Annotated in this window: 56 protein-coding genes and 2 tRNA genes (2 of these 58 cut by a window edge); 33 read left to right on the forward strand and 25 right to left on the reverse strand. The window is 64.7% G+C overall.

Features of this window, described 5'->3' with window-relative positions; all coding sequences use genetic code 11:
• Together V6E02_RS09400 and clsB are read left to right on the forward strand one after the other, a co-directional pair.
• On the forward strand, positions 1 to 501 hold the 3' portion of the coding sequence (locus V6E02_RS09400; protein ID WP_347308537.1) for an endonuclease/exonuclease/phosphatase family protein. It extends 249 nt beyond the left edge of the window; only the last 501 of its 750 coding nucleotides appear in the window; the start codon falls outside the window, past its left edge; its stop codon occupies positions 499 to 501.
• Between the two features lie 22 nt (positions 502 to 523).
• Entirely contained in the window at positions 524 to 1,723 is a 1,200-nt protein-coding gene (gene clsB / locus V6E02_RS09405; protein ID WP_347308538.1) for a cardiolipin synthase ClsB, read from the forward strand.
• Here clsB and V6E02_RS09410 read toward each other — a convergent pair.
• The 3 genes from V6E02_RS09410 to V6E02_RS09420 all read right to left on the reverse strand — a co-directional run bounded on the left by V6E02_RS09410 (position 1,686) and on the right by V6E02_RS09420 (position 4,763).
• Positions 1,686 to 1,880 carry a hypothetical protein gene (locus tag V6E02_RS09410; protein WP_347308539.1) on the reverse strand — a complete coding sequence of 65 codons (195 nt, stop codon included), beginning with the start codon at positions 1,878 to 1,880 and terminating at the stop codon, positions 1,686 to 1,688. The two genes, clsB and V6E02_RS09410, sit on opposite strands and share 38 nt — an antisense overlap.
• Before the next feature lie 241 nt (positions 1,881 to 2,121).
• Positions 2,122 to 3,300, reverse strand: a complete 1,179-nt coding sequence (locus V6E02_RS09415; RefSeq protein WP_347308540.1) for a hypothetical protein — start codon at positions 3,298 to 3,300, stop codon at positions 2,122 to 2,124.
• A complete protein-coding gene (locus tag V6E02_RS09420; protein ID WP_347308541.1) occupies positions 3,297 to 4,763 on the reverse strand; it encodes a helicase HerA-like domain-containing protein in 1,467 nt (488 codons plus the stop codon). Before V6E02_RS09420 ends, V6E02_RS09415 begins: the two co-directional genes overlap by 4 nt.
• A 75-nt stretch (positions 4,764 to 4,838) precedes the next feature.
• Between V6E02_RS09420 and V6E02_RS09425 the strand changes: the two genes are divergently transcribed.
• The 13 genes from V6E02_RS09425 to V6E02_RS09485 are packed head-to-tail and all read left to right on the forward strand — an operon-like array spanning position 4,839 to position 14,606.
• Positions 4,839 to 5,561 carry a YebC/PmpR family DNA-binding transcriptional regulator gene (locus tag V6E02_RS09425; RefSeq protein WP_347308542.1) on the forward strand — a complete coding sequence of 241 codons (723 nt, stop codon included), beginning with the start codon at positions 4,839 to 4,841 and terminating at the stop codon, positions 5,559 to 5,561.
• A gap of 10 nt (positions 5,562 to 5,571) precedes the next feature.
• Positions 5,572 to 6,099: a crossover junction endodeoxyribonuclease RuvC gene (gene ruvC / locus V6E02_RS09430; protein ID WP_347308543.1), complete on the forward strand. Its 528-nt coding sequence runs from the start codon at positions 5,572 to 5,574 to the stop codon at positions 6,097 to 6,099.
• Positions 6,099 to 7,046 carry a prenyltransferase gene (locus V6E02_RS09435; RefSeq protein ID WP_347308544.1) on the forward strand — a complete coding sequence of 316 codons (948 nt, stop codon included), beginning with the start codon at positions 6,099 to 6,101 and terminating at the stop codon, positions 7,044 to 7,046. The genes ruvC and V6E02_RS09435 overlap by 1 nt, the downstream gene beginning before the upstream one ends.
• On the forward strand, positions 7,043 to 7,624 hold the full coding sequence (gene ruvA, locus V6E02_RS09440) for a Holliday junction branch migration protein RuvA (RefSeq protein ID WP_347308545.1): 582 nt from the start codon (positions 7,043 to 7,045) through the stop codon (positions 7,622 to 7,624). The genes V6E02_RS09435 and ruvA overlap by 4 nt, the downstream gene beginning before the upstream one ends.
• Before the next feature lie 50 nt (positions 7,625 to 7,674).
• Positions 7,675 to 8,709 carry a Holliday junction branch migration DNA helicase RuvB gene (gene ruvB, locus V6E02_RS09445; protein ID WP_347308546.1) on the forward strand — a complete coding sequence of 345 codons (1,035 nt, stop codon included), beginning with the start codon at positions 7,675 to 7,677 and terminating at the stop codon, positions 8,707 to 8,709.
• Entirely contained in the window at positions 8,706 to 9,128 is a 423-nt protein-coding gene (gene ybgC, locus V6E02_RS09450) for a tol-pal system-associated acyl-CoA thioesterase (RefSeq protein ID WP_347308547.1), read from the forward strand. The genes ruvB and ybgC overlap by 4 nt, the downstream gene beginning before the upstream one ends.
• A 2-nt stretch (positions 9,129 to 9,130) precedes the next feature.
• Positions 9,131 to 9,808 (forward strand): protein TolQ, encoded by a 678-nt coding sequence (gene tolQ, locus V6E02_RS09455; protein ID WP_347308620.1) that lies wholly within the window; start codon positions 9,131 to 9,133, stop codon positions 9,806 to 9,808.
• Positions 9,809 to 9,814: 6 nt separating this feature from the next.
• Positions 9,815 to 10,231 carry an ExbD/TolR family protein gene (locus V6E02_RS09460; RefSeq protein ID WP_347308548.1) on the forward strand — a complete coding sequence of 139 codons (417 nt, stop codon included), beginning with the start codon at positions 9,815 to 9,817 and terminating at the stop codon, positions 10,229 to 10,231.
• Between the two features lie 6 nt (positions 10,232 to 10,237).
• Positions 10,238 to 10,990, forward strand: a complete 753-nt coding sequence (gene tolA, locus V6E02_RS09465; protein WP_347308549.1) for a cell envelope integrity protein TolA — start codon at positions 10,238 to 10,240, stop codon at positions 10,988 to 10,990.
• The gene (gene tolB, locus V6E02_RS09470) at positions 10,974 to 12,308 is read left to right on the forward strand and encodes a Tol-Pal system beta propeller repeat protein TolB (RefSeq protein WP_430626795.1); all 1,335 of its coding nucleotides are present in this window, start codon (positions 10,974 to 10,976) and stop codon (positions 12,306 to 12,308) included. Before tolA ends, tolB begins: the two co-directional genes overlap by 17 nt.
• 30 nt (positions 12,309 to 12,338) lie before the next feature.
• Entirely contained in the window at positions 12,339 to 12,872 is a 534-nt protein-coding gene (gene pal / locus V6E02_RS09475) for a peptidoglycan-associated lipoprotein Pal (RefSeq protein WP_347308551.1), read from the forward strand.
• Position 12,873: 1 nt separating this feature from the next.
• A complete protein-coding gene (gene ybgF / locus V6E02_RS09480) occupies positions 12,874 to 13,668 on the forward strand; it encodes a tol-pal system protein YbgF (RefSeq protein WP_347308552.1) in 795 nt (264 codons plus the stop codon).
• A gap of 8 nt (positions 13,669 to 13,676) precedes the next feature.
• Entirely contained in the window at positions 13,677 to 14,606 is a 930-nt protein-coding gene (locus V6E02_RS09485) for a histone deacetylase family protein (RefSeq protein WP_347308553.1), read from the forward strand.
• Here the strand turns inward: V6E02_RS09485 and V6E02_RS09490 are convergent.
• From V6E02_RS09490 to rplU, 5 genes are all read right to left on the reverse strand, one after another.
• Positions 14,579 to 15,091 carry an O-acetyl-ADP-ribose deacetylase gene (locus V6E02_RS09490; RefSeq protein WP_347308554.1) on the reverse strand — a complete coding sequence of 171 codons (513 nt, stop codon included), beginning with the start codon at positions 15,089 to 15,091 and terminating at the stop codon, positions 14,579 to 14,581. The genes V6E02_RS09485 and V6E02_RS09490 overlap by 28 nt on opposite strands.
• Positions 15,091 to 16,212 (reverse strand): glutamate 5-kinase, encoded by a 1,122-nt coding sequence (gene proB, locus V6E02_RS09495; protein ID WP_347308621.1) that lies wholly within the window; start codon positions 16,210 to 16,212, stop codon positions 15,091 to 15,093. Before proB ends, V6E02_RS09490 begins: the two co-directional genes overlap by 1 nt.
• A gap of 94 nt (positions 16,213 to 16,306) precedes the next feature.
• Positions 16,307 to 17,338 carry an Obg family GTPase CgtA gene (cgtA, locus tag V6E02_RS09500; RefSeq protein WP_347308555.1) on the reverse strand — a complete coding sequence of 344 codons (1,032 nt, stop codon included), beginning with the start codon at positions 17,336 to 17,338 and terminating at the stop codon, positions 16,307 to 16,309.
• Positions 17,339 to 17,440: 102 nt separating this feature from the next.
• A complete protein-coding gene (rpmA, locus tag V6E02_RS09505; protein ID WP_347308556.1) occupies positions 17,441 to 17,701 on the reverse strand; it encodes a 50S ribosomal protein L27 in 261 nt (86 codons plus the stop codon).
• An 11-nt stretch (positions 17,702 to 17,712) separates the two neighbouring features.
• Positions 17,713 to 18,024, reverse strand: a complete 312-nt coding sequence (gene rplU / locus V6E02_RS09510) for a 50S ribosomal protein L21 (protein WP_347308557.1) — start codon at positions 18,022 to 18,024, stop codon at positions 17,713 to 17,715.
• A gap of 345 nt (positions 18,025 to 18,369) precedes the next feature.
• Between rplU and V6E02_RS09515 the strand changes: the two genes are divergently transcribed.
• The 6 genes from V6E02_RS09515 to V6E02_RS09540 all read left to right on the forward strand — a co-directional run bounded on the left by V6E02_RS09515 (position 18,370) and on the right by V6E02_RS09540 (position 23,197).
• A complete protein-coding gene (locus V6E02_RS09515; RefSeq protein WP_347308558.1) occupies positions 18,370 to 18,540 on the forward strand; it encodes a hypothetical protein in 171 nt (56 codons plus the stop codon).
• Between the two features lie 200 nt (positions 18,541 to 18,740).
• Entirely contained in the window at positions 18,741 to 19,709 is a 969-nt protein-coding gene (gene ispB / locus V6E02_RS09520) for an octaprenyl diphosphate synthase (protein WP_347308559.1), read from the forward strand.
• Between the two features lie 46 nt (positions 19,710 to 19,755).
• Positions 19,756 to 19,832: transfer RNA gene (locus tag V6E02_RS09525), tRNA-Pro, on the forward strand.
• 176 nt (positions 19,833 to 20,008) lie between these two features.
• Positions 20,009 to 20,236, forward strand: a complete 228-nt coding sequence (locus V6E02_RS09530) for a PP0621 family protein (RefSeq protein ID WP_347308560.1) — start codon at positions 20,009 to 20,011, stop codon at positions 20,234 to 20,236.
• A gap of 10 nt (positions 20,237 to 20,246) precedes the next feature.
• Complete coding sequence (locus V6E02_RS09535) at positions 20,247 to 21,839, forward strand: sensor histidine kinase (RefSeq protein ID WP_347308561.1); 1,593 nt, start codon at positions 20,247 to 20,249, stop codon at positions 21,837 to 21,839.
• Positions 21,836 to 23,197 carry a sigma-54-dependent transcriptional regulator gene (locus tag V6E02_RS09540; protein WP_347308562.1) on the forward strand — a complete coding sequence of 454 codons (1,362 nt, stop codon included), beginning with the start codon at positions 21,836 to 21,838 and terminating at the stop codon, positions 23,195 to 23,197. Before V6E02_RS09535 ends, V6E02_RS09540 begins: the two co-directional genes overlap by 4 nt.
• A 1-nt stretch (position 23,198) precedes the next feature.
• On the opposite strand, the gene V6E02_RS09545 is transcribed toward V6E02_RS09540, so the two are convergent.
• The gene (locus V6E02_RS09545; RefSeq protein WP_347308563.1) at positions 23,199 to 25,691 is read right to left on the reverse strand and encodes a glycogen/starch/alpha-glucan phosphorylase; all 2,493 of its coding nucleotides are present in this window, start codon (positions 25,689 to 25,691) and stop codon (positions 23,199 to 23,201) included.
• Between the two features lie 54 nt (positions 25,692 to 25,745).
• Entirely contained in the window at positions 25,746 to 26,747 is a 1,002-nt protein-coding gene (locus V6E02_RS09550; RefSeq protein ID WP_347308564.1) for a sodium:calcium antiporter, read from the reverse strand.
• 45 nt (positions 26,748 to 26,792) lie between these two features.
• Between V6E02_RS09550 and V6E02_RS09555 the strand changes: the two genes are divergently transcribed.
• From V6E02_RS09555 to V6E02_RS09605, 11 genes are all read left to right on the forward strand, one after another.
• Complete coding sequence (locus V6E02_RS09555) at positions 26,793 to 27,125, forward strand: thioredoxin family protein (RefSeq protein WP_347308565.1); 333 nt, start codon at positions 26,793 to 26,795, stop codon at positions 27,123 to 27,125.
• A complete protein-coding gene (ampD, locus tag V6E02_RS09560) occupies positions 27,122 to 27,679 on the forward strand; it encodes a 1,6-anhydro-N-acetylmuramyl-L-alanine amidase AmpD (RefSeq protein ID WP_347308566.1) in 558 nt (185 codons plus the stop codon). Before V6E02_RS09555 ends, ampD begins: the two co-directional genes overlap by 4 nt.
• 90 nt (positions 27,680 to 27,769) lie before the next feature.
• Positions 27,770 to 30,841: a formate dehydrogenase-N subunit alpha gene (gene fdnG, locus V6E02_RS09565; protein WP_347308567.1), complete on the forward strand. Its 3,072-nt coding sequence runs from the start codon at positions 27,770 to 27,772 to the stop codon at positions 30,839 to 30,841.
• 10 nt (positions 30,842 to 30,851) lie between these two features.
• A complete protein-coding gene (fdxH, locus tag V6E02_RS09570; protein ID WP_347308568.1) occupies positions 30,852 to 31,727 on the forward strand; it encodes a formate dehydrogenase subunit beta in 876 nt (291 codons plus the stop codon).
• Positions 31,724 to 32,347, forward strand: coding sequence for a formate dehydrogenase subunit gamma (locus tag V6E02_RS09575; RefSeq protein ID WP_347308569.1), 624 nt, complete (start codon positions 31,724 to 31,726; stop codon positions 32,345 to 32,347). The genes fdxH and V6E02_RS09575 overlap by 4 nt, the downstream gene beginning before the upstream one ends.
• On the forward strand, positions 32,344 to 33,249 hold the full coding sequence (gene fdhE, locus V6E02_RS09580) for a formate dehydrogenase accessory protein FdhE (protein ID WP_347308570.1): 906 nt from the start codon (positions 32,344 to 32,346) through the stop codon (positions 33,247 to 33,249). Before V6E02_RS09575 ends, fdhE begins: the two co-directional genes overlap by 4 nt.
• 42 nt (positions 33,250 to 33,291) lie before the next feature.
• Positions 33,292 to 34,707, forward strand: coding sequence for an L-seryl-tRNA(Sec) selenium transferase (gene selA, locus V6E02_RS09585; protein ID WP_347308571.1), 1,416 nt, complete (start codon positions 33,292 to 33,294; stop codon positions 34,705 to 34,707).
• Complete coding sequence (gene selB, locus V6E02_RS09590; RefSeq protein WP_347308572.1) at positions 34,704 to 36,584, forward strand: selenocysteine-specific translation elongation factor; 1,881 nt, start codon at positions 34,704 to 34,706, stop codon at positions 36,582 to 36,584. The genes selA and selB overlap by 4 nt, the downstream gene beginning before the upstream one ends.
• 29 nt (positions 36,585 to 36,613) lie before the next feature.
• Positions 36,614 to 36,709 (forward strand) — tRNA-Sec (locus V6E02_RS09595).
• 79 nt (positions 36,710 to 36,788) lie between these two features.
• A complete protein-coding gene (locus tag V6E02_RS09600) occupies positions 36,789 to 37,553 on the forward strand; it encodes a DUF2189 domain-containing protein (protein WP_347308573.1) in 765 nt (254 codons plus the stop codon).
• Positions 37,554 to 37,654: 101 nt separating this feature from the next.
• Positions 37,655 to 38,401 carry a ferredoxin--NADP reductase gene (locus V6E02_RS09605; protein WP_347308574.1) on the forward strand — a complete coding sequence of 249 codons (747 nt, stop codon included), beginning with the start codon at positions 37,655 to 37,657 and terminating at the stop codon, positions 38,399 to 38,401.
• Positions 38,402 to 38,439: 38 nt separating this feature from the next.
• Here V6E02_RS09605 and V6E02_RS09610 read toward each other — a convergent pair whose 3' ends face one another.
• The 4 genes from V6E02_RS09610 to V6E02_RS09625 all read right to left on the reverse strand — a co-directional run bounded on the left by V6E02_RS09610 (position 38,440) and on the right by V6E02_RS09625 (position 44,218).
• Positions 38,440 to 38,979 carry a response regulator transcription factor gene (locus tag V6E02_RS09610; RefSeq protein ID WP_347308575.1) on the reverse strand — a complete coding sequence of 180 codons (540 nt, stop codon included), beginning with the start codon at positions 38,977 to 38,979 and terminating at the stop codon, positions 38,440 to 38,442.
• On the reverse strand, positions 38,972 to 40,297 hold the full coding sequence (locus V6E02_RS09615) for an ATP-binding protein (protein WP_347308576.1): 1,326 nt from the start codon (positions 40,295 to 40,297) through the stop codon (positions 38,972 to 38,974). The genes V6E02_RS09610 and V6E02_RS09615 overlap by 8 nt, the downstream gene beginning before the upstream one ends.
• A gap of 198 nt (positions 40,298 to 40,495) precedes the next feature.
• Entirely contained in the window at positions 40,496 to 43,213 is a 2,718-nt protein-coding gene (gene secA / locus V6E02_RS09620; RefSeq protein WP_347308577.1) for a preprotein translocase subunit SecA, read from the reverse strand.
• A gap of 87 nt (positions 43,214 to 43,300) precedes the next feature.
• A complete protein-coding gene (locus V6E02_RS09625) occupies positions 43,301 to 44,218 on the reverse strand; it encodes a M23 family metallopeptidase (protein ID WP_347308578.1) in 918 nt (305 codons plus the stop codon).
• 63 nt (positions 44,219 to 44,281) lie between these two features.
• Here V6E02_RS09625 and V6E02_RS09630 point away from each other — a divergent pair, with 63 nt between their 5' ends.
• Positions 44,282 to 44,770 carry a DciA family protein gene (locus V6E02_RS09630; protein ID WP_347308579.1) on the forward strand — a complete coding sequence of 163 codons (489 nt, stop codon included), beginning with the start codon at positions 44,282 to 44,284 and terminating at the stop codon, positions 44,768 to 44,770.
• Here V6E02_RS09630 and V6E02_RS09635 read toward each other — a convergent pair.
• From V6E02_RS09635 to murD, 11 genes are all read right to left on the reverse strand, one after another.
• Positions 44,717 to 44,899, reverse strand: a complete 183-nt coding sequence (locus V6E02_RS09635; RefSeq protein ID WP_347308580.1) for a hypothetical protein — start codon at positions 44,897 to 44,899, stop codon at positions 44,717 to 44,719. The two genes, V6E02_RS09630 and V6E02_RS09635, sit on opposite strands and share 54 nt — an antisense overlap.
• Positions 44,900 to 44,913: 14 nt before the next feature.
• On the reverse strand, positions 44,914 to 45,825 hold the full coding sequence (gene lpxC / locus V6E02_RS09640; protein ID WP_347308581.1) for a UDP-3-O-acyl-N-acetylglucosamine deacetylase: 912 nt from the start codon (positions 45,823 to 45,825) through the stop codon (positions 44,914 to 44,916).
• Between the two features lie 99 nt (positions 45,826 to 45,924).
• Complete coding sequence (gene ftsZ, locus V6E02_RS09645) at positions 45,925 to 47,091, reverse strand: cell division protein FtsZ (protein WP_347308582.1); 1,167 nt, start codon at positions 47,089 to 47,091, stop codon at positions 45,925 to 45,927.
• A 105-nt stretch (positions 47,092 to 47,196) separates the two neighbouring features.
• Positions 47,197 to 48,432, reverse strand: a complete 1,236-nt coding sequence (ftsA, locus tag V6E02_RS09650; RefSeq protein WP_347308583.1) for a cell division protein FtsA — start codon at positions 48,430 to 48,432, stop codon at positions 47,197 to 47,199.
• Positions 48,433 to 48,466: 34 nt separating this feature from the next.
• A complete protein-coding gene (locus V6E02_RS09655) occupies positions 48,467 to 49,258 on the reverse strand; it encodes a cell division protein FtsQ/DivIB (protein ID WP_347308584.1) in 792 nt (263 codons plus the stop codon).
• Positions 49,248 to 50,174: a D-alanine--D-alanine ligase gene (locus V6E02_RS09660; protein ID WP_347308585.1), complete on the reverse strand. Its 927-nt coding sequence runs from the start codon at positions 50,172 to 50,174 to the stop codon at positions 49,248 to 49,250. Before V6E02_RS09660 ends, V6E02_RS09655 begins: the two co-directional genes overlap by 11 nt.
• Before the next feature lie 88 nt (positions 50,175 to 50,262).
• Positions 50,263 to 51,153: a UDP-N-acetylmuramate dehydrogenase gene (murB, locus tag V6E02_RS09665; protein ID WP_347308586.1), complete on the reverse strand. Its 891-nt coding sequence runs from the start codon at positions 51,151 to 51,153 to the stop codon at positions 50,263 to 50,265.
• Positions 51,150 to 52,562: a UDP-N-acetylmuramate--L-alanine ligase gene (murC, locus tag V6E02_RS09670; protein WP_347308587.1), complete on the reverse strand. Its 1,413-nt coding sequence runs from the start codon at positions 52,560 to 52,562 to the stop codon at positions 51,150 to 51,152. The genes murB and murC overlap by 4 nt, the downstream gene beginning before the upstream one ends.
• Entirely contained in the window at positions 52,559 to 53,659 is a 1,101-nt protein-coding gene (gene murG / locus V6E02_RS09675) for an undecaprenyldiphospho-muramoylpentapeptide beta-N-acetylglucosaminyltransferase (protein ID WP_347308588.1), read from the reverse strand. Before murG ends, murC begins: the two co-directional genes overlap by 4 nt.
• Positions 53,656 to 54,819, reverse strand: coding sequence for a putative lipid II flippase FtsW (gene ftsW, locus V6E02_RS09680; protein WP_430626797.1), 1,164 nt, complete (start codon positions 54,817 to 54,819; stop codon positions 53,656 to 53,658). The genes murG and ftsW overlap by 4 nt, the downstream gene beginning before the upstream one ends.
• A protein-coding gene (gene murD / locus V6E02_RS09685; protein ID WP_347308590.1) for a UDP-N-acetylmuramoyl-L-alanine--D-glutamate ligase crosses the window boundary here: on the reverse strand, positions 54,819 to 55,655 show its 3' portion. 534 nt of this gene lie beyond the right edge of the window; only the last 837 of its 1,371 coding nucleotides appear in the window; the start codon falls outside the window, past its right edge; its stop codon occupies positions 54,819 to 54,821. The genes ftsW and murD overlap by 1 nt, the downstream gene beginning before the upstream one ends.

Here is a 55,655-nt window from a genome sequence, read left to right on the forward strand (position 1 = left end):
TCGGAAGGGCACCACGGCAACGCCATCCTGTCGCGCTTTGCCATCCTCAACTGGGAGAACATCGACATTTCGGCCCATCCCCTGGAGCGCCGGGGGTTGCTCCACTGCGAGATCGCCGTGCCGGGCTGGACGGAGCCGCTATATTGCGTCAACGTCCACCTGGGACTAGGCCAGCGTGGCCGCAACAAGCAGCTGGCGGTCATCCGTGACCGCATCCAAGCCGTGGTACCGCCACATGCGCCCCTCATCATCGCCGGCGACTTCAACGACTGGCGCGGCACCGCAGGGGAATTCCTGGCGCGCACCCTACACGTGCAGGAAGTGTTCGAACATCTGCACGGCGCGCCGGCACGCAGCTACCCCGCCTCCCTGCCCCTCTTGCGTTTGGATCGCATCTATTTCCGCGGCCTGAAGGTGAAAGGTGCGCAGGTCTATCATGGCCGTCCCTGGTCGCGCATTTCCGACCACGCCGTGCTCACCGCGGCCATGAGCCGCGCCTGATGGCCGCACCCCGGCGCCACCGATGAAGCGCTTCGTCGCCGGCAACCGCCTCACCCTGCTGAAAAACGGCACCGCATACTTCCCGGCGCTGGACGCCGCGCTGGATGCGGCGCGTGAACACGCCTACCTGGAGACCTACATCTACCGCGACGACGCCGCGGGGCGACGCATCGCCGCCGCCCTGATGCGCGCGGCGCGCCGCGGCGTGGCCACGCATCTCATGCTAGATGGTTTCGGGTCGAAACCGCTCCCCATCGCCCTGCTCAATGAAATGCGCGCCGCCGGCGTGCAGGTGCTCATCTATCGTCCCGAGGCGAGCCCCTGGCGTCTGCGCCGCCACCGCCTGCGGCGGCTGCACCGCAAGCTCGCCGTGGTGGACGGCGCCGTGGGTTTCGTGGGGGGCATCAACATCCTCGACGATGCCGATCCCGCCGACGGCCCGCCCCAATACGATTACGCGGTGGCGGTGGAAGGGCCGCTGGTGGGAGACATTCTGGCCGCCATGCGCAGCCTTTGGCATCGGGTGGCTTTCACCCAGCTGCGTCATCTGCCGCGCCGGGACCGCGCCCCGGTGCCCACGCCGGAAGCCGCCGGCACGATACGTGCCCGCTTCCTGGTGCGCGACAATCTGCGCCACCGGCGCGACATCGAACGCGCCTACCTACGCGCCATCGGCAAGGCACGCGAAGAAATTCTGCTCGCCAACGCCTATTTCCTGCCCGGAACGCGCTTCCGCCATGCCCTACTGCGCGCCGCCGCACGCGGCGTGCGTGTGGTGCTGTTGGTGCAGGGCACCACCGATCATCCCTTCGTCAACTTCGCCGCCCAAGCCCTCCATGGCCGGTTACTCGAGGCAGGAGTGGAAATCCACGCTTACACCAAGAGCATGCTACACGCGAAGGTCGCGGTGATCGACGGCGTGTGGGCCACCGTGGGCTCCTCCAACATCGATCCCTTCAGCCTGGTGCTGTCACGGGAAGCAAACGTGGTGGTATACGACCGTGAGTTCAGCACCGCTTTGCGCGCCGACATGCTGGCGGAAATTGCCACCGGCGCGGTGCGCGTGACCATGGAGGACTGGGCCGCCGTACCCCTGTGGCGGCGGCTCGTCATGTGGCTGGCCTATGGCCTGGCGCGGATGATGATGGGCTGGGTCAACTACGCCCACAACGACCCGCCACCGATCAGCGCCGGGCCAGGATCCGCACCAAAAGGACGTTGATCAAACCGAGGATGGAACCTGCCCAAAGCGCGGCCCATGGCCAGATGTCGGGGCCAAGCAGGCGGGTGATGGCCTGGCGGCTGAGAAAGCCCACCACCAGCGCCAGCAGGATCCAGGCGAAAAAGGCGATGGCCGCCTTGAGATGGGTGGATAACATGGCGTTGCGCACCAGGTTGTTATGGTTGTCTGTTCGCTATTGTCCCGGCGGCGAGCCGTGTTTTCAACCCAGATTTCAAGTACGTGACGCCTTGCGCCGTCCCCGCGCAAGCGGGGACCCGGGAAGACGGCTAGGACCCTTCTGGATGCCCGCTTTCGCGGGCATGACGGACCACTTATGGAGCCTGTCACCTACTTTTGTAACCCTCGATAATGGCTAAGCCGGGTTCAACCCAAGGCCGCTATCGCTTTGGGCCTGCGTCGCTTTGGGTGAGCAGCGCATCGTATTTCGCCCGGATCGCCGCCAAGCGAGTGCGCACCTCACGCCAGGGGTCACACCAGGAAAGCCCCGGCTCCAACAAGGCGGCACACAAAAGGCGCATGCCCGCCACGTCGTCCCGATGCACGAACTCCGGCGCGGGGCCGAGGGGAGCCCGGCAGTCCGGCCCGCCTTGCAAGCCCTGGTTGTGGTAATTGCCCAGCGGCACCGCCAGGGCCAACGTGGGCAAGCCCCAGGCCACGGCGGCGGAGCCTTCGCAACTGCCGCCATCCATCAACCGGCGCTGATGCCGGCCCGGCAGGCGCTTGGCGGCAAGCTCGGCTACCACCTGGGTCGGACCGGCGGAGAAGGGCGTGCGGCGGTCGCCCAGCCGCACGATGGGCCCCTTGCCCAGTTCGGCACCCGGCAGAGTACGCGAAGCTTCTAGACTCACGGCCACCACGGGTCGCGCTGCGTTAGCCAGCCATCCCAGCTGGAGATGCGCCACGGTCCCCACCAGCCCCACCTCCTCGGCACGGGACAGCAGGCCTAGAAAGGGCGGACGGCGCCGCGCGCGAAAGGCCTCCAAGGCGGTGGCGAGCACGCAGAATACACCCACTAGGTCGTCCGCTGCGCGGGCGTACAGGCGCGCGCCGCTGCGCCAGACGGGTTTGCGGAAGCGGAACGCCCCATAGACCGTCTGCGCGCGAGGCCGCCACGCGGGCGTGTCGAGATGCACCTCGGCCGTGTCGATGGCAAGGCCGTGCTTACCCAGCCTGACCCGACGCAGCACGCCGGTGACCTCGCCGCCGGTGTCATCCGCGAGCCACACCGGTGCACCGGTGAGGTGGCGCGTGGGCGAGCCGCCATGCCAGCGCACCCGCAACACGCCGGGCGCCAGCCAACGCACGCCGTGGAAACCGGGATGATCCATGTGGGCGATGAACAAACGCACCGGCTCGCGACTACGCGTGGCGAGCAGGCGCTGGTAACCGGCAGGCGATGCCGCCCCCACCACCAGATTGCCCAGCGGATCGAGGAAGTGAGGCACCCCGGCTGCGCGCAACAGATCCTGGGCAAAGGCACGCACCCGCGCCTCGCGAAAGGGCGCGGTGGGTTGGGCCATGAGCGCCATCAGCAAATCGTGGTCATCAGGTGTCATCGCGATTTGCGTCCGAGAAGCGAGCCCAGCACGCCGCGCACGATCTCCCGGCCAATCTGGCTGCCGATGGCACGCGCCGCGCTCTTGGCCAGGGCCTCCACCACCCCCTGACGGCGGCCGCCGCCCAGCACCTCGCCCAGCACGCCGCCCAACTCTGGCGCTTTGGCGGCAGGGGGCGCTGCGGCCTGCTCCGCACGCGCCTTGAGCACTTCGTAGGCCGATTCACGATCCACGCTCTGCTCGTACACCCCAGCGACGAGGGAGTGTTGCATCAACTGTTGGCGGGTCGCCGCGTCGATGGGCCCGATCCGTCCGTGCGGTGGCAGGATGAAGGCACGCTCGGTGACGGTGGGCCGACCTTTCTCGTCCAGGTTCGAGATGAGTGCCTCACCCACGGCCAGCTCGGTGATGGCACGTTCCGCGTCGAAGCGGGGATTCGGACGCATGGTGCTGGCGGCGGCCTTCACCGCTTTCTGGTCGCGCGGCGTGTAGGCGCGCAGCGCATGCTGGATGCGATTACCGAGCTGGCCCAGCACGCGCTCCGGAATGTCCAGTGGATTCTGGGTGACGAAGAACACGCCCACGCCTTTGGAGCGGATCAGCCGCACCACCTGTTCGATCTTGTCGAGCAGCGCCTCCGGGGCGTCCTCGAACAACAGATGCGCCTCGTCGAAAAAGAACACCAGGCGGGGCCTATCCGGGTCGCCCACTTCCGGCAGCTTCTCGAACAGCTCTGCCAGCAGCCACAACAGGAAGGTGGCATAAACCTTGGGCGCCTGCATCAGGCGCTCCGCGGCCAGGATGTTGACGATGCCGCGACCTTGGGCGTCGGTCTGCATGAGATCGGCCAGGTCGAGCGCCGGCTCGCCGAAAAATTGCGCCGCGCCTTGGGATTCCAAGCCCATGAGCGCCCGCTGGATGGCGCCGATGGAAGCCGCGGAGACGTTGCCAAATTGCGTGGTGAATTCGCGGGCATGTTCCCCCACGTACTGCACCATGGCGCGCAGGTCCTTGAGATCCAACAGCAGTAGGCCGTTGTCGTCGGCGATCTTGAACACCAGGGTGAGCACCCCTGCCTGCGTCTCGTTTAGATTGAGCATGCGGCTTAAAAGCAGCGGGCCCATCTCGGAGACAGTGGCGCGCACGGGATGACCGAGTGCCCCGAACACGTCCCAGAAGGTGACGGGCGAGGCCTCGAAGGCCCACTCGCCCAGGCGGAGCATATCGATGCGCGCCTGGATCGTGGGCGTGGGTTTTCCCGGCTGGCTGATGCCGGATAGGTCGCCCTTGATGTCGGACAGGAACACCGGCACGCCGATGCGACTGAAATTCTCCGCCAGCACCTGCAGGGTGACGGTCTTGCCGGTCCCAGTGGCGCCCGTGATGAGCCCATGGCGGTTGGCCATTCTAGGTAGGAGAAAAACCTCGCTTTCGCCTTTCGCGATGAGCATCGATTCGCTCATGAACCCCTCGAATCTCGATAAAAACAGCCCCCGATGGTACCATGTCGCCCATCGTGAACGAGGAATACAGGCACCATGGCAGGTCATTCCAAATGGGCAAACATCCAGCACCGCAAGGGTCGCCAAGACGCCCGGCGGGGCAAGATCTTCACCAAACTGATCAAGGAAATCACTGTAGCCGCGCGCCTGGGCGGAGGTGATCCCAACTTCAATCCCCGCTTGCGCTTGGCCATCGAGCGGGCGAAAGCCGAGAACATGCCCGCGGAAAACATCGAACGTGCCATCAAGCGCGGCACCGGCGAGCTGGAAGGGGTGAACTATGAGGAAGTGCGCTATGAGGGTTACGGTCCCGGCGGCGCAGCCGTGATCGTGGACTGCATGACCGACAACCGCACCCGCACCGTGGCCGATGTGCGCCATGCTTTCAGCAAGCATGGCGGCAACCTGGGCACGGATGGTTCGGTCGCCTTCCTGTTCAAGCACTGTGGGCAGATCGTGTTTCCCCCCGGCACCTCCGAAGATAAGGTGATGGAAGCCGCGATCGAGGCCGGCGCCGAAGACGTGATCAGCAACGACGATGGCAGCATCGAGGTCATCACCGCGCCCAACGATTTCGCGCAGGTGAAAGCGGCGCTTGAAAAAGCTGGGCTTACGCCCGCATTCGCCGAAATCACCTTCAAGCCCACCACGGAGACCGAACTCAAGGGCGAAGACGCGGTGAAGATGCAAAAGCTCCTCGATGCCCTGGAAAGTCTCGACGACGTGCAGGAAGTCTATACCTCTGCGGTGATGGAGTGAGCCACAGGCCATGCGCATCCTAGGCATCGATCCCGGGCTGCGCATCACCGGCTTCGGTGTCATCGCGCAGGCCGGCGGCCAGCTTGCCTACGTCACCAGTGGCTTTATCCGCACGCCGGAAGCCACGCTGCCCGTGCGGCTCAAGACCATCCTCGACCATCTCACAGAAATCATCCTGGAACACCGGCCGGAGGCGGTAGCGGTGGAGCAGGTGTTCGTCAACGTCAACCCCAAGTCCACCCTGCTTTTGGGCCAGGCCCGCGGCGCCGCCATCTGCGCCGCAGTGGCGCAGGGCCTGCCGGTGGCGGAATACACCGCGCTGCAGGTGAAGCAGGCAGTGGTGGGCAACGGGCACGCAGAAAAGGAGCAGGTGCAGGACATGGTCAGACGTCTGCTTGCCCTGCCCGGCACGCCCTCGCCGGATGCCGCCGATGCCCTGGCTTGCGCGATCTGCCATGCCCATGGCGGCCAGGGGCTGGGAGGCTTGGCGGGCAACGGCTGGCGCATGCGCAACGGACGCCTGGTGGGACGGCTGTAATGGCGGCACGCGAGCCCACGCTGGCAGCCCTACCCAACCCGTTTTTGCGCTATTTCCTGGCGACGCGGCCGGCCTTCCTCACCATCACTCTGGTGGGCGCCCTGCTGGGTATCGCCTGCGTCGTGCATGACGGCATCACGCTCAAGCCTCTCCTCGTGTTCGTCACCTTGTTCGCCGCCCTCGTTACCCATGCCGGCATGAACGTGCTCAACGACTACTACGATGCCCTAAGCGGATGCGATGCCCGCAACGTGGATCGCATCTATCCTTACACTGGCGGCAGTCGCTTCATCCAGAACGGAGTGCTCACGCTGCGCGCCACCGCGGCCTTTGGCTTTGCCCTGCTCATAGCGGTGATCCCCGCCGGGCTGTGGCTCGCCTGGCATGCCGGCCCAGGGCTGCTGGCCATCGGCGCTTTCGGGCTGTTCCTCGGCTGGGCCTATTCCGCCGACCCGCTGCGCTTGAACGGCCGCGGCTTGGGCGAGCTGTGCGTAGCCCTGGGCTATTTGCTCGTCGTGGTGGGGAGCGATTTCGTTGAGCGGCCTGGCTTCGCGACGCTGCCCTGGGTGGCGGGTACGCCTTACGCCCTGCTGGTGACGGCCATCCTCTACGTGAACCAGTTCCCCGACCGCGCCGCCGATGCCGCCAGCGGCAAGCGCCACTGGGTCGTGCGCCTGTCGCCATCGGTCGCGGCACGCGGCTATGGCGTGTTTTTGCTTTTGGCCTATGCCGGCCTGCTCACCGGCATCGCCCTGCGTGGCCTACCCGTGGCTGCGGCGGCCGCCCTCGCCGCCCTGCCCTTGAGCCTGCGTGCCTGGTCGCATCTAGTGCGCCATGCGGACACGCCGCGGGCGCTCGCCCCCGCCATCCGCGATACCCTGGGCGCCGCCCATCTGGCGGGCCTGCTCATCGCGGCCGCGCTCATCATCAGCAAAGGCCCGACATGATCGGCCGCATCACCGGGATGCTGCTGGAAAAGCGTCCACCCCAGATCGTGGTGGACGTCAACGGTGTGGGCTACGAGCTCGACGTACCCATGAGCACGTTTTACAATCTGCCCGCCAGCGGGGAGCGCGTGAGCCTCTACACCCATCTGCTGGTGCGCGAGGATGCCCACTTGCTCTACGGTTTCGCCAGTGAGGAGGAGCGGGAGACCTTCCGTCAGCTCATCAAGGTGAGTGGGATCGGTGCCAAGACGGCGCTCGCCGTGTTATCCGGCCTGAGCGTGGCAGAACTGCTGGACGCCGTGGCACGCCAGGAAAGTGCCCGCATCGTCAAGGTGCCGGGCATCGGCAAGAAGACCGCCGAACGGCTGCTATTGGAGCTCAAGGACAAGCTGGCACCGGTGGCGATCACAGTCCCCGCAGCAGCTCGCAGCGCCGGTAGCGAAAATGACGTGGTCAATGCCCTGCTTGCCCTTGGGTATAATCCCAAGGAAGCGACCTGGGCAGTGCAGCAGTTGCCCAAGGATGTGTCCGTGTCCGACGGCATCCGCCAAGCCCTCAAACTCCTGTCGAAGACGTGAGGGGCACTGAGTTACGCGGCCACCGCAGGGGATGCAACGGATAAACCGGAATGATCGAAACTGACCGCCTCATCTCCCCGGCGCCCCTCTCACCCCAAGAAGAGGTGCTGGAACGCGCCCTGCGCCCCAAGGCGCTACAGGAATACGTGGGCCAGAAGAAGGCGCGCGAGCAACTGGAAATCTTCATTGAGGCGGCACGCAAGCGGGGCGAGGCGCTGGATCACGTGCTGCTGTTTGGCCCGCCCGGACTGGGCAAGACCACGCTGGCCCACATCATCGCCCGCGAGATGGGCGTCAACCTGCGCCAGACCTCTGGCCCGGTCCTGGAACGCGCCGGCGATCTGGCAGCGCTGCTCACCAATCTGGAGCCCAATGATGTCTTGTTCATCGACGAGATCCATCGTCTCTCGCCGGTGGTCGAGGAAATCCTCTATCCCGCGCTGGAAGACTTTCAGATCGACATCATGATCGGTGAAGGTCCGGCGGCGCGCTCGGTCAAGCTCGATCTGCCCCCCTTCACCCTGGTAGGCGCCACCACCCGCGCCGGCATGCTCACCAACCCCTTGCGCGACCGCTTCGGCATCGTGGCACGCCTGGAGTTCTACACGCCGGAGGAACTAAAGCAAATCGTCATGCGCTCAGGGCGCCTGCTCAACGTCGAACTCTCACCGGAAGGGGCGCTGGAAATCGCCCGCCGTTCGCGCGGCACGCCGCGCATCGCCAACCGCCTGCTGCGGCGGGTGCGCGACTATGCCGAGGTACGCGCCAGCGGCCGCGTGACGCCCGAGGTGGCGGATGCCGCCCTCACCATGCTGGATGTGGACAAGGTCGGCCTGGACACCATGGATCGCAAGCTCTTGTCCGCCGTGCTGGAGAAATTCGGCGGTGGCCCGGTGGGGTTGGATAATCTCGCCGCCGCCATCGGTGAGGCGCCGGACACCATCGAGGACGTGTTAGAACCTTTCCTCATCCAGCAGGGATATCTCATGCGCACGCCCCGTGGGCGAGTGGCAACCCGCCTGTCTTATATGCATTTCGGGCTCGCGGCACCGGGCGGCACGCTCGAGTTGTGGAACGAGCAGTGAGCGAGGCAGCGCCATCGCCCGCTTCCTTCCTCTGGCCGGTGCGTGTCTATTACGAAGACACGGATGCAGGCGGTATTGTCTATTACGCCAACCATCTCAAGTTCCTGGAACGGGCGCGCACGGAGTGGCTGCGCACAGCGGGTTTCGAGCAGCCGCAACTATTGCGTGATTTCGGTGTCATCTTCGTGGTGCGCGCGCTGACGATAGAATACCTGCGCCCCGCCCGCTTCAACGATCTACTCAATGTGACGGTCCTACCCCTACACCTTGGCCGCAGTGTGCTGGAACTGGCGCAGACCATCGAGCGCGATGCGCCCCTGGTCACCGCGCGGGTGAAGCTCGCCTGCGTAGAGGCAAACACCTTCCGGCCCACGTCCATCCCCAGCCCGCTGCGCAACCGACTGGAAAGCCTTTCGTGAACGTGCAACCCTCTACCGATCTATCCTTTCTCGCCCTGGTGGCGAGTGCGAGTCTAGTCGTTAAGCTCGTGATGCTCCTGCTCCTGGTCGCGTCCTTCCTGTCCTGGCTGTTCATCTTCCAGAAGCTCTTTTCCCTCAGACAGGCGGTGCGCCAGGCTGACGACTTCGAAAGGGAATTCTGGAGCGGCGTGGATCTGGCGGCCCTGTTCCAGTCCCTCACCTCGGGGCCCATCGTCGCGCGTGGCATGGCCAAGATCTTCGAGGCCGGTTTTCGTGAATTCAGCAAGCTCAAGCGCCAGGGGGGCATGGACATCAGCGCGGTGATGGATGGCACCCGTCGCGCCATGCGCGCGGCCTACCAGCGGGAACTGGACCAACTGGAGGGGCGGCTCTCCTTCCTCGCCACCGTGGGCTCGGTGAGCCCCTACGTGGGACTGTTTGGCACCGTCTGGGGCATCATGAATTCCTTCCGTGGGCTCGCCAATGTGGGACAGGCCACGCTAGCCCATGTGGCACCGGGCATCGCCGAGGCGCTGATCGCGACCGCCATGGGTCTGTTCGCCGCGATTCCAGCGGTGATCGCCTATAACCGCTACACCCACGACATCGACCGTCTGGCCACCCGCTACGAAAGCTTCATGGAGGAGCTGTCCAACATCCTGCAACGCCAGGCACGCTAGAACCCCATGAGCCGCCGTCCCCGCCGCCAGATGAACCAGATCAACGTCGTGCCCTTCATCGACGTGATGCTGGTGCTGCTCATCGTATTCATGGTGGCCGCCCCCCTCATCAACCCTGGACAGATCGAGCTACCTCGGGTCGGCCAGCAGCTCAAGCCGCCGGTAGCGCCGCTGGAAGTGATCATCCAGGCCAACAACAGCCTCAAGCTGCGGGACCGTTCCAAGCCAGGTGGAGAGATCCCCATCAGCCGCCCGGACTTGGTACAGGCGATCAAGGCCAAGCAGGCTACGAACCCGGAGCAAGCGGTGGTGATCGCGGCGGACAGGAACGTGCGCTACGAGAAGGTGCTGGAGGTGATGGATCTGCTGCAGCAAAACCAGGTGCGCAAGGTGGGGCTGCTCGCCAAGCCAGCGGGAAGCTGAAGGCCGATGGATACGCGCTTGCCTTCCCCCGGCTTCGATACCCTGCGTGCAGGTCTGCTCGCCCTGCTCGTGCATCTCATGTTCTTCGGTCTGCTCGCCTTCGGCGTGCGTTGGAACCAGCAAGAACCCGAGGCGGTAATGGCTGAACTATGGTCGGAGCTCCCGGTAGCGCCCCGCGCGGCGCCCGCGCCCGTGCCTGCGCCGGCCCACGCAACCCGCCCTGAGCCCCGGCCCGAGCCGAAAGTAGAACCCAAGGTGGAAGCTGCCAAGCCGGACATCGCCCTGAAGGCCCGGCCCGAGCCGAACAAGCCCCAGCCCAAAAAAGCACAGCCCACCCCTGCGAGCGAGCCTAAGCCCGCGCCCAAGCCGGCGATCAGCGAGCCCGATCCTTTGCAACAACAGTTGGCCATGATCGAGCGCCAACAGGCCATGGCGGAAGCGGCGCGCGCGGCGGCGGCCAACCAATCCGTGATCGGTGAGTACAAGGGGCGCATCAAGCGTAAGATACGCAGCCTCCTCAACCGCCAGCCCTGCGGGGACACCAACGTGCAAGTGGAATTCGACATCACCCTGCTGCCCACGGGGCAGCTGCGCAGCAATCCGCTACTTACGCGCTCGAGCGGTATTCCGGCCTGCGACCGTGCGGTGGAATATGCCATCGTCCAAGCCGATCCTCTGCCGGTGCCTCCGCAACCGGAGCTTTTCCAGGCTTTCCGCAATTTGCATCTGATCATCCGTCCCAATGATCCCAATGACTGAGCTTCGCCTATCGCGCCTCTTAATCCGCCTGATTGGGCTATTCGTGGCCGCTTGGCTGTCCACCGCCCAGGCCGCCCTCACCATCGAAATCACGGGTGGGGCCGCTTTGCAGATTCCGGTGGCCATCGCGCCGTTCCAGGGCGAGGAGGCCTGGCGTGACCGCCTCTCCGGCATCATCGCCGCCGATCTCGCCCGCAGCGGCCAGTTCAAGATCGTGAGCACCGCCGGGGTGACGCCCCTGCCACGGCAGCCGGCGGACGTGAAGCTCGCCGACTGGAAGGCGCGCGGCGCGGCAGCGTTGGTGATCGGCAACGTGGTGAGCCAGCCGGGCGGGCGTCTAGACGTGCAGTTCCGGTTGCTCTCCACCATCAAGGAGGATCCCGCCTCGCCGGGCGGCGTCCAGCAGCTCGCGGGCTTCAGCCTGCCAAGTAGCCCCACCCAACTGCGCCTGACCGCCCACCAGATCGCCGACATCATCTACGAAAAGCTTACCGGCGATCTCGGCGTGTTCGCCACCCGTATCGCCTATGTCACCAAACGCGGCGGCCTGTACGAACTGCAGGTGGCGGACTCCGATGGGGTCAATGCCCAGACGGTCTTCAGCTCGCGCGAGCCCATCATGTCCCCGGCCTGGTCGCCGGATGGCACGCGACTGGCCTATGTCGCCTTCGAAAGCAAGAAGCCGGTGATCTACGTGCAGGAACTGGCGACCGCACGCCGCTTTGTCCTAGCCAATTTCAAGGGCAGCAACAGTGCCCCCGCCTGGGCGCCGGATGGCCGCCAGCTCGCCATCGTGCTCACCAAGGACGGCACCTCGCAAATCTATGCCATCAACGCGGACGGCACCGGCCTGAAGCGCCTCACCCACAGCAGCGCCATCGACACCGAACCAAGCTGGTCGCCAGACGGGCGCTATATTTTGTTCACCTCCGACCGTGGCGGCAGCCCCCAGATCTATCGCATGCCCGCCTATGGCGGCGAGCCCGTGCGCCTCACCTTCCAGGGCAGCTACAATGTCACGCCACGCTACAGCCCCGATGGCAAGAGCTTCGTCTTCATCCAGCGCGAGGGCGGCCGTTTCCGCGTGGCCATGCAGGAGATCGCCTCCGGACAAGTGCAAATCCTCACGGACAATCAGCTCGATGAATCCCCCAGTTTCGCCCCCAATGGCAAGCTCATCCTCTACGCCAGCGAGCAGGGTGGCAGAGGGGTGCTGGCCGCAGTATCCAGCGACGGCCGGGTCAAACAGAAGCTCACCACCGAAGCGGGCGACGTGCGTGAACCGGCATGGGGACCCCGCCTCAAATCGCAACCCTGATTTTTTTCACGTAAACGAAAGGAGCACACGATGAAACGACTCAGCCTGGGATTACTCTTGGTCAGCCTGCTAGCCGGCTGCGCCAGCACCGAACCCGCGAAGGAGCAGCCGCGCGCCGCGGTGGAAGATCGCACCGCCCAGCCTACCACTGCTGGCGGCGAAGGTGCAGCGCGCCCTTTGGTGCCACCCACGACCTCGGTGAATCCCCTCACCGATCCCAACAACATCCTGTCTAAGCGCAGCATCTACTTCGACTACGATAGCGACGCCATCAAGCCCGAGTACAAGGCCATCATCGAGGCCCACGCACGCTACCTGTTGGAGCACAAAGCGGCCAAGGTATTCCTCCAGGGTAATGCCGATGAGCGCGGCAGCCGCGAATACAACCTGGCCCTGGGTCAGCGCCGGGCCGATGCGGTGCGCAAGATGATGAGCGTGCTGGGCGTGCCGGAAAGCCAGATGGAATCGGTGAGCTTCGGCGAGGAAAAACCCCGCGCCACCTGCCATGACGAGTCCTGCTGGTCCCAGAACCGGCGCGTGGACATCGTCTATCAGGGCGAGTGATATGGCACGCCGCGCGCGCGAGCTGCTGCTTTTGGTCATGCTGGGTGCCAGTGTGCCCGCCGTGGCGGGCCTGTTCTCAGACGACGAGGCCCGCGCGCGCATCCAGGCCCTGGCGCAGGAAAACCAGAAACTGCGCGAAGACCTCAAAGCCCTGGAGGAACGCGTCGGCCGGCTCGATGCGCAACTCCGCGCCCAAGGCCTCATCGATCTGGTGCAGCAAGTGGAGGGTCTGAAGGCGGAACTCGCCAAGCTGCGCGGCCAGTTGGAGGTCAACAGCCACGCAGTGGAAACGTTGGACAAACGTAGCCGCGATCTGTACGTGGACCTGGACGACCGCCTGCGCAAGCTGGAGACGGGTGCGACCCCGCTAGCGGCACCGGCGGCGGCTGCCGCTGGCACGCCTGGCGCCGCCACCGACACGGGCGCAGAGAGCCGGGCATACGAGGCTGCCTTCAACCTGTTCAAGATCGGCAACTACCAGGCCGCCATCGCCGCCTTCGAAAACTTCCTCAAGACCTATCCCGCAAGCCCCCTGGCCGCCAACGCCCAGTACTGGATCGGCAATTCCTACTCGGCCCTGCGTGACTACAAGACTGCCATCGCAGCCCAGCAGAAGCTCTTGAGTCTCTATCCCAACAGTGCCAAGGTGCCGGATGCCTTGCTCAACATGGCCAGTGCGCAGACCGAGCTGGGCGACCGCGCCACGGCACGCAAAACGCTGGAAGACCTGGTAGCGCGCTATCCCACTAGCCCCGCTGCCGACATTGCGCGCAAGCGACTTAGCAGCCTCAAGTAGCGGGAAACATGGCCACGGCCTTAATCACCCATCCGGCGTGCCGGCGCCACGAGATGGGGTCGGGCCACCCGGAGCGGCCGGCGCGGCTTTCCGCCATCGCCGACGCCCTGGCCGCAGCCGGCCTGGCCCACCGCCTGCTCAAGCTCGATGCACCAGCAGCGGAGGACGAGCAGCTTTTGCGGGTGCATGCGCCCGCCTATTTGCGTCGCATCATCGCCGCTTCACCGGAAACGGGGCTCGTCGCCCTGGATCCGGACACCGCCCTCAACCCCCATTCCCTCATCGCCGCGCGCCACGCCGCGGGGGCCGTAGTGGCTGCCGTGGACGGTGTTGTGCGCGGCGAGCTCACCAACGCCTTCTGCGCCGTGCGGCCGCCCGGCCATCACGCCTGCCGGGAGCGAGCAATGGGCTTTTGTATCTTCAACAACGTCGCGGTGGGTGCCGCCCATGCCCTCACCGCGCACGGTCTGACGCGCGTGGCCATCGTGGATTTCGACGTGCACCACGGCAATGGCACCGAGGAGATCTTCCACGACGATCCCCGGGTGCTTCTCGCCTCCAGCTTCCAACATCCTTTCTACCCCTTCAGCGGGGCGCATTCCGGCAACGCGCACATCCTTCCCATGCCCTTGCCGGCCGGCACCGATGGCCGGGGCTTTCGCCATGTCTGGGAAACCGTGGGCCTGCCGGCGCTGGCGCGCTTCGCGCCGCAACTGATTCTGATCTCGGCGGGTTTCGATGCCCATCGCGACGACCCCCTTGCCGGGCTCATGCTCGTGGAAGCAGATTTCGCTTGGCTTACGCGCGAGGTGCTGGCCATCGCCGCGGCCACCTGCGCCGGCCGCGTGGTCTCCACGCTGGAAGGCGGCTACGATCTGAGGGCGCTGGCATTGAGCGCCGCCGCCCACGTTCAGGAACTGGCGAGCGCCGCCGCGTAGGCACGGCATGCGCGCTCGCTGAAGCAGACGAAATAGACTTTTTCGATCTCGGGATAGTCGTCTAGCGCCGCTCGCACCTCGCGCACGGCGATCGCCGTAGCGCGCGCCAGAGGAAAGCCATAGGCGCCGGTGGAAATGGCGGGAAACGCAATGGTTTTCAACCCTTTCTCGTGGGCCAGCCGCATGCTTTCCCGGTAACAGCTCGCCAACAAGACATCCTCATTCCGGTCACCGCCGTGCCAGATGGGGCCCACGGTGTGAATCACGAAGCGTGCGGGCAAACGGAAGCCGGGCGTAAGGCGTGCTTCGCCGGTGGGACAGCCGTGCAGTTTCTTGCATGCATCGAGCAGCTCTGGGCCGGCGGCGCGATGAATGGCGCCGTCCACCCCGCCGCCGCCCAGCAAGCTCGTGTTAGCGGCGTTGACGATGGCATCCACCGCCAGCCGGGTGATATCGCCCTCGACGATTTCGATGCGGCCGTCCATCACAGGAGAACGAGATTGTCCCGGTGGATGAGCTCGGGTTCGTCCACGTAACCGAGAATGGCTTCGATGCGGCTGGAAGGCTGGCGCAAAATGCGGCGGGTCTCGCTGGCGTCGTAGTTGGCCAAGCCGCGCGCGATCTCGCGCCCTGCCTCATCGACACAGGCCACCACCTCGCCGCGGCCGAAATCGCCGGAAGCCTCCACCACACCGATGGGCAAAAGGCTCTTACCCTCTTCCACCAGGGCACGCACCGCGCCCGCATCCAACACCAGCCGCCCACGCACCTGGAGATGGTCCGCCAGCCACTTCTTGCGTGCTGCCACCTTGTTGGTTTCGTCGGCCAAGAGCTGCGTTCCGATCAACTCGCCCTTGGCCAGACGGACCAGCACGTCCGGCTCGCGGCCCCAGGCGATTACCGTGTGGGCTCCGCTGCGCGCCGCCCGCTTCGCGGCCAGCACCTTGGTGAGCATGCCGCCGCGGCCGATGGCACTGCCCGCCCCGCCCGCCATCTTCTCCAGCTCCGGATCCCCGGCCCGTGCCTCCTGAATCAGGCGCGCGTGGGGATCCTTGCGCGGATCGGCAGAGTAGAGCCCCTTTTGGTCGGTCATGATGACCAGAGCGTCGGCTTCCACCAGATTGGTCACCAGCGCGCCCAGGGTATCGTTGTCGCCGAACTTGATTTCTTCGGTGACTACCGTGTCGTTCTCGTTGATGACTGGAATGACGTTGAGCGCAAGCAACGTGCGCAGCGTCGAGCGGGCATTGAGATAGCGGGCGCGATCGGCGAGATCCTCGTGGGTCAGCAGCACCTGCGCCGTATGCAGACCGTGCTTGCGGAAGCAGGTTTCATAGACCTGCACCAGGCCCATCTGCCCGACCGCCGCCGCCGCCTGCAGCTCATGCAGAGCATGCGGCCGCTTCTTCCAGCCGAGCCGTTGCATCCCTTCGGCGATGGCACCGCTGGACACCAGCAACACCTGCTTACCCATTTCCTTGAGGCGTGCAATCTGGTCCGCCCAGTGGGCGATGGCCTGGGTGTCCAGTCCCTGGCCCTCGTTGGTGACCAGACTGCTGCCCACTTTCACGACCAGACAGCGGGATTTGGCGAGGATGGATGGCATGAGACGCATTATCCCAGATTATCCAAGGGCCCGGCCCGGGCCTTCGATGCAAGAGATCGTGCCTAGCGTCGTAGCGATCAACCCTCAGGCGCGCCTACGCGGACGTGGACGCCGCCCGTTCCCGTTCCAGATACTCGGCCACGGCATGAATCACCTGGTCACAACCCTCGCCACTGATGGCAGCGATGGCAAACCACGGCCCCTCCCACCCGAAGGCTTGCAAGAAGGCATCGATGCGTGCCTGCCGCTCGTGCTGCGGAATCAAATCGATCTTGTTGAGCACCAGCCAGCGGGGTTTCGCGTACAGCGCCGCATCGTATTTGCGTAGTTCCTCGACGATGGCGCGCGCATCGCGCGCCGGATCCACGTTGGGGTCGCAAGGTGCCAGATCGACGATGTGCAGCAGCAGACGGGTGCGCTGTAAATGGCGCAGAAACTGGTGGCCCAGCCCATGCCCTTGCGCCGCACCTTCGATGAGACCAGGGATGTCGGCAATGACGAAGCTGCGTTTCATGTCCACCCGCACCACGCCCAGGTTGGGATGCAAAGTGGTGAAGGGATAATCCGCCACCTTGGGACGCGCTGCCGAAACGGCGCGGATGAAGGTGGATTTGCCTGAATTGGGCAAGCCGAGCAGACCCACGTCCGCCAATACCTTGAGCTCCAGCTTGAGCTGCCGCTCCTGCCCGGGTTCACCGCGGGTGAACTGCCGCGGTGCGCGGTTCGTGCTGGACTTGAAATGCAGGTTGCCCAAGCCCCCCTGCCCCCCCTTCGCCAACAAGGCGCGTTGACCATCCTCGGTGAGGTCGGCCACCAGCTCGCCGGTGTTAAGATCGGTGATCACCGTGCCCACCGGCATGCGTAACACGATGTCGGCGCCGGACGCGCCGTACTGGTCCGAGCCGCGGCCCGGCTCGCCGTTTTGGGCCTTGTGCAAGCGCTGGTAGCGGTAATCGATCAGGGTGTTGATGTTGCGGTCTGCCACGGCATACACGCTGCCGCCGCGCCCGCCGTCGCCGCCATCGGGCCCGCCTTTAGGGATGAATTTCTCGCGCCGGAACGAGGCACAGCCGTCGCCGCCCTTGCCCGCCTGGACCCGGATAATGGCTTCGTCGATGAATTTCATGACTGGACTTACGGCGAACGAAAACGCGGCCGGACAAAAAAGCAAGAGGCCCTATCTCGCAAGATAGGGCCTCTCCCGTCATGTACAAGCGTCGGCTGACAATCAGGCGATGGGCTCAATGCTCACCACGTGCCGTTTCAGGGCGCCCTTGGTGGCGAACTGGACCTTGCCCGCCACCTTGGCGAACAAGGTGTGGTCCTTGCCCATGCCCACGTTCTCGCCGGGATGGAAACGGGTGCCCCGCTGGCGCACGATGATCTCGCCCGCGTTCACCACCTGGCCGCCATAGCGCTTCACCCCCAGGCGTTTCGATTCGGAGTCGCGACCGTTGCGGGAACTGCCGCCTGCTTTCTTGTGTGCCATGGTTTACCTCGTTAGGCTGCGATGCTCTCAATCTGGAGCTCGGTGTAGTTTTGGCGATGCCCCTGGTGCTTCTGGTAATGCTTGCGCCGACGCAGTTTGAAGATCTTGACCTTGGGGTACCGGCCATGGGCCAGCACCTTGGCCCGCACGCTTGCGCCGGGAACGACGGGGTTGCCAACGGTCACCTTGTCACCATCGGCGAGCATGAGCACCTGATCCAGCACCACTTCGCTGCCAATGTCTGCCGGTATCTGTTCTACTTTGAGTTTCTCGCCGGGGGCCACGCGATACTGCTTGCCACCGGTTTTTACGACCGCATACATGGAAATCTCCATCAATCCATTTCGGAAAACGGGGGATTTTACCGAAAATCCCCTGCTTGGTCAAAGACACCAGTGTAGAGGTGTAGAGAGCAAATAAACTGTCCGGACTTGTAGCACGTGGGTTGTCCGGTTTTATTGGGTACCGAGGAGGTGCCTGATGAGACGGATGGAAGTGTGACAGGCGATACGGAAGATGCGATTTGAGGAAGCCTATGGAGGCTGGCGGTGGGGACGGCTTTCGCAAGAGGCGGCAAGGAAAACGCAGTTTCAGCACAGGCTAACCTGCGCCAGCAGGTTAAGCCGCGTAGCGGCGGCCGAAGCTCCACCTGTGTGGCCTTCGAGGGGATGAGGTTGCAAATCCCCACCGACCCTCACCGCATGCATGACGTCAAGGTGAAGGTGCAGGTGCACCGTGACTTGGATGGAAGGATCGCCCTCTTCCACGGCCCACGCTGCCTGGCTCGCTACAATGCCCAAGGGCAGTTGCTCAAACCCAAGTTGCAGACTGCCGCGTAGGTCCGCCGCGGCACCTGACTGTGGGATACCTTCCCACAGGGAACAAGCGGACAGTCTATGTGCCACGAAACCGGGCAGTTCGATTTGTTGACAACAAGACACCAGCCGCCCCGGGCGGCGGCGCGTCGTGAGCCGGATCCTTGCCTTGACCGCAGGCACGGCAACTCCCTACCATACACGTTTATTTTTTGGCCCATTTCGTGCAACTTACGCAAATTCGCCGCTTCATCGAAGCGGACATGCAGCGCGTGGACGCGGTGATCCGCCAGCGCCTGCATTCCGATGTGGTGCTGATCCGCCAGGTCTCGGAATACATCATTGCCAGCGGCGGTAAACGTCTGCGCCCCGCCCTGGTGCTGCTCTCCGCAGGTGCCTTCGGCTACCAGGGCGACCAGCATTACGACCTCGCGGCAGTGGTGGAATTCATCCACACAGCGACTCTGCTCCATGACGACGTGGTGGACGAATCCAGCCTACGCCGCGGCCGGGAAACCGCCAATGCGTTGTTCGGCAACGCCGCCAGCGTGCTGGTGGGTGATTTTCTCTATTCTCGGGCTTTCCAGATGATGGTGGGCGTGCGCAGCCACCGTGTCATGGAAATCCTCTCCGACGCGACCAACGTCATCGCCGAGGGCGAGGTGCTCCAGCTCATGAACTGTCATGACCCGGACATCGACGAGGAACGCTATCTCCAGGTCATCCGCTACAAGACGGCCAAACTGTTCGAGGCGGCTTGCCGCCTTGGGGCGGTACTGGGGGACGCCGACCCGGCCGACGAGGGGGCGATGGCCGCCTATGGCATGCATCTGGGCACCGCCTTCCAGCTCATCGACGACGTGTTGGACTACTCCGGGCAACAAGACGAGATCGGCAAGAACCTGGGTGACGACCTCGCCGAGGGCAAACCCACCCTGCCACTCATCTATGCCATGCGGCAAGGCAACGCCGAGCAGGCGGCGCTGGTGCGCCGCGCCATCGAGCAGGGCGGGCTCGAGGACTTCGCCGCAGTTTCCGCCGCCATCCGGGAAACCGGCGCCCTGGACTACACGCTAACGGCCGCCCGCCGCGAGGCGGACGCCGCCTGCGCCGCGATTGCCCACCTGCCGGATTCAAATTACAAGCAGACCCTGCTAGAATTGGCAGCTTTCGCGGTTTCCCGGAATCATTAGGGCAGCCACGAAGCACGGCGGTGCAGCAGGCCAATGCCATCAAAAACGGGGTGTAGCTCAGCCTGGTAGAGTACTGCGTTCGGGACGCAGGAGTCGGAGGTTCGAATCCTCTCACCCCGACCAAATTCCATTTGACCGGCCACTGCCTTCGCGTGGCGCTGGCTTCCAGCGGTCGTGATGGCGCGCAAGGCCCACCCCGCGTGGGGCTGGCGTGTCTGCCGTGGACCGCCTGGGCCACAGCAAAGATGCTATGATGCCCTGGCTCGCTCCGCCTGCCGGGCGGTCACCGGATTGGTTCCATGCGCCTGCTCATTCTCCTGGTCGGTCTCTTCCTTCTCTATCTGTTCATCAAGAATTATTACCGTAGCCTCAAGGCACCGCCCGCGCCGGGCCAGGCACCGCTAGCTCAAGCGGAAGACATGGTGCGCTGCGTGGTGTGCGGCGTGAATACGCCGCGCAGCGAGGCCATTTTCAGCGGCGGCGAATTCTTCTGCTGCGACGAGCATCGCCAGGCCCGCCGGAAATAGCCTGCGCCCCATGTGGCCCGACGCTTCTGCCCGCCCGCCGCGCGTCAGCGACACTTACTGGCAGTCCCTGCATTATTTCAACCTATACCGGCTGATCGTGGCCGGGGTGATCCTGCTCGCCCACCTGCTTTTGGGCGAGCAGATCCTGATCGGGCGCTATCACCCGACGCTGTTCGTGGCGGCCAGCCTGCTCTATATCCTATTCGGCGGCGTGCTGATGGTGACCACGCACAACCGCTGGCCACGCTTCGAGCTGCAGCTGTCGGTGCAGGTGCTGGCGGACGTGGTCTTGATCGCTGTGCTGATGTTCGCCAGCGGCGGTATGGCAAGCGGCCTGGGGCTCATGCTACTCATCACGCTGGCGGCCTCCAGCCTGGTGGCCCAGGGGCGGCTGGCCATGTTCCATGCGGCGGTGGCAACCCTCGCCCTGCTCACGGAGCAGACCGTCTGGTCCTGGAAGAGCGACGGCAGCGCAGAATACTTTCAGACAGCGTTGCTGTCCGTGAGCTTCTTCGCGGTGGCGGGGCTCGCCCAATATTTGGGCAAGCGACTCTATCTCACCGAGGAACTGGCCCGCCAGCGTGGTCTCGATCTGGCCAACCTGGACCTGGTGAACCAGCTGGTGATCCAGGACATGCAGGATGGCGTGATCGTGGTGGATGGGGAAGGCCATGTACGGCAAGTCAATCCCCAAGCAGAACGCATCCTCGGGCCTCTACCCGGCCCGCGCGGTGCGGTGACCCTGACGCGCTATGCGCCGGAAGTGGCGCGCCATTTCGGCACCTGGCGGGAAAGCAGCGACATCGATCTGCTGCCCCTGCGCGCGGCTAAGACGCGCCCCTTCCGCGTGCGCTTCGTGCCGGTGCGCGGCGACAAGCGCCTGGGAGCAGTGATTTTTCTCGAGGACATGAGCCGTGCCCAGGCGCAGGCGCAGCAGTTGAAGCTGGCGGCATTGGGCCGGCTCACCGCGAACATCGCCCACGAGATTCGCAATCCCCTGTCCGCCATCGCCCACGCCACCCAGCTTTTGCAAGAAGACGGTGAGCATGATGCCACAGCGCGCCGGCTGCTGGACATCATCCGCGACAACACCTTCCGGCTGGATCGCATGGTGCAAGACATCCTGCAACTGAACCGTAAGGACCGCAGCAATCCCGAGCCCATCGCGCTTGCGCCCTATCTTGCGGGCTTTGCCGACGAGTTCGCGCAGGTGGAGAAGATTCCGCGGGAAACTTTCTCGGTGGAATGCGAGCCCGAGCTTAAGCTCGCCTTCGACCGCTATCACCTGCACCAGATCCTGTGGAACTTGTGCCGCAATGCCTGGCGCCATGGATTGAAGCGCGCTGGCAGCATCCGCCTGGTGGGCAGCCGGGGTTTGCATGCCGGTGTTGTACAATTGGATGTCATAGATGATGGGCCGGGCGTCCCCCCCGCAGACCAGGCCCATCTATTCGAGCCCTTCTTCACCACGGAGAGCACGGGTACTGGCCTAGGGCTGTACATCGCGCGCCAGCTCGCCGAAGCGAACCAGGCCAGTCTGGATTACATTGAGCTGGCCCCCGGCGGCCAGTTCCGCATCTGCGGCAAGGAAGAACCTTGGTGAAACGTCCCCAGCGCCCCGCCGGCTCCACGACGCCCCGCGTCCTGATCGTGGACGACGAGGCGGACTTGCTCGAACTGTTGGAACTCACCCTGCTGCGCATGGGCCTAGAACCCCAGCGAGCCATGACCGTGGCAGCGGCGAAGAAGCTGCTCGCCGAGCAATGGTTCGACCTCTGTCTCACAGACATGCGCCTGCCGGACGGCACCGGCCTAGAGCTGGTGCAGCACATCGGCCAGCACCATCCCCAGTTGCCGGTGGCCGTGATCACCGCCTTCGGCAGCGCCGAGAATGCCGTCGCCGCGCTCAAGGCAGGCGCCTTCGACTACCTTTCCAAGCCGGTCTCCCTGGAACAGTTGCGAGCCCTGATCAAGTCGGCGCTCAAGGTGCCGGAGAAAGCTTCCGAGGCGGCTGCGCCACGCACCCTGCTGGGCAGCTCCCCCGCCATCCAACACGTGCGTGCTTTGCTAGACAAGCTCGCGCGCAGTCAGGCGCCGGTGCACATCACGGGCGAGTCTGGTAGCGGCAAGGAACTGGCCGCGCGCCTCATCCACGAACGCAGCAACCGGCGGGACAAACCCTTCGTGGCCGTCAACTGTGGCGCCATTCCCGAAAATCTCGTGGAAAGCGAGTTTTTTGGCTACAAGAAAGGGGCCTTCACCGGCGCCGATGCGGACCGCGAGGGCTTTTTCCAGGCCGCCAACGGTGGCACCCTGTTCCTGGACGAGGTGGCCGACCTGCCCCTTCCCATGCAGGTGAAGCTTTTGCGCGCCATCCAGGAAAAACGCGTGCGCAAGCTGGGCGCAACACAAGAGGATCCCGTCGATGTGCGCATCATCAGCGCCACCCACCAGAATCTCTCGGGGCTGGTGGAGAGTGGCCGCTTTCGCCAGGACCTTTATTACCGGCTGAACGTGATCGAGGTCAGGATGCCGGCACTCAGGGAAATGCGTGAGGACATCCCGGGCATGGCCGAGGCGATCCTCGCGCGGCTGGCGGCGCAAAGCGGTGTGCCGGCGCCGCGCCTCAGCGAGGCCGCCGTGGCCGCGCTTAAGGACTACAGCTTCCCGGGCAACGTGCGCGAGCTGGAAAACATCCTGGAACGGGCGCTCGCCCTGTGCCCGGGCAGCGAAATCGGCCGCGAGGATCTCTATCTCTCGGTGCCGGAAGCGGCACTGGAAGACACGGCGCGGGAACCCGGCGCGAAATGGCCACTGCAGGAATATCTCGACCGCATGGAAAAGGAAGCCATCCTGGAAGCGCTGGAAAAGACCCGCTACAACAAGACCGCAGCGGCCAAGCTCTTGGGCATCACCTTCCGCGCCCTGCGCTACCGACTGGAGCGTCTGGGCATCGATTGATTCAGCGCCGCGGCCGCCGCCGCGGCCGCACCGGCTTCACGTTCCAGATCACCTCGGCGTATTCGCGGATGCTGCGGTCCGCGGAAAAACGTCCCATGCGCGCCACGTTGAGCACCGCGCGACGCAGCCATTCGTCCCGGTTTCGATACACTCGCTCCACTTCCTGCTGGCGGGCCACGTAGTCGGCATAGTCGGCTAAAAGCAGGAAAGGATCGCCCCCCGTGGTGAGGGCATCGAAGATGACGCGGTGGCGCGCCGGCTCTTCGGGTGAAAAGAAGCCGTCGCGGATCATATCCAGCACCTGACGCAGCTCGGCATTCTCCCGATAATGCCACCAGGGGTCATGTCCTGCGGCCCGCAGCGCCGTCACGCCTTCGGTGTCCAGGCCAAAGATGAAGATGTTCTCCGCCCCCACTTCGTTGCGGATCTCGATGTTGGCGCCATCCAGGGTGCCGATGGTAAGCGCTCCATTGAGCGCGAGCTTCATGTTGCCGGTGCCGGAGGCCTCGGTGCCGGCGGTGGAGATCTGTTCTGATAGCTCGGCGGCGGGAATGATGTCCTGGGCAGTGGAAACGTCGTAGTTGGGGATGAACACCACCTTGAGGCGATCCGCCACCAGCGGATCGTGGTTGACCACATCCGCCACGTCGTTGATCAAGCGGATGATTTGCTTGGCCATGCGATAGCCGGGCGCCGCCTTGCCGCCGAAGATCACAGTGCGCGCCAGGTGATCCCCACTGGGATGAGCGCGAATGCGGTTGTACAACGTGATCACGTGCAGCAAGTTGAGCAGCTGCCGTTTGTATTCGTGGATGCGTTTCACCTGCACGTCGAACAGGCTGTCGGGATTCACCGCGATGCCCAGACGCTGCGCAATCGCCTCTGCGAGCCGCCTCTTGTTGGCCTGCTTCACCGCACCGAAGGCTTGGCGGAAGGCCGCATCCTCGGCCAGGGGCTCCAGGCGTTTGAGCTGCTCAAGATCCTTGAGCCAGCCATTGCCGATGCGCGCGCAGATCAGACGCGCCAAGTCCGGGTTGGCCTGGTTGAGCCAGCGGCGCGGCGTGATGCCGTTGGTGACGTTGACGATTTTGTCGGGCCATAGCCGATGGAAATCCGCGAAGATGGTCTGGCGCATCAGTTCGGTGTGGATGGCCGCCACGCCGTTGACCTTGTGGCAACCCACCATGGCCAGATGGGCCATGCGCACCCGCTTCGGACTAGACTCCTCGATCAGCGAGACGCGCCGCAAAAGCGCGTGATCGCCGGGATGGCGATGGGTGACTTCGCGCAGGAAGCGGTGGTTGATCTCGTAGATGATCTGCAGATGACGTGGCAGCACCCGCTCGAACAGGGGCACCGGCCAGGTCTCCAGCGCCTCCGGCATCAAGGTGTGGTTGGTGTAGGAAAACACCCGGCGCGTGATGTCCCAGGCATGGTCCCAATCGAGTCCGTGGCCATCCACCAAGATGCGCATCAATTCCGCGATGGCGATCGCGGGATGGGTATCGTTGAGCTGGATCGCCACCTTGTCCGGCAGCGCGTCGAATCCCTCGTGGTGCTTGGCGTAGCGGAACAGGATGTCCTGTAGCGAAGCCGAGACGAAGAAATACTGCTGCTTGAGCCTAAGCTCCCGGCCCATTTCCGTGGTGTCGTCGGGATAGAGTACCTTGGAGAGATTCTCCGACTCGTTCTTCTCCTCCACCGCCTTGATGTAGTTGCCCTCGTTGAAGTAGCCCAGGTCGAAGTCGCGCGTGGCCTTGGCCGCCCACAGGCGCATGTTGTTCACCGTCTCGGTGGCATAGCCCGGGATGGGGGTGTCGTAGGCCATGGCCATCACGTCGTCGGTGTCCACCCAGTGGTGGCGTAACCGCCCCTCGGCATCGGCGTACTCCACCACCCGGCCATGGAATTTCACCTGATAGAGCACCTCCGGCCGCGGAAATTCCCAGGGGTTGCCGTAGCGCAGCCAGTTGTCCGGATGCTCCACCTGGCAGCCGTTCTCGATCTTCTGGGTGAACATCCCGTACTCGTAGCGGATGCCGTAGCCATAGCCCGGCAGCCCCAAGGTGGCCATGGAATCGAGAAAACACGCCGCGAGCCGCCCTAGCCCGCCGTTGCCCAGGGCCGCGTCGTGTTCGATTTCGCGGATGGCGGCGAGATCCAGGCCCAGGTTTTCCACCGCCGTGCGGAAGGCCGGCTCACAGCCCATGTTGAGCACGCTGTTCATGAGGGTGCGGCCCATGAGGAATTCCATGGACAGGTAGTACACGCGCTTGGTATCGGCGCGGTAATAGCTGCGCATGGTTTCCATCCAGCGCTCGATGAGCCGCTCGCGCACCGCCGCCGCCGCGGTGTAGAACCAGTCGCGCTGGGTGGCGGTGAGGGGATCCTTGCCGATGCTATAGACGAGATGATTGGAAAGGGACCGCCGCCAGCCTGCGGCGTCCATGCCAGGGCGGTCCAGTTCCAGGTCGGTCAGGGGATTACTGGCCATGCCTGCCTCCGGTCGTTGCGCACGGAGACAGTAGCGGCACAGCGAGACCGTGCTTTAGACCAGGGCGATGGCGAGGTAAGTCGCGTAGAGCAGCCCGTTCAGCCACAGATGCCACAGGCGCAACTGGCCGCGGGTGAGCATGAGACGCAGCCAGAGGGCGGCGACGAAGGTGATGATGACGCCGGCAAGCACCGCCCGCTCCGGCGCCCAGGGCGTAAGCGTAATGCCGATGGCGGGCAGCAGGGTGCCCTGGAACACCATGGCGCCCGTGATGTTGCCGAAGGCGAGGGTGTCCTTGTGGCGGCGGATCCAGAGGATGCTGTTCACCTTCTCCGGCAGCTCGGTGGCGATGGGGATGATCATCAGGGAGAGCAGCAGGGGCGACCAGCCCATCAGCCGGGAAGCCTCCTCCACGCCGTGGATGAAGCCCTTGGCACCGGCGATGAGCAAGCCAAGCCCCAGGGCCAGTTGCAGCAGGATCACCAGCAAATTCTCAGGCAGCCCGAGCCGCGCGAGAAACATCTTCTCATGGGCCTCGGTGCCGTGGCCGTCTTCCACTAGTTTGGCCGAGGCGCGGAAGGTGAGCATGAGATAGACGAAATAAATCATGACCATCACCGCCGCCAGGGTCACCCGCACCACCGGCAGATCATGGGGCACGAACAGGGCCACCGCCGCCAGGGCAAAGGCCATCAGAAAGAAATTGAGATCACGGGCAAGCCCCGTGCGCTCCGGCGTCAAATGCCCCCGCGGCCCCCGCCGCTTGAGCACGGCCACACTCATCAGGAACAGGGACAGGGTGGAGAGCATCAGCGGCGCGCCGAGGATGGCACCCACACCGATCTCCTCGTTCAGCTTCTGGTTCGCGGTGCCAGCGAAAATGGCGAGCAGGGGCACCAGGGTTTCCGGCAGGGCAGTGCCCACCGCGGCGAACACCGAGCCGGTGACGCCTTCGGATATACGCAGCCGCTCCCCCAAGTGCTCCAGGGCATTGGTGAACACTTCCGCCGCGACGAGAATCACCAACAGCGCAACCAGCAATTGGAGGAGAACCATGTCTGTTTTCCGTGGATCGTGGAGGAGCGCATTATACTTGGGGCGATGCTCCCTTCACTCACCGAGTTTGACTATCACCAGCGTCTCGCTGCCACGCCCGGGCCTGCCCTGGTGTTGTTTTCGAGTCCCGACTGTGGCGCCTGCCGCGTGGCGGAACGCCTGCTCTCCCACGCGCTCGCAGGGCGGGTGACCTGCTACAAAGTGGACGTACAGCAGGCCACCGCCCTTGCCCGCGCCTTCGACCTGTTTCATCTGCCCGCCTTGTTCCTGTATCGGGATGGGCATTTTCATGCCGCGCTCCGTAGCGAGCTCACAGCAGAGGCCTTGCGTGCGGCCCTCGACGCGGCGCTGGCCTCACCTCCCCAGGAGGAACCTTGAGCCTCTTGCGCCTCGACGCCGGCGGCTGGATCGAGGGTGTCAAGCGGGTGCCTTCGCCTAATTTCGACGCCCGCCCGCCCGGCGAAGCCGTCACCCTGGTGGTGATCCACAACATCAGCCTGCCGCCGGGAGAATACGGCGGCCCCGGCATCCTGGAGCTTTTCACCAACCGCCTCGACTGCGCCGCCCACCCTTATTACGAAGCCCTGCGTGATCTGCGCGTATCCGCCCATTTCCTCATTCGCCGAGACGGCGAGCTGGTTCAGTTCGTTTCCACCCATGACCGCGCCTGGCACGCGGGGGTCTCTTGCTTTCGCGGGCGGGAGCGCTGCAACGATTTCTCCATTGGCATCGAGCTGGAAGGCAGCGACTTCGAACCCTTCACCGACGCCCAGTACACCGCGCTCTCCCACCTGCTGCCGGCCCTGGCCGCCACCCATCCCATCCGCGACATCGCCGGACATGCCGACATTGCCCCGGGACGCAAGACCGACCCCGGCCCCTTCTTCGACTGGAGCCGGTTGCCGCCTGCTTTTTGCATCGTGAAAACGTAATTTAAGGCTTGCAATCAACGACACGCATGCTAACAATGAAGGAAGCTGGTCCGACAGAAAGACCAGACGGGTCAAATCACAGGAGGCAACATGAACATCACCAGGCGCCAGTTCTTCAAGATCTGCGCCGCGGGAGTGGGCAGCGGCAGCATCGCCGCGCTCGGGTTCGCTCCGGGCACGGCGTTGGCCGAGGTCCGCGAATTCAAACTCGCGCGCGCAACCGAAACCCGCAACACCTGCCCTTATTGCTCAGTCGGCTGCGGCATTTTGATCTACGGCTTGGGCGACAAATCCAAGAATGCCCACAGCAAGATCATTCACATCGAGGGCGATCCGGACCATCCGGTCAATCGCGGCACTCTGTGCCCCAAAGGTGCAGGCCTGCTCGACTTCGTGCGCAGCGAAAACCGTCTGCTTCATCCGGAATATCGCGCGCCTGGCAGCAAGGAGTGGAAGCGCATCTCGTGGGATGAGGCCTTCACCCGCATCGCCAGACTGATGAAAGACGACCGCGACAAGAACTTCATCGCCAAGAACGACAAGGGCGAAACGGTGAACCGCTGGGTCACCACCGGCATGCTCGCGGCTTCCGCCTCCAGCAACGAAACCGGCTACCTGACGCAGAAGATCGCGCGTAGCCTGGGGATGCTCGCATTCGACAATCAGGCACGTGTCTGACACGGCCCGACGGTGGCAAGTCTTGCCCCGACGTTTGGCCGCGGTGCGATGACCAATCACTGGGTCGACATCAAGAATGCCGACCTGATCTTAATCATGGGTGGCAATGCCGCCGAGGCCCATCCCTGCGGGTTCAAATGGGTGACGGAAGCCAAGGCGAGACGCGGCGCCAAGCTGGTGGTGGTGGATCCCCGCTTCACCCGCTCGGCGGCAGTGGCGGATTTCTACGCACCGATCCGCGCCGGTTCGGACATTGCCTTCCTCGGCGGCGTGATCAACTACCTGCTCTCGCACGACAAGATCCACCACGAGTACGTCAAGAACTACACCGACTTCACTTTCCTGGTGAAGGAGGAGTTCGCCTTCGAGGATGGCATCTACTCCGGCTACAACCCGGAAAAGCGCAGCTATGACAAGTCCACCTGGGGCTACCAGATCGGCAAGGACGGCTACGTCATCACCGACCCGACCCTGGAACATCCGCGCTGCGTTTATCAATTGCTGAAAAGGCACTACTCGCGTTACACGCCGGACATGGTGTCGCGCATCTGCGGCACGCCCAAGGATGACTTCCTGAAGATCTGCGAGATGATCGCGGAGACTTCCAGACCCGACAAGGCCATGACCATCCTGTACGCCTTAGGCTGGACCCAACACTCCCAGGGCTCGCAGATGATCCGCACCGCCGCCATGGTGCAGCTGCTGCTGGGCAACATCGGCGTGGCGGGCGGCGGCATGAATGCGCTCAGAGGCCACTCCAACATCCAGGGGCTTACCGATCTGGGCCTGCTGTCCAATCTGCTGCCGGGCTACATGACCCTTCCCGGTGACGCGGAGCAGGACTACAAGACTTACATCGAGAAGCGAGCCTTGAAGCCGCTGCGGCCCGGCCAGCTGTCCTACTGGCAGAACTACGGCAAGTTCTTCGTCAGCACCATGAAGGCGTGGTACGGCGACGCCGCAACGGCGGAAAACGACTGGTGCTACCACTGGCTGCCCAAGCTCGACAAGGGCTACGACATCCTGCAGGTGTTCGAAAACATGAACCAGGGTAAGGTCAACGGCTATATCTGCCAGGGCTTCAATCCGCTGGCCTCGGCACCGTGCAAGGTCAAAGTTGCCAGCTCGCTGGCCAAGCTGAAATATCTCGTGATCATCGATCCGCTGGCCACGGAAACCTCCGAGTTCTGGCAGAACCACGGCGAATACAACGACGTCGATCCAAGCAAGATCCAGACCGAAGTGTTCCGCCTGCCTTCCACCTGTTTCGCCGAGGAAGACGGCTCCCTGGTCAGCTCCAGCCGCGTCTTGCAGTGGCATTGGAAAGCCGCCGAGCCGCCAGGCGACGCCAAGAGCGACCAGGAAATCCTGGCCGGCATCTTCCTCAAGCTGCGCGAGCTGTACCAGAAGGAAGGCGGCGCCTTCCCCGACCCCATCCTCAACCTCACCTGGAAGTATCGTCAACCGCACGCGCCGGCGCCTGATGAACTGGCCAAGGAGTTCTCCGGCAAGGCGCTGAAGGATGTGACCGATCCAAAGGATCCAAGCAAAATCTTGGTGAAGGCCGGTGAACAGCTGAACGGCTTCGCCGAGTTGCGCGACGATGGCTCCACTGCCTGCGGCTGCTGGATTTTCTCCGGCGCCTGGTCGGAGAAGGGCAATTTGATGGCGCGGCGCGACAACTCGGACCCCTTTGGCATCGGTCAGACGCTGAACTGGGCCTTCGCTTGGCCGGCCAACCGCCGTATCCTCTACAACCGCGCGTCCTGCGACCTCAGCGGCAAGCCCTACGATCCGAGGCGCAAGCTCATCGCCTGGGATGCGTCCAGCGGCAAGTGGAGCGGCTCCGACATTCCCGACTTCAAACCGGACTCCGCGCCGGAAGAGGGCATGGGCCCCTTCATCATGAACCCCGAAGGCGTAGCGCGCTTCTTCGCCGTCGACAAAATGGCGGAGGGCCCCTTCCCCGAGCACTATGAGCCGATGGAGTCGCCGCTGCCCAACAACCCGCTGCATCCCAAGAACGAGCGGGCGCGTTCCAACCCGGCGGCACGGGTGTTTAAGGAGGACTGGAACAGCTTCGGCAAGCCGGACCAGTTCCCCTATGTCTGCACCACCTATCGCCTCACCGAGCACTTCCACTTCTGGACCAAGCACGTGAAATTGAACGCGATCGTGCAGCCGGAGCAGTTCGTGGAAATCGACGAGGAGCTGGCCAGACAGAAAGGCATCAAGGCCGGCGACCACGTGCGGGTGAAATCCAACCGCGGCTTCATCGTCGCGGTGGCGGTGGTCACCAAGCGCTTACGCACCCTCGATGTGGACGGCAAAAAGGTGCACACGGTAGGCGTGCCCATCCACTGGGGCTTCATGGGCTTGGCTAAGAACGGCTATATCACCAACAGCCTGACGCCCTTCGTCGGCGACGCCAACACTCAGACGCCGGAGTTCAAGTCCTTCCTGGTAAACATCGAGAAGGTATGAGGAGGCGGCCATGGCACTGCAATCCCTAGACATCAAAGCCCGCTCGGCCACCACCACGCCCTCGCCCTCGGTGCGCGGCGCCACCACTCAGGTGGCCAAGCTGATCGACATTTCCAAATGCATTGGCTGCAAGGCCTGTCAGGTGGCCTGCATGGAGTGGAACGATCTGCGCGACGGAATCGGCCACAACGTGGGCGTCTATGACAATCCCATGGACCTCACCGCCCAGTCCTGGACCGTGATGCGCTTCTCGGAAGTGGAAGTGCAGGCGGGCCGGCTGGAGTGGCTGATCCGCAAGGATGGCTGCATGCACTGCGCCGATCCGGGCTGCCTCAAGGCCTGCCCCTCGCCCGGCGCCATCGTGCAATACGCCAATGGCATCGTGGATTTCCATGAGGAAAACTGCATCGGCTGCGGCTACTGCATCGCGGGCTGCCCCTTCAACATCCCGCGCCTGTCGAAGCAGGACGGCAAGGCCTACAAATGCACCTTGTGCTCGGATCGGGTGGCGGTGGGACTGGAACCCGCCTGCGTGAAAACCTGCCCCACCGGTGCCATCGTCTTCGGCGCCAAGGAGGACATGATCCATCACGCCGAAGAACGCATCGCCGATCTCAAGTCGCGCGGCTTCCAGAATGCCGGCCTGTACGATCCGCCGGGCGTGGGCGGCACCCACGTCATGTATGTACTACAGCATGCCGACCGGCCGGAGCTCTACCACGGCCTGCCCAAGGATCCGGGCATCAGTCCGCTGGTGTCCCTGTGGAAGGGCATCACCAAGCCCCTGGCCAGCCTGGGTCTGGGGCTCGCGGTGCTCGCCGGCTTCTTCCATTACGTCACCGCCGGCCCCAATGAGGTCGAAGAGGACAAGGAGCACACATCATGAGCGCACCCATCGTTCCCCGCTATTCGCCGCGGGATCGCGCCAATCACTGGGTGATCGCCATCACCTTCATTTTGTTGGCGATCTCCGGCCTGGCGTTGTTCCATCCAGCGTTCTTCTTCCTGAGCAACCTGCTGGGCGGCGGCACCTGGAATCGCATCCTGCACCCCTTCATCGGCGTGGTACTGCTGCTCTCCTTTACCGCCTTCGCGCTGCGGCTCGCGGCGGACAACCGCATCACCGCCGCGGACCGGGAATGGAAAAAATACCTGCCCCGCATCCTGCGCAACGAGCCGGTGACCCTGCCCAAGATCGGCAAATACAACATCGGCCAGAAATACCTGTTCTGGTCGCTGGTGGTGCTGATCCCGCTGCTGTTTTTCACCGGCATCGTCATCTGGCAGCCTTGGTTCGCCTCCTATTTCTCCGTGGGCCTGATCCGGCTCGCCGTGCTGGTGCATGCGGCGGCGGCCTTCCTGGCCATGCTCGCCATCATCGTCCACATCTACTCGGCCATCTGGACCAAGGGCTCCATCCGCGCCATGACGCGGGGCACGGTGAGCGCGGCGTGGGCGAAGCACCACCACCCCGCCTGGTATGAAGAGGTGAGTCGCAGCCGATGACAGGCATTCTGCAACCGGGGCACATCGAGCCGCCGGTGGGCGATCTCCCCCGGCTGCGGCTGGCTCCCGAAAGTCTCTTCGCCGACCGTGCGGCGCGCTTTCGGCAGCTTGCCGCCGGTCACAGCCTGGAGCCCTTCTTGCATTTTTTGGGCGCGCTCGCCGCCGCGCAACATAGTGCCCGTGCCCATCTGCCGGCGCCATCGTTGCCGCCGTCCACCACCCTGGAGCAGGTCCGCGCCCATCACATGCCGCCGCTGGCACCTGCCGGCATCACCCTCGACGCCCACTGGCGCACGCTGGCCCGCCGCCTGGCCGCAGCCACCGTGGACAGCCTGCCGGCCGCGGGGCAAAGCGCCGCCCTTGCGTTGGCGGATGCCGAAGATGCCGCCCTCGACCAGGCCGCCCAGGCGTTCCTCGCCCAGCGGCCCCAGGCGCTGCCCGCAGCCTGGGTGCCCTTCGTCGCTGCTGCCCTTGAAGTCTATTGGGTGCATTTGGCTGCGAGCCTGGCCGGTGAGCTCGACGGCCTGGCGGAGCCGGCCACCCTGTGCCCTGTGTGCGGCGCGCCGCCAGTGTCGGCCATGCTGCAGATCGGCGGCGTCGAGCAGGGGCTGCGCTATCTGCACTGCAGTCGCTGCAACAGCGAATGGCATTTCGTGCGCGCCCAGTGCAGCAACTGCGGCGATGCCCGCGAACTTGCCTATTACAGCATCGAGGGCCGCATGCCGTGGGTCGACGCCGAGGCATGTGGCCACTGTGGTTCCTACCTGAAACTGATCCGCCGGGAGAAAGATCCCCAGGCCGATGCCCTGGCCGACGACGTGGCCAGCCTCGCCCTCGATTTGCTCATGGACGAAAAAGGCTTCTCCCGCAGCGGCCCCAACCCTTACCTGATCGCCACTTGACCATGCTTTCCTTCCACCATGACGCGTGCCGTTTGGTGAGCCATGCAGATTGTCAGCCCCGCCGCCCTGCCAGCCGTCGATAAGGTGCTCGCCTTCGCCGGCGTGCAAGCCCTGGCGGTGAGCCACGGGCGCAAGCCCACCTTGCAGGCCGTGCGGACGGTGCTCGGCCGTCTGCGCGCGTGTGCACTGGAGGGCAGCCTGCCCGCCGACGCGCTGCAGGAAGCGGCCCTCACCGGCGCCGTCGCCGCGGTGCTAAAGGCAGCGGACCGCCCGGCCCTGCGCGCCGTCTTCAACCTCACCGGCACGGTGCTGCACACCAATCTGGGACGCGCCCTGCTGCCGGAAGAGGCCATCGCCCGCGTGGCAGAGGTCATGCGCCGGCCGTGCAATCTGGAATTCGATCTCGCCTTTGCGCGGCGCGGCGATCGCGACAGCCTGGTGGAGCCCTTGCTGCAAGAACTCACGGGAGCCGAAGCCGCTGCCGTGGTCAACAACAATGCCGCGGCGGTGCTGCTCGCCCTCGACACGCTAGCGCGTGGCCGGGAGGTAATCGTCTCCCGTGGCGAGTTGATCGAAATCGGTGGCAGCTTCCGCATCCCGGACATCATGCGCCGCGCCGGCTGCAAGCTATTGGAGGTAGGCACCACCAATCGCACCCATCGCCACGACTATGCCGACGCCATTGGCGCCAAGACCGCCCTGCTGCTCAAGGTGCACACGAGTAACTACGTCATCCAGGGCTTCACTGCCAGCGTGGACGAGCCCACCCTGGCTACCCTGGCCCACGAGGCGGGGCTACCCTTCATGGTGGATTTGGGCAGCGGCACCCTGGTGGATTTGAGTCGCTACGGATTGCCCTATGAACCCACACCCCAGCAGGCGCTCGCCGCCGGCGCCGACCTGGTGAGCTTCAGCGGAGACAAGCTCCTGGGCGGACCCCAGGCCGGCATTCTGGTGGGGCGCAAAGAGCTCATCGCCCGCATCAAGAAAAACCCCTTAAAGCGCGCCCTGCGCGTGGACAAGCTCACCTACGCGGCGCTGGAAGCGGTGCTGCGGCTCTATCGCGATCCGGATCGGCTGCCGGCGCGCCTGCCCACCCTGCGTCTACTCACCCTCGCACCGGAAGAAATCGAACAGCGCGTGCAGGCCGTCGCCCCCACCCTTGCCAATACCCTGGCGGCACACGCCAGTGTCACGCCCATCCGGCTCGCCAGCCAGATCGGCAGCGGCTCCCTGCCCGTGGAACGGCTAGAAAGCCGCGGTCTACGCATCGAGCCCTTGGGCGGCGCGCGCGGCCGCGGGCGCCGGCTGGCGGCGCTGGAAGCGGCCTTCCGCCACCTGCCCACGCCGGTCATTGGCCGCATTGCGGACGATGCCCTGCTGTTCGATCTGCGTTGCCTGGAACGGGAAGCGGTGCCCGCTTTCCTCGACCAACTCACGCACCTGTCCCTGCCATGATCATCGGCACTGCGGGTCACATCGATCACGGCAAGACCACCCTGGTCAAGGCTCTCACCGGCGTGGACACCGACCGCCTAAAGGAGGAAAAGGCGCGCGGCATTACCCTAGAGCTGGGCTACGCCTACGTGCCCCTGCCAGAGGGGCCGGTGCTGGGCTTTGTGGACGTGCCCGGCCACGAACGCCTGGTGCACACCATGCTTGCCGGCGCCACCGGCATCGACTTCGTGCTGCTGGTGGTGGCGGCCGACGATGGGGTGATGCCCCAGAGCCGGGAGCATCTGGCGATCCTGGAGTTGCTGGGCCTGACGGACGGGGCGGTGGTGCTCACCAAGGTGGACCGAGTCAGTCCTGCCCGGCGCCAGGAAGCGCAGGCGGAAATCGCCATTTGGCTCGCATCATCCCCGCTGGCGACCGCCCCCGTATTTACCGTCTCCAGTCTCACCGGAGAAGGCATCCCCGAGCTACGCGCCCATTTGGTGCAACGGGCCCTACGAGCCACATCCCGGCGCACAGGTGGTCACTTTCGCCTGGCGGTGGACCGAGTGTTCACCCTGGCGGGCACCGGTACGGTGGTCACGGGCACGGCCCATTCCGGACAGGTAGCGGTGGGCGATCGCTTGGTGATCTCGCCCCAAGGCCTGCCGGTGCGAGTACGCAGTCTGCACGCCCAGAATCAGCCGGCGCAACATGCCAGAGGCGGCCAGCGCATCGCGCTCAACCTGGCCGGCGTGGACAAGGCCGAGATTCGGCGCGGCGATTGGATCGTCGCGCCTGACGCCCATCATCCGGCGCGCCGCTTCGACGCGCGCCTGCGAGTGCTGGCAAGCGCGCCGCGTCCCCTTCTTTCTTCAACACCTGTCCATCTGCACTTGGGCAGCCAGGACGTGCTCGCCCGGCTGCTGCCGCTTGATCGGGATGCGATCGAGCCCGGCGGCGAAGGCCTGGTGCAAATCGTGCCGGATCGGCCGGTGGTAGGCGTGCACGGTGATCGTTTCGTGCTGCGCGATGCGGCTGCCACGTGCACCTTGGCGGGTGGCGTCATCCTCGACAGCGAACCCCCTGCCCGGCACCGCCGCAGCGCAGAACGCATCAGTTGGCTCGAGGCGGAAGCCGCGCCCGATGCGCTCACCGCTCTGTGCGCGGTCTCGCCCCTGGGCTTGGACCTCGCCCGCTTTGCCCGCAACCGCAACCTGCGGACGGAGGAGCTAGCCGCTCTGGTTGCGGCCACGGGCTTGCGCCGGGTGCAGGGTCCCGACGTGGACTGGCTGACCGGCTCGAGCCAATGGCAAGCGCTCTGCGAGCGCGTGCTCACCCGCCTGGCGGCCCATCACGCCCAAGAACCAGACGCCCTCGGGCCCGATCGGGAGCGGCTGCGACGCATGAGCCTGCCTACCGTGCCCCGCGGGCTTTATCGCGCCGTGCTCGACGACTTGCTGGCCAGCGGACGAGTCGTGCTCACGGGAGCAGCCCTGCACCTGCCGGAACACCGGGTTCAGCTTGCGCCCGCGGAAGAGGCCCTGTGGGGGCGGCTGCGGCCCCTGCTCGCCAGTGAGCCCTTCCTGCCGCCACGGGTGCGCGACATCGCCCGCGCCCAGCTTTTGGAGGAAAACAAAGTGCGCCTACTCCTGAAGCGGGTGGCGCGCACTGGGCAGGTATGCCAGGTGGCCCACGACCACTTCTTCCTGACCGAGGCGGTGGCGGCGCTTGCTGACATCGTCACGGCAATGGCTGGGGACGAAGGCGTTACCGCGGCCGCCTTCCGCGATCGCATCGGCACCGGACGTAAACTGGCGATCCAGATTCTGGAATACTTCGACCGCAGCAGGCTCACCCGGCGCGTGGGCGACCGACATCGTCTGCGCACGCCGATTTAGGCTCAGGCGGCATGAGGTTACGCGTGCATGGAAGGGATACGTCCCCGGTGGGGCGGCCGGACTTCAAATCCGGTTGGGCACGTCAGACGTGCCCGGGTGGGTTCGACTCCCGCTCCCTTCCGCCAATCGGAACAGAAGGCCTTGGTTTTGATCTAAATTGAGTGTGTTAGGCATGACTGACAACACCCGTGAAAGGAGGATGTCATGAGCACCGTTACCATCAAACCCGATACCCGCAGCATCGATCTGCCCAGCATCAACCGGGTGGAAGCGAGTCGGCCCCTTGCCTGGCTCAAACGCGGCGCGGCCGACCTGGCTCACTGCTGGCCCTTGTCGCTGAGTGTGGGCGCCTTGTTCAGCCTGATTGGCTATGGGCTCCTCAGCTATGCCTGGCCTCGGCCCCACCTGGTGCTCACCCTGCTGTCGGGCTTCCTGCTGATCTCGCCCTTCCTCGCCCTATCCTTCTATGAACAGTCGCGGCGACGGGAAGCCGGCGGCGGACCCTGGTTCGCCACCGTCCGCGGCAACTGGGGTTCCATTGGCCTGTTCGCGGCGGGCCTGGCCTTCGTTCTGTCCAGCTGGGAGCGGCTGTCGGCCATCCTGGTGGCCCTTCTCCATCCCGGTGACATCGTCGGCGAAGGCTTTACGCTGACCGGCCTGTTTGCGGGCGGCAATCTGACTTTTCTCACCGTCTATGCCCTTGCGGGCGGGGCGTTGGCCGTGTTGGTGTTCGCCCTGTCGGTAGTGTCCTTGCCCATGATGCTGCACCGCAAGGCGGACATCGCCCACGCCATCGTCACCAGCCTGTGGGTGGTGCGGGAAAATCCTTTGACCATGCTGGTATGGGGCGGCATCATCGTTGCCCTGACCGCGCTGTCCTTCGCCCTGTGGCTGGTTCCCATGGTCGTGGTCTTCCCGCTCTTAGGCCACGCCACCTGGCATGCCTATCGGGATCTCGTGGGTGAGTGACCCTGGCCCGTCCGGGGAAATGCGCCCTGCGGGGCGCATTTCTTTTTGTGGAACCGTAGCGCGGCGAACCGGTCGTACCATGGTTTTTTTCAGGAGACCTCATGGCCTACAGTGAACAAACCGTGCAATGGGTACGCCCCTGGTCGGCGCGCACCTTTAGCTTCGCCGTCACTCGACCCGCGGCGCTACGCTTCCGCAATGGCGAATTCGTCACCCTGGGCCTGCGCCGGGAAGGCAAGCTCTTGGCGCGCGCTTATTCCATCGTGTCCACCAACGATGCGGCGCACCTGGAATTCCTGAGCATCCACGTGCCGGACGGGCCGCTCACCAGTCTCCTGGCGCAGGTCAAGCCGGGCGAAACGGTATGGGTGAACGACAAGCCCACCGGCACCCTGACCCTCGATCACATCCGCCCGGGGCGAGTACTCTACATGCTAGCCACCGGCACGGGCCTCGCGCCCTTCATGAGTCTGGTGCGCGACCCGGAAACCCACCGCCGCTTCGAACAGGTGGTGCTGGTGCATTCCGTGCGCAGCGCGCCGGAACTCGCTTACCGGGAAGAGCTGACGGCGCGCGAGGATGATCGCTTCCACTATGTGCCCACCGTCACCCGCGAGCCCTTCCCGGTGCAGGCGCGGGGCGCCGATCTGTTTCGCTCCGGTGAGCTCACCCGGCGCCTCGATCTCCCCGCCCCCGACCCCGAATTCGATCGGGTCATGGTCTGCGGCAATCCCGCCATGACCAAGGAAATGACCGAGTACCTCAAGGCTCACGGCTGGACCCCGACCAACCACAAGGGCGTAGGCAACTTCACCACCGAGCTTGCCTTTGTGCTGCGGGAGTCTTGACCAACGGCGAGCGGGCAGGCCGTCTGTCCCCTCGTCCCTTAGCGCGGCACCGGCTTCTTCGCGAGCTTGCGCTGCAGAGTGCGGCGGTGCATCTTCAGGGCGCGTGCAGTGGCGGAAATGTTGCCATCGTGCTCCGCGAGCACCTTCTGGATATGTTCCCATTCCAGTCGGTCCACGCTCAACGGCTCGGCTGCGACCGGTAGCGCCGGATCGCCGCTGGCCCGGCCTAGAGCGGCGATGATTTCGTTCGGATCGGCGGGCTTGGCGAGATAATGAGTGGCGCCCAGCTTGATGGCTTCCACCGCGGTGGCGATGCTGGCATAGCCGGTGAGGACGAGGATGCGCATGTCCGTGCGCAGCGCCCGCAACTGCGGCACCAGCGCCAAACCCGACATGCCGGTCATCTTCAGGTCCACTACCGCATAGGCCGGCGGGTCGGCCCGCGCCATCGCCAGCGCCTCCTCGCCACTCGATGCGGAACGCACGCAAAAGCCGCGCCGGCCCAGCGCCCGGCTCAGCACCCGACGCAGGGTGTCATCGTCGTCCACCAGCAATAGATCGCGGCTTCCTTCATGCATGGCCTTCCCCCTTCACCAGCGGCAGACGGACTTCCGTCACACTCCCGCCATCGGGCCGGTTTTTTAAGCGCACCTGGCCACCCAGCCGCTCGACGGTGGCATTGGCGAGAAACAGGCCGATCCCCAGCCCTTGCCGGGAGGGGTCCGCCTGCGAGCGCTCGGGCAGGAAACGCTTGCCAGCGGCAGCGACGACGTCGGCTGGAACCCCAGGACCCCGATCGAGGATGCGCAACACGGCCCACTCGCCCTCGGTGTCTGCGCTAACTTCCACACCTTCGGGCGACGCCTTGGCCGCATTGTTGAGCAGATTGAGTAGGGCCTGCTCTAGGGTATCGTCGATGGCAAGGTGCGCAGTAGCGCCAGTCCCCAAACGCAGCGCAACCGGTGTCCGTGGCCAGAGCAGACGCCAACGTTCCGCCAGCGCCTGCACGTAGTCGGTGAGCGCGACTTCGCGGCGCACGCCCCCTTCCAATTGCCCCACGGATTCCACCAGGCGCTTGAGCACCGCCTTGCACTGATCCACTTGGTCGCGAATCAGCGCAAGCTGGGGCGCAAGCTCCGGATCGTCGGCGAATTCGTCCTTCAGTTCCGCGGCCACCACCGCCACCGTGGCGAGCGGGGTGGCCAGCTCGTGGGCCGTGCCCGCAGCAAGCGTGCCCAGCGCCACGATGCGCTCGTTGCGCAGCGCCTCCTCCCGCGCGACCGCCAGCTCCCGCTCCCGCGCCCGCAGGCTAGCGGCGATACGTTGCACGAAGAAGGTGATGAGCCCGGCGCTGATCACGAAATTGAGCCACATGCCCAACACGTGCATGCCAAACTGGCCATGCTCGCCGTGCATGTATAGTGCCCGCTGGCCCCCGCCCATGAGGGTGGTGAGGGGCGCCTGCAGCTCCATGCCAGGCAGCGGCACGTAATATTCCAGTAGCAGGGTGTAGCAGGCGACGGTGAGGGCGGCAATGGCCCAGGCGTAGGGGGCCGCGAGCAGCGCCGCGGCAACCGACAGGGGCAACAGATAGAGGGAGACGAAGGGATTGGTGGCACCGCCGGTGAAATAAAGCAGCAAAGACATCGCCACCACGTCCACCAGAAGTTGCGCGAAGAGTTCCGGTTCCACCACCGGCCCGCCCCAGCGCAGCCGCGCCCAGGTGAAGGCGCTCAACACAGCCAGCGCCGCAACCACCGTGAACAAGGGCGCCAGAGGCAGATCAAGCCCCAGCCAAAGGATGGCCATGGCGATGGCGGCAAGCTGGCCAGCGATCTCGATCAACCGCAGCACGTGCAGGCGGCGCAAGCTCTGGTTGGCGGGATGGCAAGGCATGGGCAAGCACAGAAAATTGCCATTGTAGCGCCGCCTACGCCGTCTCCTGATGCGGCATCGGGTCGCACCCTGCCGCTGGCCTCTTGGTAACCCTCGGTCGAGCCAGTCGACGCACGAGCGCCTCCCACCCACCAGCAAAAACCCGTGGGCGCGACCCGAGGTGCGGTCAGCTCCTGGAGGAAATCGCCGCTAGAGCGTTCAGGTCAGCCGACCGTGGCAGTGTTTGTACTTCTTGCCGGAGCCGCAGGGACAAGGGTCGTTGCGACCGATCTTTTCACCGGCGCGCACGAAGGGGGCGGTTGCGGTCGCCGCCGCCTGACCTGCCTGGCCCAGCACCTCGTCATAATCGGCGTGGTGATACTGGACATTGGCCGGCTCGGCATGACTGTCCACCACCTGCACTTCCTCGGCGCTGCGAATCTGCACCGAGAGGGTGATGCGGGTGACCTCGTGCTTGATGGTATCGAGCATGTAGGAGAAGAGTTCGAACGCTTCGCGCTTGTATTCCTGCTTCGGCTGTTTCTGGGCGTAGGAACGCAAATGGATGCCCTGGCGCAGATGATCCAGCGCCGCGAGATGCTCGCGCCAGTGGGTGTCCAGACTCTGCAGCAGGATGCCGCGCTCGAAGTGATGCATGGCCTCGCGGCCCACCGCATCTACCTTGGCCTGGTAATGGGCCTCGGCTGCCTCCAGGATGCGGGCGAGCAGGCCCTCCGCGTCGAGTGCGCTGTCTTCGTTAAGCCAGCGCTGCGCGGGCACATCGAGGGTGAACTCGGCCTTGAGGACCTTCTCCAACCCAGCGACGTCCCACTGTTCCTCCACGCTTTCAGGCGGCAGGTGCTGGTAGAAGATGCTGCGCAGCACGTCCTCGCGCATGGCGCGGATGGTGTCCGAGACATCCTCGGCTTCGAGCAAGGCGTTGCGCTGTTCGTAGATGACCTTGCGCTGGTCGTTGGCGACGTCGTCGTATTCGAGTAGCTGCTTGCGAATGTCGAAGTTGCGCGCCTCCACCTTGCGCTGGGCGTTCTCGATGGCGCGCGTCACCCAGGGATGTTCGATGGCTTCGCCTTCCGGCATATTGAGCCGCTGCATGATGGCCGCGACCCGGTCGGAGGCGAAGATCTTGAGCAAGGGATCTTCCAAAGACAGGTAGAAGCGGCTGGAGCCCGGATCGCCCTGTCGGCCCGCACGTCCGCGCAACTGGTTGTCCACCCGGCGCGACTCGTGGCGCTCGGTGCCGATGATGTGCAGCCCACCCTGCTCGATCACGAAGTCGTGCTGCTTCTGCCATTCGGCACGGATGGCGTTGATGCGCTCTTCCTTCTGCGCCTCGGTGAGAGTGTCGTCATTGATGACGGCGTCGATCTCGGGCTGCGGGTTGCCACCCAGCACGATGTCGGTACCGCGGCCCGCCATGTTGGTGGCGATGGTGATCATGCCAGGCTTGCCTGCCTGAGCGACGATTTGCGCCTCGCGCGCGTGGTGCTTGGCGTTGAGCACCTGGTGCGGCAGTTTTTCCTTCTTGAGCAGCCCGGAGAGATACTCGTTGATTTCGATAGAGGTCGTCCCAACCAGCACCGGCTGACCGCGAGTGTGACAGTCGCGGATGTCGGCAATCACGGCGCGGTATTTCTCCGCCGCCGTCCGGTAGACGAGATCCAGATAATCCTTGCGGATCATGGGCCGATGCGTGGGAATCACCACCGTTTCCAGGCCGTAGATCTGCTCGAACTCGTAGGCCTCGGTATCCGCCGTGCCGGTCATGCCAGCAAGCTTCTCGTACATGCGGAAATAGTTCTGGAAGGTGATGGAGGCCAGTGTCTGGTTTTCTTTCTGGATGGGCACGCCTTCCTTGGCTTCCACCGCCTGATGCAAGCCATCGGACCAGCGCCGACCCGGCATCAGTCGACCGGTGAATTCATCAACGATGATGACTTCGTTGTTCTGCACCACATAGTGCTGGTCCCGGTGATAGAGGGCATGCGCCCGCAGCGCCGCGTAGAGGTGGTGCATCAGAGCGATGTTGGCGGGCTCGTACAGGCTAGTACCCGGTGGCAGCAGCCCCGCCTCGCCGAGTAGACGCTCCGCCTTCTCGTGCCCTTCCTCGGTGAGGATCACTTGGTGAGCCTTGAGATCGACACTGTAATCACCCGGCCCATTTTCCTCTTCCTGCTTGATCAGGCGGGGTACTAGAGCGTTGACGCGCAGGTACAGTTCGGTGTTGTCATCAGCCTGGCCGGAAATGATGAGAGGCGTGCGCGCCTCGTCGATCAGGATGGAGTCCACCTCATCCACGATGGCGTAATGAAGCCCCCGCTGTACCCGATCGCTCGGGCTGTACACCATGTTGTCACGCAGATAGTCGAAGCCGAACTCGTTGTTGGTGCCGTAGGTGATGTCGGCGGCATAGGCAGCCTGTTTCGCCGCGTGGTCCGTCTGGGACAGGTTGACGCCGACGGAAAGGCCGAGGAAGCGGTGGATGCGCCCCATCCATTCCGCATCGCGCTGGGCCAGGTAGTCGTTGACGGTGACGATGTGCACGCCCTTGCCCGCGAGGGCATTGAGATAGGCCGGCAGGGTGGCGACCAGGGTTTTACCCTCGCCGGTGCGCATCTCGGCGATCTTGTTCTGGTGCAGCACCATGCCGCCAATGAGCTGGACATCGAAGTGGCGCATGTTGAGCACGCGTTTGCCGGCCTCGCGCACCACGGCGAAGGCCTCCGGCAGCAGGTCGTCCAGGGACTCGCCATTGGCCAGGCGTTGCTTGAATTCCACGGTCTTGCCCGCCAGCTCCTGGTCGGACAGGGCCTGCATCTTCGGCTCTAGTTCGTTGATGCGGCGCACGACCTGGGTGTATTGCTTAATCAGCCGCTCGTTGCGACTGCCGAAGATTTTTTTCAGCAAACCAGAGATCATGGTGTGAGTTCTCGTGCCCGAATGTGAAACGAGGTGCAGCCGGATTCCGGCTGCACCTCAGCGAAGGCCGCCTGCAAACGAAAAGACTCAGCCTGCTGGCTGCAGATAACGGGTTGGGTTCTGCGGCACGCCGCGATTGAGGACTTCAAAGTGGAGATGGGGTCCGGTGGAGCGGCCGGTATTGCCGACCTCGCCGATCTTTTGACCGCGCAACACCACGTCGCCTTCCTTGACCAGACGCTTCGAAGCGTGGGCGTACCGGCTGACGAGCCCGTTGCCGTGATCGATCTCAATCATATTACCATAGCCGGGATGGTAATCCGAATACACGACGATGCCACCCGCCGCGGCCAGGATGGGCGCGCCTATCGGCGCCATGAAATCCACGCCCTCGTGCAGCGCACGCAGGCCGGTGAAGGGGTCGATACGCCAACCAAAATTGGAAGTGAAAAAGCCGCCAGGGACGGGCGGCGCGCTAGGCAATGCGCTTTGGCGCACCCGTTCCCGGCTCAGAGCCGATTCCATCACGGCCAGGCGCTCCGCCCGGTCGTCCAACTGCCGCGAGAGTTTCTCGATCTCCGCGGCGAACTCGCCCAGGGACACGGGATGCGCGGGCAGGCTGGAAGGATTACCCCCTTGGCCGGGCTTGCGGTCGAACTGGAATTCCTCCTGGCGCACCCCCGCCATGCGCGCCAGCCGCTCGCCCAGGGCATCCAGGCGCAGCATCTGGGCCTGCATCTCACCCACCTTGATCGCCATGGCGTTGAGGCTTTGCTGAAGATAGAGGCGGTTCTTTTCTGCTTCCGCCTGGTGCGCGGAGAGAATCAGATGCTGCACGAAAGGAATGCGCACGTCCCCCAGATGGAACAAGATAAGATAGGAAAACAGGAAGGCAAACAACACCATGCCGCCTAAGACTACCGCGACCAACAGTGTCATGTCGCGGCGCCCCAGGCAGATGGTGCGGCTACGCGCCAGCCGGTCCGATACGATTATGATGTTCATAGACGCATCCTCCATTTCGGGCACGACCGTCCGCAGCAAAGCGGCACTGGACCGTGAAAGCAGATGACGCGCAAGCTCTCCGGCTTTCTTACCGAGCCGATATCTGGTCTTGGCCGTCTCACCCGCGAGGCGAAACGGCTCATGACCCTGCAACAGGATTGGGAAGCGATCGCGCCGCCGGGGCTGGCGCGGTTTTCACGGGTCACCCCGGTGAAGGACGGGATCCTGACCCTATATGCCGATAACGGCGCAGCCGCCGCGAAGCTGAAGGCGCAGCTGCCCCGCCTCCTGTCGAGTTTTCGTCAGCGGGGCCACGACGTTACTGCAATCCAGGTCAAAGTGCAAGTGACGAGCCCGTCGAGGGAGCGCCGGCGGCAAGCCAGGAAGCCCCCTATCCCAGCCGCCGGGCTGGCCGAAATCGCGGCCCTGGAACGGAAATTGGCCCCGTCTCCGCTTAAGCAGGCACTCACCAGCCTGCTGCGCCACCAAGGTCAGGCGTTAGCGCAGGATGACTCGGCTCAAGGCGATGAGACCGAGCACCACCACCAGTAGCACTAGGGAGAATTTGAGGAGCTGCCAGGCGAAGCGAAACCAGCGCGGATCGCGCGAAACCAGGCCCATCAGCAGGGCACCGCCGAGCGCGAGGCCGGCGAGGATGAGATAAAGGCGCAGCAGGAACATGGGCCTTGCGGCCCTCAGGCCAACTGGGCGGCCAGGCGCTGGAAGGCGGGGGGCGCTTCCTGTTCGCGGGCGAAGCGCACATATTCCCAGGCGCTGGCGTCGGCCGCCAGGGCCCGGCAGATCCGGTTGTTGAGAGCATGGCCAGACTTATGGCCGGTGAAGGCGCCGATGAGGGGATGGCCGAGGAGATAGAGATCGCCGATGGCATCCAGCACCTTGTGTTTCACCAGCTCGTCGTCGTAGCGCAGCCCCTCGGCATTGAGCACGCGGAACTCATCCATCACCACCGCGTTGTCCAGGCTTCCACCCAGGGCCAGGCCGTTGCTGCGCAGGGCTTCCACCTCGTGCATGAAGCCGAAGGTGCGCGCGCGGGCCACTTCCCGCACGAACGAGGTGGCGGCGAAATCCACCGTCACCTGCCGTCCTTCTTCGAACACGGGGTGGGCGAAATCCACGCTCAAGGTGACGCGAAAGCCATTGTAGGGCGCAAGCCGCACCCACTTGTCACCCTCCTGCACCTCCACCGTTTTCAGCACCCGGATGAAGGTCTTGGGGCTGTTCTGCTCCTCGATGCCGGCCGATTGGATGAGGAATACGAAGGGGCCGGCGGATCCATCCATGATCGGCACTTCCGCGGCATCCAGCTCCACGTAGACGTTGTCGATGCCGAGTCCCGCGAAGGCGGCCATCAGGTGCTCCACCGTCATCACCTTGGCGCCGCCGGCTTCCAGGGCGGAACACAAGCGGGTATCGCTCACCAGAAAGGGATCGGCCTTGATCTCGGGCGCCGCCGGCAGATCCACGCGGCGAAAGACAATGCCGGTGTCTGCAGAGGCAGGACGCAAGGTCATCTGTACCTTGCGGCCAGTGTGCAAACCGACGCCGGTGGCGCGGATCAGGGTCTTGAGGGTACGTTGCTTGAGCACAGCCGCTTCCCGTGGCGTAGAGCCTGGAAAAAAGCACAACATTCTAGCATGACCGCTCCGGCCCAGGCCGCCGGAGCGGTGTTTTTCTTGCCCCAGTCCTCAATCCGCCTGCTTGCGCAGGAAGGCGGGGATGTCGAGCAAGTCCACCCCACTCGCCTTCATGGCTTCTACCGTCGCATCGCGGCGCCGGCGCAGCACCGCCGGCTGATCCAGCGCACCGTAATCCACCACGTCCGCCGCCATGGGCGAGGGAACGGGATCGGTGCCGGTGCGCACCACTTGGATCTGGGGCTTGGGCTGCTTGGCCACCGAAGGCATGCCAAGGCCGGTGGCGACCACCGTCACGCGCAGATCCTCCGCCATGTTTTCGTCGAACACCGCGCCGAAGATGACGGTCGCGTCCTCCGCGGTGAACTCGCGGATGGTGTTCATAACCTCGTGGATCTCCTTCATCTTCAGCGACTGATTGGCGGTGATGTTGACCAGAACGCCGCGCGCCCCATGCAGGTTGACGTCTTCCAAAAGCGGGCTCTTGACCGCCTGCTCGGCGGCCAGCCGTGCACGCTGGCTGCCCTGGGCGCGCGCCGAACCCATCATGGCCATGCCCATCTCGCTCATCACCGTGCGCACGTCCGCGAAGTCCACGTTCACCAGGCCCGGCGAGCTGATCACCTCGGCAATGCCGGCCACCGCCCCGTGCAGCACGTCATTGGCAGAACGGAAGGCGTCCAGCACCGAGACGTCATCGCCCAGCACTTGCATCAGCTTTTCGTTGGGAATGATGATCAGCGAGTCCACGTTGTGGGCCAGGGCCTCGATGCCGGCTTGCGCGATCTTCAGGCGCCGGCCCTCGAACATGAAGGGCTTGGTCACCACAGCCACGGTGAGGATGCCCAGTTCCTTGGCCACTTCCGCCACAACCGGCGCGGCACCGGTGCCGGTGCCCCCGCCCATGCCCGCGGTGATGAACAGCATGTCGGCACCGTCGATCGCCTCGGCGATGGCTTCCCGGTCCTCCAGTGCGGCCTCGCGGCCGATCTCGGGATTGGCTCCGGCCCCCAGTCCCTTAGTGATGGAGGCACCAATCTGCAGCTTGGAGCTGGCGCGACTCTTGGCTAGGGCCTGGGCGTCGGTGTTGGCGGCGATGAATTCCACGCCGGTGAGGCCGCTTTCGATCATGTGGTCCACGGCGTTGCCGCCGCAGCCGCCCACGCCGATGACCTTGATGACTGCATCCTGGGATTGACTATCGAGAATCTCAAACATGTTTACCTCCTCATAACGTTAGCCTGGACAAGACACTGGAATCCTTAGCCTCGCAGTCTCACGGCGGCCGACATCGTTTCTTCATCGCCATCCCCTTCCCTTGTTTCAAAAGCCCTGGAACCACGCCTTCATGCGTTCGAAAATCTGTTGCAGCGACGAGCTTTTGAGCCGCGCGAGCTGGTGCCGCTGGTATTGCTCGAGACCAGCCAGCAACAGGCCCACCCCGGTGGCGTAGCGTGGATTGCGCACCACCTCCTGGAGCCCGCCGACGTACTGGGGCAGACCCAGACGCACCGGCATGTGGAACACTTCCTCACCCAGTTCCACCATGCCCTCGATCAGACTGGAACCGCCGGTGAGCACGATGCCGGATGAAATCAGGTCTTCGAAACCGCTACGCCTAAGCTCCGCCTGCACCAAGGAATAGAGTTCTTCCACGCGTGGCTCGATCACTTCCGCCAGGGTCTGGCGCGACAGTTGCCGTGCGCCACGCTCACCCACGCTGGGCACGTTCACCATGTCGGTGGGGCTGGCCAGTTGGCGCAGGGCACAGCCATGGGCGCGCTTCAAGTCCTCGGCTTCCTTGGTAGGTGTGCGCAGGGCCATGGCGATGTCGTTGGTGATCTGGTCGCCGGCGATGGGAATCACCGCGGTGTGTTGGATGGCGCCATGGGTAAACACGGCGATGTCGCTGGTACCACCGCCGATGTCCAGCAGGCACACGCCCAGTTCCTTTTCGTCCTCCGACAACACCGCCATGCTGGATGCCAGGGGCTGCAGGATGAGATCGCGCACCTCGAGTCCGGTGCGCTTGACGCACTTGATGATGTTCTGGGCCGCGGACACCGCGCCGGTCACGATGTGGACCTTGGCCTCCAGGCGCACGCCACTCATGCCAAGAGGTTCGCGCACACCCTCTTGGCCATCGATGATGAATTCCTGGGTGAGGATGTGCAGGATCTGCTGATCCATGGGGATGTTCACCGCGCGCGCGGTTTCGATCACCCGGTCCACATCGGCCTGGGTTACCTCCTTGTCCTTGATGGCCACCATCCCGTGCGAGTTCATGCTCCTGATGTGGCTGCCGGCGATGCCGGCATAGACCTCGCGGATCTTGCAATCCGCCATCAGCTCGGCATCTTCCAGGGCGCGCTGGATGGAATTCACGGTGGAGTCGATGTTCACCACCACGCCCTTCTTCAGCCCGCGGGATGGCGCCTCGCCCAGACCCACCACTTCCAAGCGGCCCTCGGGCAGCACTTCCGCCACCAGGGCCACCACCTTGGAGGTGCCGATGTCCAGTCCCACGATCAGATTCTTCTGGTCTTTCCCTTTGGCCATCCCTGTGCCTTCTTTGTCGTCTGTTCCGTGTCGGTCACACCTTGCCGGCCGGCGCGCCCAGGCGCACGGCGAAGCCGTTTGGGTAGCGCAGATCCACGTAGGCCACCGCCTGGGACAGCTGTCCCACGGTGGCCGCGTAATGCCGGGCGAAACGCGAAAGGCGCGCCGCCACCTGCTCCCGCCCCAGGGCCACCAACAGCCCGTTGTCGAGTTTCAATTCCCAAGCGCGGCGCGCGTTCAGGTGCACCGCCACCGGTTTGAGTCCCGCTGGCGCCAGCGCACTACGGAACACCTCGTAGTGCTGCACCATCTCCCGCGCCGCGCCCTCTGGCCCGTCAAACAGTGGCAGCGGCTCGTCGGAGGCGGCCTGGAACACCTCGCCGCGTGTGTTCACCAGCCCGCCCGCCGCCCAGCGCGCCAGCGCCACATGTTCCTCCAGCGTCACTTCCAGCCGATCCGGCCATTGCCGGCGCAGACTGGCGTGGCGTACCCAGGGCAGCTTCTCAAAGGCCTGGGTGATGCGCGCTAGATCGAGGGTGAAGAAATTGCCCTTAAACTCGCGGGTGACGATGTAGCTCACCTGTTGGTAGGTGACATGGCGCAGCTCGCCCTTCACCTCGACATGGCGTAACGGAAACACCGGCAAATGGATCACGAGAAACAGCAGCGCATAGACGAGCAGAATGGCTGCCAGGGCATAGAGCAGATTGGCCAGCCACAACATGAGCTGGGCACGATCCCACTGGGACAGCACCAGGAAATTGGATCCCGGCGCGGCCATGGGCCGCCGCTGAAGATCGCCCTTGTCGATGTGCTTACGCCACATCGTCCTTCTCCAGCCGGGCCAGTTCCAGGATGCGCAGGACCAGCTCTTCAAAGGACAGTCCGGCCTGACGTGCCGCCATCGGTACCAGGCTGTGATCGGTCATCCCGGGCGCGGTATTCATTTCGAGGAAATAAGGTGTGCCCTGCTCGTCCACGATGAAATCGGCACGGCCCCAGCCGCGGCAGCCGAGGATGTGGAAGGCACGCAATGCAAGCGCCTGCAAGGCCTGCTCCCGTTCGGGTGGCAAGCCACAGGGCACGATGTAACGGGTATCGTTGGCCAGATACTTGGCGTCGTAGTCGTAGAAGCTGCGCGGTGTCTCCAGTCGGATCAGGGGCAGCGCCCGCTCACCCAGGATGCCCGCGGTGTACTCCGCGCCGGTGACGAAGGCCTCGGCGATCACCAAGCGGTCGTGGCGCGCGGCGAGCTCCCAGGCGGCAGGCAAATCTCTAGCGTGCACCACTTTGCTCATGCCGATGGACGAGCCCTCGCTGGCGGGCTTGACCATGAGGGGCAATCCCAGCTCGCGCACCACCGCATCGAAATCACTGTCCGCGTCCAGCAGGGCGTAGCGCGGAGTGGGAATACCCGCCGCCTGCCAGATCATCTTGGTGCGCCACTTGTCCATGGCCAACGCCGAGGCGAGCACTCCGCTGCCGGTATAAGGAATGCCCATCAGCTCCAACAGCCCCTGGATGGTGCCATCCTCCCCGTAGCGTCCGTGCAGGGCGATGAAGGCGCGGTTAAAGCCTGCGAGTTCGGCCAGAGGGCGCTGTAGAGGATCAAAGGCGTGGGCGTCCACGCCGCGCGCCTTGAGCGCGGCGAGTACGGCGCCGCCGCTCTTCAGGGAAACCTCGCGCTCGGCCGAACGCCCACCGCATAGCACCGCGACTTTTCCGAATCGTTCTGGTGTCATCTTAAGAATCCCTTCCCCCGCCAAGCCGGGGCAACGGGCGCCCTGCCCGCGGCTGGGCGCTGCATCGCGCTCCTGTGTTCTTTGTTGGTCACGTTTTTTCCCCGACGATGCGCACTTCCGGCTCCAGCGTGATACCCGTCTCGCCCGCCACCGTCGCCTGAACCAGCTCGATCAGGGCTTCGATGTCCGCCGCCGTGGCTTGACCCAGGTTGACGATGAAATTGGCGTGCTTTCCCGACACCTGGGCGCCGCCGATGCGCCGGCCCTTGAGGCCACAAGCCTCGATCAGACGCGCGGCGAAATCCCCCGGTGGATTACGGAACACCGACCCGGCATTGGGCAGGTTGAGTGGCTGTGTGGCGATGCGTTTCTCAAGCAAGGCCTTGATGCGCTGCTGTGCGGCCGCGCCCTCTCCTGCCCTCGCCGTGAACCACGCGGCCACGAACCACTCCTCGCTGGCCGCCCCCGATGGCGCGCCGCGCAAGGCCACGTGGCGGTAACCGATCTCGAAATCGTTTGGATTCCGCCGGCGCAGGGTGCCGCGACGATCGAGGGTGAGCACCTCATCGACGAGCTGCCAGGTCTCGGCGCCGTAGCAGCCGGCATTCATGGCCAGGGCGCCGCCCACGGTGCCCGGGATGCCGGCCAAGAATTCGGCACCCTGGTAGCCATGGCGCGCCGCGAAGCGTGCGAGCTTGGGCGCCGCCACGCCGGCCTCGGCATAAATCCGCCCTGCGTCCATCCTCACCTCCTTGAGCGCCCCATGCGTCAAAATCACCGTTCCCCGGAAGCCGCCATCACGCACCAGCAGGTTGGAACCCAGGCCGACGAAGAGCACCGGTTCCGTCGCCGGCAAGGCCGCCAGAAAGGCGCGAAGATCGGCGAGATCCGCTGGCACGTAAGCGCGCGCCGCACGGCCGCCAGCACGCCAGCTGACATGGCGTGCCATGGGTTCGTCGATGAGCAGCCGGCCTCTCACACCTCACCTTGCACGCCCCAAATGCCACAACCCATGGCCACTGCCGCCGGCACTTGGCCGATGGAGCCCGCACCCATGGTGAGCACCACGTCGCCCGGTCGCACCACGTTGCAGATGGCTTCCGGCAACGCTTTCACGTCTTCCACGAAAATCGGTTCTACCCGGCCCAGCACGCGCACCGCCCGTGCCAGCGCGCGGCCGTCGGCGGCGACGATGGGGGCTTCGCCCGCGGGATAGACTTCGGTAATGAGCAGCACGTCCACCGTGGATAGCACCTGCACGAAATCCTCGAACAGGTCGCGTGTGCGCGTGTAGCGATGGGGCTGGAAGGCGAGCACTAGACGCCGGCCCGGAAAGGCCCCACGCGCGGCCGCCAAGGTGGCGGCCATTTCCACCGGGTGATGGCCGTAGTCGTCGATCAGGGTGAAGGTCTCGCCACCCGGCAGGGCAATCTCGCCATACCGCTGGAAGCGGCGCCCGACGCCGCGGAATTCTTCCAGCCCCTTCTGAATCGCACGCTCCGGGACACCCACTTCGCTTCCCACGGCGATGGCGGCCAGCGCATTGAGCACGTTGTGCCGGCCCACGCAGTTCAAGCGAATGGAAAGCTTTCGGCGTCCTTTGCGCAGCACGTCGAAGTGCATCTGCGCTCCCACTGCCTGGATGGCCGTGGCCCGTAGATCAGCATCCTCGCTCGTGCCGTAGGTAACGATGGGCTTGGTGATGCGCGGCAGGATGGCGCGCACGTTGGCATCGTCCACGCACAGCACGGCCACGCCCCAGAAGGGCAGGCGCTGCAGAAAATCGACGAAAGCCTGTTTGAGCCGCTCGAAGTCGTGCCCGTAGGTTTCCATGTGATCCGCGTCGATGTTGGTCACCACTGCGATCACCGGCATCAGGTGCAGGAAAGAGGCATCAGACTCGTCCGCTTCCGCCACCAGGAACTCGCCCGACCCCAGGCGGGCATGGGCACCCGCCGCCTCGAGCCGTCCGCCGATGACGAAGGTGGGATCCAGTCCGCCTTCGGCCAGCACGCTCGCCACCAGGCTGGTGGTGGTGGTCTTGCCGTGGGTGCCGGCGACGGCAATGCCCTGCTTGAAACGCATCAACTCGGCAAGCATCAGGGCACGCGGCACCACCGGGATGCCATGGGCACGCGCAGCGAGCACCTCCGGGTTGTCCTCGCGCACTGCGCTGGAAATCACCACCACGTCCGCCTTGCCCACCTGGGCGGCGGCATGACCGCGGAACACCTTGGCCCCCAATTTGGCCAGCCGACGCGTGGTCGCGCTGTCCGCCAAATCCGAGCCACTCACCTTGAAGCCTAGGTTGAGCATCACCTCGGCGATGCCACTCATGCCCGCGCCGCCGATGCCCACGAAATGGATGCGCTTGACCTTGTGCTTCATGCGGCGAGCTCCATGCACACCTGCGCCACGACTTGCGCGGCATCCGGCTTGGCCAGGGCGCGCGCCTGTAGAGCCATCTCGGCCAGACGCTGCCGTGTCAGCTGGCCAAACAGTCGCGCCAATCTTTCCGGGCTCAAATCGGGTTGAGGGACGAAAAGCGCCGCCCCCGCGTCGGCCAGGAATTTCGCGTTCGTGGTCTGATGGTCGTCCACCGCATGGGGATAGGGCACGAGGATGCTGGCCACGCCCGCCGCCGCCAGTTCCGCGATGGTGAGCGCGCCAGCGCGGCAGACCACCAGATCGGCCTCGGCGTAACGGGAAGCCATGTCGTCGATGAAAGGCAGGATCTCGGCTTGCACGCCGGCGGCTTGGTATCGGGCCTTAACAGCCGCGAAATGCGGCCCGCCCGTCTGGTGCACCACCTGCGGTCGGATCTCGGGTGGCAGCTGGGCCAGCGCGCGCGGCACGACCTCGTTGAGGGCCTGCGCCCCGAGGCTGCCACCCACCACCAGCAGACGCAGCGGTCCATTCCGCCCGCCATAACGCGCCGCCGGATCGGGCAGCGCGGCGATCTCCGCTCGCACGGGGTTGCCTGTCCAGAACGTGTCCACGCGACGGCAGGGAATGGGCGCATCGCGGGGCCCGCGCAGGGCGTCGGGGAAACCGACTAGCACCCGGTCGGCGAGGCAGGCGAGCACGCGGTTGGTGAGGCCGGCCACGGAATTCTGCTCGTGAATCACCAGCGGTCGGTTGAACAGGGACGCCATCAGTCCGCCCGGGAAGGCCGCATAACCTCCCATGCCCAGCACCACATCGGGCCGATGGGCGAAAAGGGCGCGTGCGCTTTGCCAGAAGGCAACGAGCAAGGCTATCGGCAGAAGCAGCTTGCGCAGCCAGCCTTTGCCGCGAACGCCGCCGAAACTGAGCCAGGCCATGGGAATACCATGGGCGGGGACGACGCGCGCTTCCAGCCCCGAGCGGGTACCCAGCCACACCGCGCGCCAGCCGCGCCCCATGAGTACCTGGGCCACGGCCAGCCCTGGATAGACATGGCCACCCGTGCCGCCGGCCATGATCAGGATGGTGCGCCCGCTCATACCGAATACCCCTTGAGCAGCTGGCGCGACTCCCAGTCGATGCGCAACAGAATGCCCAGCGCCGCGCAGTTGGCGGCAATACCCGAACCGCCGAAGGAAAGCAGGGGAAGCGTAAGACCCTTGGTGGGGAGCAACCCCACATTCACGCCCATGTTGATCACCACCTGGACACCGATCCAAAGGCCGATGCCGTAGGCCACCAGGGCCGCGAAGGGGCGCTCCAGGCGCTCGGCCTGACGCGCGATGGCGAAGGCGCGCAGCACGAGGAAGGCGAACAGGGTCGCCACCACCGTCACGCCCAAAAAGCCCAGTTCCTCCGCTACCACGGCGAGCAGGAAGTCGGTGTGGGCTTCGGGCAAGTAGAGCAGTTTCTCCACGCTGGCACCCAGCCCGACGCCGAACCATTCACCGCGGCCAAAGGCGATCAGGGCGTGGGAGAGCTGATAACCCTTGCCGAAGGGGTCGGCCCAGGGGTCCATGAAGCCGATGATGCGCTGCATGCGATAGGGCGAGCTCCAAATGACGATCACGAACCCGATCACCAGCATCACCAACAGCGCCCCGAACTGCTTGCCGTTGACCCCCCCAAGAAACAAGATACCCATGGCGATGGCGATGATCACGGCAAAGGCGCCGAAGTCGGGCTCGCGCAGAAGCAGGGCGCCGATGAACAGCATCACCAAAAGCATGGGCAAGAAGCCCTTGGTAAAACTCTCGATATGGCTCGCCTTGCGTACCGTGTAGTCTGCGGCGTAGAGCACCACGAACAGTTTCATCAGCTCCGAGGGCTGCAGATTGATGAAGACGAGGGAGAGCCAGCGGCGCGAGCCGTTCACCTCGCGGCCGATGCCCGGCACCAGCACCAGCGCAAGCAGCACGATGCCCAGAACGAACAGCCAGGGAGCGAGCTTCTGCAGGGCACGCGTGGGGAACTGGAAGGCAACGAAGCCCAACGCCAGCCCGAACAGGACGAAGAAGGCGTGACGCGTTAGGTAATAGGTTTCCTGATGATTGGTATAACGGCTGGCGCCGGCCATGGCGATGGAGGCGGAGTACACCATCACCAGGCCGAAGGCGAGCAGGAGGAGTACGGTCCACAGCAGGGCCTGGTCGTAATCCGGCTTCGCGTGCTGGGCCTGGAAGGGGGCAGAGTAGAGCATCATGGCTGGCTCTCCGCCGCGAGCGCCCGTACCGCCGCGATGAACACTTGGGCGCGATGCTCGTAATTGCGGAACATATCGAAGCTCGCGCAGGCAGGCGAGAGTAGCACCGCGTCCCCTGGCCGGGCAGCGGCGTGGGCGCGACGCACGGCCTCGTCCATGTCGACGGCGGAAAGCAGGGGCACACGGGTGGTGGCCAGCGCGCGTTCGATGAGGGGTGCGTCACGACCGATGAGCACCACCGCGCGCGCATGCCGCGCCACCGCCGGGGCCAGGGGCGCGAAATCCTGCCCCTTGCCATCGCCGCCGGCAATGAGCACGACTGGCACGCCCAGACCTTCCAGGGCCGCCACTGTGGCACCCACGTTGGTGCCCTTGGAATCGTCGTAGTAGGTGACTCCAGCGATTTGCGCCACGCGTTCCACCCGGTGGGGCAACCCCCTGAAGCTACGCAGGGCGTGAAGCAGTAGCGGTAGGGGAAGCTCGATGGCCTGGCACAGGGCGAGGGCCGCCAGGGCGTTGGCGACATTGTGCAGCCCCGCCAGCGGGAGCTCGGCCACGGGCAGCAGCCGTTTTTCGCCCTTGGCGAGCCAAGCCCCGCCCTCGGCCTGCACCAGCCCCCAGTCGGTAGGATGGGGAGTCAGTCCGAAGGTCACCACCCGCCGCCCTGGCAGCGCCATGCCGCGGCTATGGGCATCGTCGCGATTGAGGACCTGCACGCCTTCCCCCTGGAAGATGCGGGCCTTGGCCGCGGCGTAGTCGGCCATGCTGTCATAGCGGTCGAGATGATCCTGGCTGAGATTGAGCACGCTGGCGGCATCGGCATCCAGGTGCAC

It is taken from the genome of Thiobacter sp. AK1, assembly GCF_039822265.1.
Taxonomy (GTDB): Bacteria; Pseudomonadota; Gammaproteobacteria; order Burkholderiales; family Thiobacteraceae; genus Thiobacter; species Thiobacter aerophilum.

Excerpts from the sequence above, each read along its gene's own strand:
- clsB (WP_347308538.1), top strand. The coding sequence starts at position 524 with ATGAAGCGCTTCGTCGCCGGCAACCGCCTCACCCTGCTGAAAAACGGC.
- V6E02_RS09410 (WP_347308539.1), bottom strand. The coding sequence starts at position 1,880 with ATGTTATCCACCCATCTCAAGGCGGCCATCGCCTTTTTCGCCTGGATC.
- V6E02_RS09415 (WP_347308540.1), bottom strand. The coding sequence starts at position 3,300 with ATGACACCTGATGACCACGATTTGCTGATGGCGCTCATGGCCCAACCC.
- V6E02_RS09420 (WP_347308541.1), bottom strand. The coding sequence starts at position 4,763 with ATGAGCGAATCGATGCTCATCGCGAAAGGCGAAAGCGAGGTTTTTCTC.
- V6E02_RS09425 (WP_347308542.1), top strand. The coding sequence starts at position 4,839 with ATGGCAGGTCATTCCAAATGGGCAAACATCCAGCACCGCAAGGGTCGC.
- ruvC (WP_347308543.1), top strand. The coding sequence starts at position 5,572 with ATGCGCATCCTAGGCATCGATCCCGGGCTGCGCATCACCGGCTTCGGT.
- V6E02_RS09435 (WP_347308544.1), top strand. The coding sequence starts at position 6,099 with ATGGCGGCACGCGAGCCCACGCTGGCAGCCCTACCCAACCCGTTTTTG.
- ruvA (WP_347308545.1), top strand. The coding sequence starts at position 7,043 with ATGATCGGCCGCATCACCGGGATGCTGCTGGAAAAGCGTCCACCCCAG.
- ruvB (WP_347308546.1), top strand. The coding sequence starts at position 7,675 with ATGATCGAAACTGACCGCCTCATCTCCCCGGCGCCCCTCTCACCCCAA.
- V6E02_RS09460 (WP_347308548.1), top strand. The coding sequence starts at position 9,815 with ATGAGCCGCCGTCCCCGCCGCCAGATGAACCAGATCAACGTCGTGCCC.
- tolA (WP_347308549.1), top strand. The coding sequence starts at position 10,238 with ATGGATACGCGCTTGCCTTCCCCCGGCTTCGATACCCTGCGTGCAGGT.
- tolB (WP_430626795.1), top strand. The coding sequence starts at position 10,974 with ATGATCCCAATGACTGAGCTTCGCCTATCGCGCCTCTTAATCCGCCTG.
- pal (WP_347308551.1), top strand. The coding sequence starts at position 12,339 with ATGAAACGACTCAGCCTGGGATTACTCTTGGTCAGCCTGCTAGCCGGC.
- ybgF (WP_347308552.1), top strand. The coding sequence starts at position 12,874 with ATGGCACGCCGCGCGCGCGAGCTGCTGCTTTTGGTCATGCTGGGTGCC.
- V6E02_RS09485 (WP_347308553.1), top strand. The coding sequence starts at position 13,677 with ATGGCCACGGCCTTAATCACCCATCCGGCGTGCCGGCGCCACGAGATG.
- V6E02_RS09490 (WP_347308554.1), bottom strand. The coding sequence starts at position 15,091 with ATGGACGGCCGCATCGAAATCGTCGAGGGCGATATCACCCGGCTGGCG.
- proB (WP_347308621.1), bottom strand. The coding sequence starts at position 16,212 with ATGCCATCCATCCTCGCCAAATCCCGCTGTCTGGTCGTGAAAGTGGGC.
- cgtA (WP_347308555.1), bottom strand. The coding sequence starts at position 17,338 with ATGAAATTCATCGACGAAGCCATTATCCGGGTCCAGGCGGGCAAGGGC.
- rpmA (WP_347308556.1), bottom strand. The coding sequence starts at position 17,701 with ATGGCACACAAGAAAGCAGGCGGCAGTTCCCGCAACGGTCGCGACTCC.
- rplU (WP_347308557.1), bottom strand. The coding sequence starts at position 18,024 with ATGTATGCGGTCGTAAAAACCGGTGGCAAGCAGTATCGCGTGGCCCCC.
- V6E02_RS09515 (WP_347308558.1), top strand. The coding sequence starts at position 18,370 with ATGAGGTTGCAAATCCCCACCGACCCTCACCGCATGCATGACGTCAAG.
- V6E02_RS09530 (WP_347308560.1), top strand. The coding sequence starts at position 20,009 with ATGCGCCTGCTCATTCTCCTGGTCGGTCTCTTCCTTCTCTATCTGTTC.
- V6E02_RS09535 (WP_347308561.1), top strand. The coding sequence starts at position 20,247 with ATGTGGCCCGACGCTTCTGCCCGCCCGCCGCGCGTCAGCGACACTTAC.
- V6E02_RS09545 (WP_347308563.1), bottom strand. The coding sequence starts at position 25,691 with ATGGCCAGTAATCCCCTGACCGACCTGGAACTGGACCGCCCTGGCATG.
- V6E02_RS09550 (WP_347308564.1), bottom strand. The coding sequence starts at position 26,747 with ATGGTTCTCCTCCAATTGCTGGTTGCGCTGTTGGTGATTCTCGTCGCG.
- V6E02_RS09555 (WP_347308565.1), top strand. The coding sequence starts at position 26,793 with ATGCTCCCTTCACTCACCGAGTTTGACTATCACCAGCGTCTCGCTGCC.
- fdxH (WP_347308568.1), top strand. The coding sequence starts at position 30,852 with ATGGCACTGCAATCCCTAGACATCAAAGCCCGCTCGGCCACCACCACG.
- V6E02_RS09575 (WP_347308569.1), top strand. The coding sequence starts at position 31,724 with ATGAGCGCACCCATCGTTCCCCGCTATTCGCCGCGGGATCGCGCCAAT.
- fdhE (WP_347308570.1), top strand. The coding sequence starts at position 32,344 with ATGACAGGCATTCTGCAACCGGGGCACATCGAGCCGCCGGTGGGCGAT.
- selA (WP_347308571.1), top strand. The coding sequence starts at position 33,292 with ATGCAGATTGTCAGCCCCGCCGCCCTGCCAGCCGTCGATAAGGTGCTC.
- selB (WP_347308572.1), top strand. The coding sequence starts at position 34,704 with ATGATCATCGGCACTGCGGGTCACATCGATCACGGCAAGACCACCCTG.
- V6E02_RS09600 (WP_347308573.1), top strand. The coding sequence starts at position 36,789 with ATGAGCACCGTTACCATCAAACCCGATACCCGCAGCATCGATCTGCCC.
- V6E02_RS09605 (WP_347308574.1), top strand. The coding sequence starts at position 37,655 with ATGGCCTACAGTGAACAAACCGTGCAATGGGTACGCCCCTGGTCGGCG.
- V6E02_RS09610 (WP_347308575.1), bottom strand. The coding sequence starts at position 38,979 with ATGCATGAAGGAAGCCGCGATCTATTGCTGGTGGACGACGATGACACC.
- V6E02_RS09615 (WP_347308576.1), bottom strand. The coding sequence starts at position 40,297 with ATGCCTTGCCATCCCGCCAACCAGAGCTTGCGCCGCCTGCACGTGCTG.
- secA (WP_347308577.1), bottom strand. The coding sequence starts at position 43,213 with ATGATCTCTGGTTTGCTGAAAAAAATCTTCGGCAGTCGCAACGAGCGG.
- V6E02_RS09625 (WP_347308578.1), bottom strand. The coding sequence starts at position 44,218 with ATGAACATCATAATCGTATCGGACCGGCTGGCGCGTAGCCGCACCATC.
- V6E02_RS09630 (WP_347308579.1), top strand. The coding sequence starts at position 44,282 with ATGACGCGCAAGCTCTCCGGCTTTCTTACCGAGCCGATATCTGGTCTT.
- V6E02_RS09635 (WP_347308580.1), bottom strand. The coding sequence starts at position 44,899 with ATGTTCCTGCTGCGCCTTTATCTCATCCTCGCCGGCCTCGCGCTCGGC.
- ftsZ (WP_347308582.1), bottom strand. The coding sequence starts at position 47,091 with ATGTTTGAGATTCTCGATAGTCAATCCCAGGATGCAGTCATCAAGGTC.
- ftsA (WP_347308583.1), bottom strand. The coding sequence starts at position 48,432 with ATGGCCAAAGGGAAAGACCAGAAGAATCTGATCGTGGGACTGGACATC.
- V6E02_RS09655 (WP_347308584.1), bottom strand. The coding sequence starts at position 49,258 with ATGTGGCGTAAGCACATCGACAAGGGCGATCTTCAGCGGCGGCCCATG.
- V6E02_RS09660 (WP_347308585.1), bottom strand. The coding sequence starts at position 50,174 with ATGACACCAGAACGATTCGGAAAAGTCGCGGTGCTATGCGGTGGGCGT.
- murC (WP_347308587.1), bottom strand. The coding sequence starts at position 52,562 with ATGAAGCACAAGGTCAAGCGCATCCATTTCGTGGGCATCGGCGGCGCG.
- murG (WP_347308588.1), bottom strand. The coding sequence starts at position 53,659 with ATGAGCGGGCGCACCATCCTGATCATGGCCGGCGGCACGGGTGGCCAT.
- ftsW (WP_430626797.1), bottom strand. The coding sequence starts at position 54,819 with ATGCTCTACTCTGCCCCCTTCCAGGCCCAGCACGCGAAGCCGGATTAC.